This is a genomic window from Agromyces mediolanus (genome assembly GCF_044917495.1).
GTDB classification, from domain to species: Bacteria; Actinomycetota; Actinomycetes; order Actinomycetales; family Microbacteriaceae; genus Agromyces; species Agromyces mediolanus_B.
Map to the genome: position 1 here is coordinate 1 of NZ_JAVSSI010000005.1, position 55,552 is coordinate 55,552.

General features: G+C 72.7%; 52 protein-coding genes (1 of these 52 cut by a window edge). 16 read left to right on the forward strand and 36 right to left on the reverse strand.

Features of this window, described 5'->3' with window-relative positions; translation table 11 throughout:
• Positions 1 to 223: 223 nt before the first annotated feature.
• The 12 genes from ROT00_RS08820 to ROT00_RS08875 all read right to left on the reverse strand — a co-directional run bounded on the left by ROT00_RS08820 (position 224) and on the right by ROT00_RS08875 (position 11,034).
• A complete protein-coding gene (locus tag ROT00_RS08820) occupies positions 224 to 1,252 on the reverse strand; it encodes an iron-siderophore ABC transporter substrate-binding protein (protein WP_404774092.1) in 1,029 nt (342 codons plus the stop codon).
• A gap of 44 nt (positions 1,253 to 1,296) precedes the next feature.
• Positions 1,297 to 2,241, reverse strand: coding sequence for an ABC transporter ATP-binding protein (locus tag ROT00_RS08825; RefSeq protein WP_404774094.1), 945 nt, complete (start codon positions 2,239 to 2,241; stop codon positions 1,297 to 1,299).
• On the reverse strand, positions 2,238 to 3,308 hold the full coding sequence (locus ROT00_RS08830) for a FecCD family ABC transporter permease (protein ID WP_404774096.1): 1,071 nt from the start codon (positions 3,306 to 3,308) through the stop codon (positions 2,238 to 2,240). Before ROT00_RS08830 ends, ROT00_RS08825 begins: the two co-directional genes overlap by 4 nt.
• Positions 3,305 to 4,276, reverse strand: coding sequence for a FecCD family ABC transporter permease (locus ROT00_RS08835; RefSeq protein WP_404774097.1), 972 nt, complete (start codon positions 4,274 to 4,276; stop codon positions 3,305 to 3,307). The genes ROT00_RS08830 and ROT00_RS08835 overlap by 4 nt, the downstream gene beginning before the upstream one ends.
• 125 nt (positions 4,277 to 4,401) lie before the next feature.
• Positions 4,402 to 5,376 carry a siderophore-interacting protein gene (locus ROT00_RS08840; protein ID WP_404774098.1) on the reverse strand — a complete coding sequence of 325 codons (975 nt, stop codon included), beginning with the start codon at positions 5,374 to 5,376 and terminating at the stop codon, positions 4,402 to 4,404.
• Positions 5,377 to 5,435: 59 nt separating this feature from the next.
• Complete coding sequence (locus tag ROT00_RS08845) at positions 5,436 to 6,869, reverse strand: amidase (protein WP_404774100.1); 1,434 nt, start codon at positions 6,867 to 6,869, stop codon at positions 5,436 to 5,438.
• Positions 6,870 to 6,919: 50 nt separating this feature from the next.
• The gene (locus ROT00_RS08850; RefSeq protein WP_404774102.1) at positions 6,920 to 7,498 is read right to left on the reverse strand and encodes a GNAT family N-acetyltransferase; all 579 of its coding nucleotides are present in this window, start codon (positions 7,496 to 7,498) and stop codon (positions 6,920 to 6,922) included.
• 58 nt (positions 7,499 to 7,556) lie between these two features.
• Positions 7,557 to 8,255 (reverse strand): uracil-DNA glycosylase, encoded by a 699-nt coding sequence (locus tag ROT00_RS08855; protein ID WP_404774104.1) that lies wholly within the window; start codon positions 8,253 to 8,255, stop codon positions 7,557 to 7,559.
• A complete protein-coding gene (locus ROT00_RS08860) occupies positions 8,255 to 8,971 on the reverse strand; it encodes a Type 1 glutamine amidotransferase-like domain-containing protein (RefSeq protein ID WP_404774106.1) in 717 nt (238 codons plus the stop codon). Before ROT00_RS08860 ends, ROT00_RS08855 begins: the two co-directional genes overlap by 1 nt.
• The gene (locus ROT00_RS08865) at positions 8,968 to 9,483 is read right to left on the reverse strand and encodes a phosphoribosyltransferase (RefSeq protein WP_243568797.1); all 516 of its coding nucleotides are present in this window, start codon (positions 9,481 to 9,483) and stop codon (positions 8,968 to 8,970) included. The genes ROT00_RS08860 and ROT00_RS08865 overlap by 4 nt, the downstream gene beginning before the upstream one ends.
• Positions 9,464 to 10,255 (reverse strand): potassium channel family protein, encoded by a 792-nt coding sequence (locus ROT00_RS08870; RefSeq protein ID WP_404774108.1) that lies wholly within the window; start codon positions 10,253 to 10,255, stop codon positions 9,464 to 9,466. Before ROT00_RS08870 ends, ROT00_RS08865 begins: the two co-directional genes overlap by 20 nt.
• On the reverse strand, positions 10,252 to 11,034 hold the full coding sequence (locus ROT00_RS08875) for an SDR family NAD(P)-dependent oxidoreductase (RefSeq protein WP_404774110.1): 783 nt from the start codon (positions 11,032 to 11,034) through the stop codon (positions 10,252 to 10,254). The genes ROT00_RS08870 and ROT00_RS08875 overlap by 4 nt, the downstream gene beginning before the upstream one ends.
• A gap of 34 nt (positions 11,035 to 11,068) precedes the next feature.
• On the opposite strand from ROT00_RS08875, the gene ROT00_RS08880 reads away from it, so the two are divergent.
• From ROT00_RS08880 to ROT00_RS08905, 6 genes are all read left to right on the forward strand, one after another.
• Positions 11,069 to 12,229: an acyltransferase family protein gene (locus ROT00_RS08880; protein ID WP_404774111.1), complete on the forward strand. Its 1,161-nt coding sequence runs from the start codon at positions 11,069 to 11,071 to the stop codon at positions 12,227 to 12,229.
• Positions 12,230 to 12,407: 178 nt separating this feature from the next.
• Positions 12,408 to 13,730 carry a bifunctional o-acetylhomoserine/o-acetylserine sulfhydrylase gene (locus tag ROT00_RS08885; protein WP_404774113.1) on the forward strand — a complete coding sequence of 441 codons (1,323 nt, stop codon included), beginning with the start codon at positions 12,408 to 12,410 and terminating at the stop codon, positions 13,728 to 13,730.
• Between the two features lie 126 nt (positions 13,731 to 13,856).
• Positions 13,857 to 15,062, forward strand: coding sequence for a homoserine O-acetyltransferase MetX (gene metX / locus ROT00_RS08890; RefSeq protein WP_404774115.1), 1,206 nt, complete (start codon positions 13,857 to 13,859; stop codon positions 15,060 to 15,062).
• Between the two features lie 106 nt (positions 15,063 to 15,168).
• Positions 15,169 to 16,323 carry a sensor histidine kinase gene (locus ROT00_RS08895; RefSeq protein WP_404774117.1) on the forward strand — a complete coding sequence of 385 codons (1,155 nt, stop codon included), beginning with the start codon at positions 15,169 to 15,171 and terminating at the stop codon, positions 16,321 to 16,323.
• A complete protein-coding gene (locus ROT00_RS08900) occupies positions 16,320 to 17,564 on the forward strand; it encodes a hypothetical protein (protein ID WP_404774119.1) in 1,245 nt (414 codons plus the stop codon). The genes ROT00_RS08895 and ROT00_RS08900 overlap by 4 nt, the downstream gene beginning before the upstream one ends.
• Positions 17,565 to 18,221 carry a response regulator gene (locus ROT00_RS08905; RefSeq protein ID WP_404774120.1) on the forward strand — a complete coding sequence of 219 codons (657 nt, stop codon included), beginning with the start codon at positions 17,565 to 17,567 and terminating at the stop codon, positions 18,219 to 18,221.
• Positions 18,222 to 18,357: 136 nt separating this feature from the next.
• On the opposite strand, the gene ROT00_RS08910 is transcribed toward ROT00_RS08905, so the two are convergent.
• The 4 genes from ROT00_RS08910 to ROT00_RS08925 form a co-directional block, all read right to left on the reverse strand.
• Complete coding sequence (locus tag ROT00_RS08910; RefSeq protein WP_404774122.1) at positions 18,358 to 19,635, reverse strand: MFS transporter; 1,278 nt, start codon at positions 19,633 to 19,635, stop codon at positions 18,358 to 18,360.
• Between the two features lie 78 nt (positions 19,636 to 19,713).
• Entirely contained in the window at positions 19,714 to 20,019 is a 306-nt protein-coding gene (locus ROT00_RS08915) for a thiamine-binding protein (protein WP_404774123.1), read from the reverse strand.
• A gap of 8 nt (positions 20,020 to 20,027) precedes the next feature.
• Positions 20,028 to 20,378 carry a hypothetical protein gene (locus tag ROT00_RS08920; protein ID WP_404774124.1) on the reverse strand — a complete coding sequence of 117 codons (351 nt, stop codon included), beginning with the start codon at positions 20,376 to 20,378 and terminating at the stop codon, positions 20,028 to 20,030.
• Complete coding sequence (locus ROT00_RS08925) at positions 20,375 to 21,673, reverse strand: glycosyltransferase 87 family protein (RefSeq protein ID WP_404774126.1); 1,299 nt, start codon at positions 21,671 to 21,673, stop codon at positions 20,375 to 20,377. Before ROT00_RS08925 ends, ROT00_RS08920 begins: the two co-directional genes overlap by 4 nt.
• 103 nt (positions 21,674 to 21,776) lie before the next feature.
• Here ROT00_RS08925 and ROT00_RS08930 point away from each other — a divergent pair, with 103 nt between their 5' ends.
• The 3 genes from ROT00_RS08930 to ROT00_RS08940 are packed head-to-tail and all read left to right on the forward strand — an operon-like array spanning position 21,777 to position 24,305.
• Complete coding sequence (locus tag ROT00_RS08930; protein ID WP_404774127.1) at positions 21,777 to 22,616, forward strand: ABC transporter substrate-binding protein; 840 nt, start codon at positions 21,777 to 21,779, stop codon at positions 22,614 to 22,616.
• 40 nt (positions 22,617 to 22,656) lie between these two features.
• Positions 22,657 to 23,523, forward strand: coding sequence for an amino acid ABC transporter permease (locus tag ROT00_RS08935; RefSeq protein WP_404774129.1), 867 nt, complete (start codon positions 22,657 to 22,659; stop codon positions 23,521 to 23,523).
• The gene (locus ROT00_RS08940) at positions 23,520 to 24,305 is read left to right on the forward strand and encodes an amino acid ABC transporter ATP-binding protein (RefSeq protein WP_404774130.1); all 786 of its coding nucleotides are present in this window, start codon (positions 23,520 to 23,522) and stop codon (positions 24,303 to 24,305) included. Before ROT00_RS08935 ends, ROT00_RS08940 begins: the two co-directional genes overlap by 4 nt.
• A 125-nt stretch (positions 24,306 to 24,430) precedes the next feature.
• On the opposite strand, the gene ROT00_RS08945 is transcribed toward ROT00_RS08940, so the two are convergent.
• Positions 24,431 to 25,279 carry an ADP-dependent NAD(P)H-hydrate dehydratase gene (locus ROT00_RS08945; RefSeq protein ID WP_404774131.1) on the reverse strand — a complete coding sequence of 283 codons (849 nt, stop codon included), beginning with the start codon at positions 25,277 to 25,279 and terminating at the stop codon, positions 24,431 to 24,433.
• A 23-nt stretch (positions 25,280 to 25,302) separates the two neighbouring features.
• Here ROT00_RS08945 and ROT00_RS08950 point away from each other — a divergent pair, with 23 nt between their 5' ends.
• Entirely contained in the window at positions 25,303 to 25,947 is a 645-nt protein-coding gene (locus ROT00_RS08950; RefSeq protein ID WP_404774132.1) for an HAD family hydrolase, read from the forward strand.
• 9 nt (positions 25,948 to 25,956) lie between these two features.
• Here the strand turns inward: ROT00_RS08950 and ROT00_RS08955 are convergent, their stop codons facing one another.
• The 4 genes from ROT00_RS08955 to guaB1 all read right to left on the reverse strand — a co-directional run bounded on the left by ROT00_RS08955 (position 25,957) and on the right by guaB1 (position 30,454).
• Positions 25,957 to 26,388 carry a VOC family protein gene (locus tag ROT00_RS08955; protein WP_404774134.1) on the reverse strand — a complete coding sequence of 144 codons (432 nt, stop codon included), beginning with the start codon at positions 26,386 to 26,388 and terminating at the stop codon, positions 25,957 to 25,959.
• Between the two features lie 139 nt (positions 26,389 to 26,527).
• Positions 26,528 to 27,565, reverse strand: a complete 1,038-nt coding sequence (locus ROT00_RS08960) for a hemolysin family protein (protein ID WP_404774135.1) — start codon at positions 27,563 to 27,565, stop codon at positions 26,528 to 26,530.
• A complete protein-coding gene (locus ROT00_RS08965) occupies positions 27,562 to 28,887 on the reverse strand; it encodes a hemolysin family protein (protein WP_404774137.1) in 1,326 nt (441 codons plus the stop codon). The genes ROT00_RS08960 and ROT00_RS08965 overlap by 4 nt, the downstream gene beginning before the upstream one ends.
• A 127-nt stretch (positions 28,888 to 29,014) precedes the next feature.
• Positions 29,015 to 30,454, reverse strand: a complete 1,440-nt coding sequence (gene guaB1 / locus ROT00_RS08970) for a GMP reductase (protein ID WP_404774138.1) — start codon at positions 30,452 to 30,454, stop codon at positions 29,015 to 29,017.
• Positions 30,455 to 30,600: 146 nt separating this feature from the next.
• On the opposite strand from guaB1, the gene ROT00_RS08975 reads away from it, so the two are divergent.
• The gene (locus tag ROT00_RS08975) at positions 30,601 to 34,362 is read left to right on the forward strand and encodes a multifunctional oxoglutarate decarboxylase/oxoglutarate dehydrogenase thiamine pyrophosphate-binding subunit/dihydrolipoyllysine-residue succinyltransferase subunit (RefSeq protein WP_404774140.1); all 3,762 of its coding nucleotides are present in this window, start codon (positions 30,601 to 30,603) and stop codon (positions 34,360 to 34,362) included.
• 116 nt (positions 34,363 to 34,478) lie between these two features.
• Here ROT00_RS08975 and ROT00_RS08980 read toward each other — a convergent pair whose 3' ends face one another.
• The 3 genes from ROT00_RS08980 to ROT00_RS08990 all read right to left on the reverse strand — a co-directional run bounded on the left by ROT00_RS08980 (position 34,479) and on the right by ROT00_RS08990 (position 37,612).
• Positions 34,479 to 36,671 carry an MMPL family transporter gene (locus tag ROT00_RS08980; protein WP_404774142.1) on the reverse strand — a complete coding sequence of 731 codons (2,193 nt, stop codon included), beginning with the start codon at positions 36,669 to 36,671 and terminating at the stop codon, positions 34,479 to 34,481.
• Positions 36,672 to 36,737: 66 nt separating this feature from the next.
• Positions 36,738 to 36,992: a mycothiol system anti-sigma-R factor gene (rsrA, locus tag ROT00_RS08985; protein ID WP_404774144.1), complete on the reverse strand. Its 255-nt coding sequence runs from the start codon at positions 36,990 to 36,992 to the stop codon at positions 36,738 to 36,740.
• Positions 36,989 to 37,612 (reverse strand): sigma-70 family RNA polymerase sigma factor, encoded by a 624-nt coding sequence (locus tag ROT00_RS08990; RefSeq protein ID WP_404774145.1) that lies wholly within the window; start codon positions 37,610 to 37,612, stop codon positions 36,989 to 36,991. Before ROT00_RS08990 ends, rsrA begins: the two co-directional genes overlap by 4 nt.
• A 110-nt stretch (positions 37,613 to 37,722) precedes the next feature.
• Here ROT00_RS08990 and aroA point away from each other — a divergent pair, with 110 nt between their 5' ends.
• On the forward strand, positions 37,723 to 39,084 hold the full coding sequence (aroA, locus tag ROT00_RS08995) for a 3-phosphoshikimate 1-carboxyvinyltransferase (protein ID WP_404774147.1): 1,362 nt from the start codon (positions 37,723 to 37,725) through the stop codon (positions 39,082 to 39,084).
• Positions 39,081 to 40,136 (forward strand): ribosome small subunit-dependent GTPase A, encoded by a 1,056-nt coding sequence (gene rsgA, locus ROT00_RS09000; RefSeq protein WP_404774149.1) that lies wholly within the window; start codon positions 39,081 to 39,083, stop codon positions 40,134 to 40,136. The genes aroA and rsgA overlap by 4 nt, the downstream gene beginning before the upstream one ends.
• Positions 40,137 to 40,274: 138 nt before the next feature.
• Here rsgA and ROT00_RS09005 read toward each other — a convergent pair whose 3' ends face one another.
• A complete protein-coding gene (locus ROT00_RS09005; RefSeq protein WP_055859573.1) occupies positions 40,275 to 40,523 on the reverse strand; it encodes a WhiB family transcriptional regulator in 249 nt (82 codons plus the stop codon).
• A 233-nt stretch (positions 40,524 to 40,756) separates the two neighbouring features.
• On the opposite strand from ROT00_RS09005, the gene ROT00_RS09010 reads away from it, so the two are divergent.
• Complete coding sequence (locus tag ROT00_RS09010; RefSeq protein ID WP_404774151.1) at positions 40,757 to 41,209, forward strand: hypothetical protein; 453 nt, start codon at positions 40,757 to 40,759, stop codon at positions 41,207 to 41,209.
• 83 nt (positions 41,210 to 41,292) lie between these two features.
• Here ROT00_RS09010 and bcp read toward each other — a convergent pair whose 3' ends face one another.
• From bcp to ROT00_RS09030, 4 genes are read right to left on the reverse strand one after another with little or no spacing between them, the layout of a single operon-like run.
• Positions 41,293 to 41,769, reverse strand: a complete 477-nt coding sequence (gene bcp / locus ROT00_RS09015) for a thioredoxin-dependent thiol peroxidase (RefSeq protein ID WP_404774153.1) — start codon at positions 41,767 to 41,769, stop codon at positions 41,293 to 41,295.
• A 59-nt stretch (positions 41,770 to 41,828) separates the two neighbouring features.
• Entirely contained in the window at positions 41,829 to 43,322 is a 1,494-nt protein-coding gene (locus ROT00_RS09020; protein WP_404774155.1) for a sensor histidine kinase, read from the reverse strand.
• 3 nt (positions 43,323 to 43,325) lie between these two features.
• Positions 43,326 to 44,570 (reverse strand): CpaE/TadZ family protein, encoded by a 1,245-nt coding sequence (locus tag ROT00_RS09025; protein ID WP_404774157.1) that lies wholly within the window; start codon positions 44,568 to 44,570, stop codon positions 43,326 to 43,328.
• Positions 44,570 to 45,178: a hypothetical protein gene (locus ROT00_RS09030; protein WP_404774159.1), complete on the reverse strand. Its 609-nt coding sequence runs from the start codon at positions 45,176 to 45,178 to the stop codon at positions 44,570 to 44,572. Before ROT00_RS09030 ends, ROT00_RS09025 begins: the two co-directional genes overlap by 1 nt.
• A gap of 127 nt (positions 45,179 to 45,305) precedes the next feature.
• Here ROT00_RS09030 and ROT00_RS09035 point away from each other — a divergent pair, with 127 nt between their 5' ends.
• Positions 45,306 to 45,599: a helix-turn-helix domain-containing protein gene (locus ROT00_RS09035; protein WP_404774160.1), complete on the forward strand. Its 294-nt coding sequence runs from the start codon at positions 45,306 to 45,308 to the stop codon at positions 45,597 to 45,599.
• Positions 45,600 to 45,643: 44 nt separating this feature from the next.
• Here ROT00_RS09035 and ROT00_RS09040 read toward each other — a convergent pair whose 3' ends face one another.
• Entirely contained in the window at positions 45,644 to 46,222 is a 579-nt protein-coding gene (locus ROT00_RS09040; protein WP_404774162.1) for a hypothetical protein, read from the reverse strand.
• 179 nt (positions 46,223 to 46,401) lie between these two features.
• Between ROT00_RS09040 and ROT00_RS09045 the strand changes: the two genes are divergently transcribed.
• On the forward strand, positions 46,402 to 46,845 hold the full coding sequence (locus ROT00_RS09045; RefSeq protein ID WP_404774164.1) for an Rv3235 family protein: 444 nt from the start codon (positions 46,402 to 46,404) through the stop codon (positions 46,843 to 46,845).
• An 81-nt stretch (positions 46,846 to 46,926) separates the two neighbouring features.
• Here ROT00_RS09045 and secA read toward each other — a convergent pair whose 3' ends face one another.
• From secA to mtrA, 6 genes are all read right to left on the reverse strand, one after another.
• Positions 46,927 to 49,722: a preprotein translocase subunit SecA gene (gene secA, locus ROT00_RS09050; protein WP_404774166.1), complete on the reverse strand. Its 2,796-nt coding sequence runs from the start codon at positions 49,720 to 49,722 to the stop codon at positions 46,927 to 46,929.
• A 210-nt stretch (positions 49,723 to 49,932) separates the two neighbouring features.
• Positions 49,933 to 50,637, reverse strand: a complete 705-nt coding sequence (gene hpf / locus ROT00_RS09055; protein WP_404774168.1) for a ribosome hibernation-promoting factor, HPF/YfiA family — start codon at positions 50,635 to 50,637, stop codon at positions 49,933 to 49,935.
• Between the two features lie 90 nt (positions 50,638 to 50,727).
• Entirely contained in the window at positions 50,728 to 51,447 is a 720-nt protein-coding gene (locus ROT00_RS09060) for a ComF family protein (RefSeq protein ID WP_404774170.1), read from the reverse strand.
• 125 nt (positions 51,448 to 51,572) lie between these two features.
• On the reverse strand, positions 51,573 to 53,261 hold the full coding sequence (locus ROT00_RS09065) for an LpqB family beta-propeller domain-containing protein (protein ID WP_404774172.1): 1,689 nt from the start codon (positions 53,259 to 53,261) through the stop codon (positions 51,573 to 51,575).
• On the reverse strand, positions 53,254 to 54,921 hold the full coding sequence (mtrB, locus tag ROT00_RS09070) for an MtrAB system histidine kinase MtrB (protein ID WP_404774173.1): 1,668 nt from the start codon (positions 54,919 to 54,921) through the stop codon (positions 53,254 to 53,256). The genes ROT00_RS09065 and mtrB overlap by 8 nt, the downstream gene beginning before the upstream one ends.
• Positions 54,922 to 54,925: 4 nt before the next feature.
• A protein-coding gene (gene mtrA, locus ROT00_RS09075; RefSeq protein ID WP_404774175.1) for an MtrAB system response regulator MtrA crosses the window boundary here: on the reverse strand, positions 54,926 to 55,552 show its 3' portion. It continues 54 nt past the right edge of the window; only the last 627 of its 681 coding nucleotides appear in the window; its start codon lies beyond the right edge, outside the window — the gene reads right to left on this strand; its stop codon occupies positions 54,926 to 54,928.

Consider the following 55,552-nt stretch of genomic DNA (forward strand, 5'->3'; position numbering starts at 1 on the left):
CCCCCCCCCCCCCCCCCCCCCCCCCAGTTTTTTTAAGTACCCCCCCCCCCAGATATATAAAATGGTTTTTAAAAATTATGACCAACCACAACGTTATCAGTATGTGGCCGGGGCGGTTTGCCGGTTTTGCGGGGTATTGCGTTGGGGTTTTTTGTTTTTTTTTAAGGGGGGGGGCGGGGGGCGGCGGGGTTGCGGGGGGAAGGGGGGGGTTGCCGGGTACCCGCTACTCGGCGAGCGCCGCCGCGATCGCGTCGACGAGCGTGGGCAGGCCGCCCTCCCACTCGAAGCTGAGCGCGGTCGGCGGCGAGACCGAGGAGACCGTGACCGGGTCGTAGACCTGCGCGACCCGGCCCGCGGCGACCGCGGGGATGGCCTGCACCTCGGGCTTCGTGAGGAAGGCGTCGGCCTCCTCCTTCGAGGAGTGATAGCTCACGATGAAGTCGGCGTCGAGCTGGTCGAGCTGCTCGTAGCTCAGCTCGTAGTAGAAGCCGCCGTCGCTCGTGTCGAGCTTCGAGACGCTCGGCGCCACGTCGAGCCCGAGCTCGGTGAGCACCTCGATGCGGGAGTCGGCCGCGGTGTAGACCGAGACGAAGCCGTCGCCGTCCCAGATGCCGGCGAACGTCTTGCCGGCGAACTCGGGGTGCGCCGCCGCCGTCTCGGCGAGCTGCTCGGAGATCGAGCCGAGCAGTTCGTCGCCCTGCTCGGCGAGGCCGAGCGCTTCGGCGGTGAGGCGGATCTCCTCGTCCCACGGGGTGGTCCAGGGCGCCTCGGGGTAGGCGACGACGGGGGCGATCTCGGAGAGGGTGTCGTACTGCTCCTGGGTGAGGCCCGAGTAGGGCGCCAGGATGAGGTCGGGGTCGGCCTCGATGAACTCCTCGTAGGGCACGGTCGCGCCGCCCTCGGGGTCGCTCAGGAGCGCGGGGAGCTCGACGCCGGCGTCGTCGTAGGCCGCCTCGACCCAGGGCAGGTAGTTGCCCGCGCCGACGGTCCAGATCTGCTCGCCGATGGCGACCGGGTAGACGCCGAGGGCGATGGCCGCCTCGGTCGACCCCCAGCCCCAGGTGGCGACCCGCTCGGGGGCCTGCTCGATGACGGTCTCGCCGAGGGCGTGCTCCATGGTGATCGGGAAGCCCTCGCCGGTGACGGCCGCGTCGCTCGGCGCGGGCTCTGCACTCCCGCCGGCGCAGGCGGAGAGGGCGATCGCGGTGACGGCGGCGCCGGCCACGGCGATCAGGGAACGGCGAAGACGCACGGGTGCTCCTTGAGTCGATCGGGGGATGATAAGGACAGGCTAACCTAACCCTGCACGGATTCGGTAGTCGAGTGGTACCGGCCGATCGGCACGATCAGCGGTCCGCCCGAGACGGGGTCGTCGATGACCTCGGCCGAGAGGCCGAACGCGCCGCGCACCGTCTCGCGGTCGAGCACCCGCCCCGGCTCCCCCTCGGCCACCACTCGCCCGCCCGACATGACCACGAGGTGGTCGGCGTAGCGGGCCGCGAGGTTCAGCTCGTGCAGCACCATCACGATCGTCGTCCCCCGCTCGCGGTTCAGCGAGGTGAGCAGGTCGAGGAGCTCGAGCTGATGGGCGAGGTCGAGGTAGGTCGTCGGCTCGTCGAGGAGCATGACGTCGGGCTGCTGGGCGAGCACCATCGCGATCCAGACGCGCTGGCGCTGGCCGCCGGACAGCTCGTCGATCGGCCGGTCGGCGAGCTCGGCCATGCCGGTCGCCGCGAGCGCCTCGGCGACCGCCCGGTCGTCGCCGCTCGAGTGCCGACCGAACCAGCCCTGGTGCGGATAGCGACCGCGCCCGACGAGATCGGCGACGCGCACCCCGTCGGGGGCGATCGACGACTGCGGCAGCACGCCGAGGCGCCGGGCGAGCTCCCGCCGGGGCATCCGGCCGACGTCCTGGCCGTCGAGCGTGACCCGCCCGCCCTCGAGCGGGTGGAGCCGGGCGAGCCCGCGCAGCAGCGTCGACTTGCCGCAGGCGTTCGGACCGACGATCGCGGTGATCCGTCCCGCCGGCAGTCGCAGGGAGAGGCCGTCGATGATGCGGCGGCCGTCGTAGCCGAGGCTCACCGCCTCGGCGGCGAGGCCGAGCGCGCCGTCGGCGACGGCGCCGACCCCGACCGGGCGGTCGGCGACCCCGCGGTCGCCGACGGGCGACGGCGGAACGGCGGCGGATGCCTCGACGGGGGGACGCTCGGACGGGACGGCGGTGCGTGCGCGGGGGGTCATGCGCGGGTCCTCTCGGTGCGGGCGAGCAGCCAGAGCAGATAGGGGGCGCCGATGAGGCCGGTGACGACGCCGACGGGCGCCATGAGCCCGGGGATCGCGAACTGGCCGACGACGTCGGCGGAGAGCGTCAGCACGCCGCCGACCACGGCCGACGCGACGAGCGCGGCACCGCCGCCCCCGACGAGACGCCGAGCGATGGCCGGGGCGATGAGCGCGACGAAGGCGATGGGGCCGGCGATCGCCGCGGCGACGGCGACGAGGCCGACCGCCGCAGCGAGGAGCACCACGCGACCGGCGTGCGCCCGGGCGCCCAGGGACGCGGCGTGGTCGTCGCCGAGCGCGAGCACCGTGAGCATCCGCGACGAAGCCGCGACCACGAGCGACATGATCACGACTCCGAGGAGCAGCCCCGCGAGATCGTCGCCGCGGACGTCGGCGACGCTGCCGACGGTCCAGTGCAGCGCCTGCTGCGCCTGCCGGACGTCGCCGCGGGCGAGCAGCCAGCTGATCGCCGAGCCGCAGACGTAGGCGAGGCCGACGCCGACGAGCACGAAGCGGATGCCGTGCAGCCCCTGCCGCCAGGCCGCGGCCCAGATGATCACGGCGACGAGGAGCCCGCCCGCGAAGGCGAAGCCGGTGACCCACGCCCCCGCGAGGCCGAGCCCGAGCATCGCCCAGACCGCGCCGAGGCTCGCGCCGGAGGAGATGCCGAGGATATCGGGACTCGCGAGCGGATTGCGGAGTACCGCCTGGAACACCGATCCGGCGAGCCCGAACGCCCAGCCGACGACGAGCGCCGCGACGATCCGCGGCAGCCGCAGCTCGAGCACGACGAAGCGCTCCACGCGCTCGCCCTGCCCGAGGAGCACCGCGAGCACCCGGTCGGGCGAGACGGCCGCCGCGCCGAGCGAGGCGGCGACGAGCGCGACCGCGAGCCCGAGTGCGGCGGTGACGAGCACCACGAGCAGCGCCCGGCGCCGGCGGGAGCGGCGCACGGCGTGCAGCCGTTCGAGCTCGACCGTCGGCACCGCGCCGGGCTCCGCGCTCCGCTCGCGCACCGCGGTCACAGCCCGGCCACCTTCCGGCTGCGCGCGACCGCGATGAGCACGGGCGCCCCGAGGAACGCCGCCACGACGCCGCCCTCGAGCTCGGAGTTCGGCACGATGAGCCGCCCGATCACGTCGGCCGCGAGGAGCATGATCGGCCCGAGCAGGAGCGCGAGCGGCATGATCAGCCGGTAGTCGCTGCCGACGAGCCGGCGTGCGGCGTGCGGCACGACGAGCCCGACGAGCGCGATCGGTCCGGCGAGGGCGGTCGCCGTGCCGCAGAGGAGCACGATGGCGGCGCCCGAGAGGCCGCGCGTCACGCCGACGCGCTGGCCGAGGGCGCTCGCGACGTCCTCGCCGAGCGCGAGGAGGTTGAGCCGGTGCGCGAGGAGGAACGCGAGCACGGCCCCGACGAGGAGGAACGGCCAGAGCACGCCGACGGTCGCGAGGTCGCGGCCGGTCAGGGAGCCGACGGCCCAGAAGCGGTACTGGTTGAAGGCCTCCGTGTCCTGCAGCAGCACGAGCGCGATCAGCGGCGTGATGAAGGCGGTGACCGCGGCGCCGACGAGCGCGAGCCGCACGGGTTCGCCGCGGCCGATCGAGAACACCGCGACCGCCGCGAGCCCGGCGCCGGCGAAGGCGAGCCAGATGTAGCCGAGCGGGTCGACGAGGCCGAGGAAGGAGATGCCGAGCACCACGGCGAGCGAGGCGCCCGCGTTGATGCCGAGGAGCCCGGGGTCGGCGATCGGGTTCCGGGTGACGCCCTGGATCACGGTGCCGGCGAGGCCGAGGGCGAGACCCGCGGCGAGTCCGATCACCGTGCGCGGCACGCGCAGCTGGAGCACCACGAACTGGTCGGGGTCGGCGGTGTCGGGCGAGAAGATCGCCCGCCACACCTGCGCGGGATCCATCGCGCGCACGCCGAGCGCGAGGCTCGCGACGACCACGAGCGCGAGGACGACCGCCGCCGCGACGAAGACGAGGACCACCCGGGCGGGGCGGGATCGGACGGGTCGACGCGGAGCTCCGCCGGGCGCGGGCGCGGCGCTCGCCCGGTCCGCGCCCCGGGGCGCGGCGCCGTTCGACCCGTCCGGCCGCGCGGTGGTGGCCGGCATCACTCCAGCTCGGCGCGACCGCGCCGCCAGTAGCCCATGAACGCGACCTGACGGCGGTCGAGTCCGGCGTCGCGCACCAGGAAGCGGCGGAGCGCCGTGATGACGGATGCCTCGCCGGCGAGCCACGCGTAGCAGGCCCCGTCGAGGCTCCGCCCCTCCGGGACGTCCCAGAGCGGCGCGTCGTCGGCGTCGGCCGCCTCGGCGGCGTCGAGCGCCGCGACGGAAGCCGGGGCGTCCTCGGGGGCGTCGGAGGCATCCGCACCGTCCGTCGGCGTCGTCGCGCGCGCGACCCAATCGCGCACCGCGGGCACGAGGCGCTCGCCGTGCACGGCGTCCGCACCGGAGCGGGCGAGCCAGCGCACCTCGACGCCGGCAGGCGCCGCGACGGGCAGCACGTCGGCGTCGCTCGGCACCTCGATGAGCGCGGCGCCCGCGGCGTCCGCGGGCAGTTGCGCGAGGATCGCGCAGATCGCGGGGGCCGCCGTCTCGTCTCCGGCGAGGAGCACCGTGTCGACGGCGCCCGGACGGAAGTCGATGCCGATCGTGCGCTCGGGGCTCCGCTCGTCCGGCCCGATGATGATGAGCTCGTCGCCGGCCGCGGCGCGGGCGGCCCAGGCGGACGCCGGTCCGAGATCGCCGTGGAGCGCGAAGTCGACGTCGACCTCAGCGAGCTCCGGGCGAACGGCGCGCACGGTGTAGGTGCGGAAGACGTTGCGGCGCTCGGCGGGGAGCTCCCGCCAGGCGCGGTACCAGTCGTCCCCGTCGGGGAAGTCGGCGAAGCCGTGCTCGGCGTGCGGGAAGACGAGCTTCACCCGCTGGTCGAGCCCGGCGGTGCCGAAGTCGACGAGCTCCGCTCCCCCGAACGTCACCCGGACGAAGTGCGGCGAGAGCCGCTCGGCACGCGCCACCTCGGCGCGGAAGCTGCGGTACGCCGGTCGCGGACGGACGATCGGCTCCGCTACTGAGGTAAGCATTACCTAAGTCTGACACATCCCGTCCGCCGTGCGAAGCCCTGCTTCGCGAGCTCGCCCGCTCACCAGACCGGCGGCCGCCTCCCGACGACCCCCGCGCGGCGCTCGAACTGCGCGGCGATCGAGAACAGCACCGCCTCGCCGCCCGGACGACCGATGAGCTGCACGCCGACGGGGAGCCCGTCGTCCGTCATCATCACGGGCACCGTGAGGGCGGGCAGGCCGGTCACGTTGACGAAGGAGGTGAACGGCGTGAACGCGACCTGCTGGGCGAAGTTCCGCTCACCGTCCTCGGCGTCGTACCAGCCGACCGGTCGCGGCGTCATCGCGAGCGCGGGCGTCAGCACCGCGTCGTAGCTCGACAGCCGGCGGATGACGCGCTGCTCGTAGTCGGACAGCCACGACAGCGCGGCCACGAGCTCCGTCGCCGGCAGGGCCCGCCCACGGCGGAGGAGCCAGCGGGTGAGCGGCTCGAGCAGCTCCTCCCCCGCGCCCTCGACCGGGATGCCGCCGGCGCCGGCCTGCCAGACGGCGCGGAACGCATCGGCGTAGCCCGGCTCCGGCGCCGGCGGCACGGCCTCGACGCCGTGGCCGAGCCGGTCGGCGAGCTCGATCGCCCGCTCCAGCGCCGCCCGCGGCTCGGGATCGACGGCGATCTCGGTGAAGTCGTCCCAGGGCGTGTCGGTCATCACGCCGAGCTGGTACCGGCCCTCGCCGCGAACGGCGGCACCGAGGAACGGGCCGTCGTCGCCCGCGGCGCGGAGGGCGAACGGATGCTCGGGCGGATAGCCGAGCGGCGCGATCAGGCCGTCGAGGAGCAACGCGGCATCCGCCACCGTCCTCGCGATCGGCCCCGCGACGCCGAGACCCGCGAGACTGCCGATCCCCGATCCGCCCGGCACCCGCCCGCGCGAGGGCTTCACGCCCACCAGGCCGCACGAGGCGGCCGGGATGCGGATCGAGCCGCCGCCGTCGGATCCTGGCGCGAAGGGCAGGAGACCGGCGGCGACCGCCGCGGCCGCGCCGCCGCTCGAGCCGCCGGCCCCGCGCGAGAGATCCCACGGCGTGCGCGCGGGCGGGAACGCGAGCCCCTCGGTGTACGACGGGAGACCGAACTCGGGCGTCGCGGTCTTGCCGAGGCTCACGGCGCCCGCCCGATCGACGTCGCGGACGAGCGCGTCGGACTCGGCGGGCACGAAGTCGGCGAAGGCGCGCGAGCCGAAGCGCGCCGGCATCCCGGCCCGGAGCTGCAGGTCCTTGTCGGCGAGCGGCATCCCCCAGAGCGGCGCGGTCTTCGGCACCTCCTGCTCGACCAGGCGGGCACGTTCCAGCGCGCCGTCCGGATCGACGTGCGCGAACGCGCCGAGCTCGGGACCGAGCCGCTCGATCCGCGCGAGGAAGTGCGCGGCGAGCTCGCTCGGCGAGACGCGTCCGCGCTGGAGCAGCTGGTGCAGTTCGAGGGCGGTCGCCTCGTGCAGTTCCACCGGATCGGCCATTCGTCGAGCCTACGACCGTCCGACGACCGCCCGCTCCTCCGCGGCGCCGCTCAGCGCAGGTTCTTCTGCAGCAGCACGGTGCCGAGCCAGCGGTCGAACTTGTACCCGACCCGGCCCATCCGGCCGATCTCGACGAAGCCGAACTTCTCATGCAGCGCGAGGGAGGCCTCTGCGCCCTGGTCGGCGATGACCGCGATCATCTCCCGGAGCCCCGCCGCGGTCGAGGCGTCGATGAGGGCGGCGAGGAGGGCTCGCCCGAGCCCCTTGCCGGAGGCGGCGGGACCGAGGTAGATCGAGTTCTCCGCCGTGTAGCGGTAGGCGCGGCGCTGCCGCCACGGGGCGGCGAGCGCGTAGCCGAGCAGCTGGCCGGAGGGCGATTCGGCGACGAGGAAGGGGAGCCCGAGCTTGTCGAGCATGGCGTACTTCTGCCGCCACTCGCGGAGGCTCATCGCGTCCTCGTCGAAGGTCACGGTCGAGTTCGCGACGTAGTAGTTGTAGATCTCGCGGACCGCGGGGAGGTCGGCGGGCGAGGCCGGGCGGATGACGTACTCGAACGGCGCCTCGACCGGCGCGGCGGGGCGCAGGTGCGGCGGCAGGGCCCGGCGCTGCTGGTATTCCTCCTCGAGCATGCCGGTCAGCCTACGCGCGCCGTGTTGCGGCCGCGTTTCGCGCGCCGTCCGGAGCGGCTCAGGCCGGGAGCGACCAGTCGACCGGGGCGCCGCCCTGCTCGACGAGGAGCGCGTTGGCGCGGCTGAACGGCTTCGATCCGAAGAAGCCCCGCGAGGCGGAGAGCGGGCTCGGGTGCACGGACTCGATCGCGGGCGTGTCCCCGAGCAACGGCTTCAGCGGCTGCGCGTCCCGGCCCCAGAGGATCGCCACGAGCGGGGTGCCGCGGGCGACGAGGGTGCGGATGGCGTGATCGGTCACCGCCTCCCAGCCCTTGCCGCGATGCGAGGCCGGGGTGCCCGGGCGCACGGTCAGCACGCGGTTCAGCAGCATGACGCCGTTGCGGCTCCAGGCGCCGAGGTCGCCGTGCGCGGGCGGCTCGAAGCCCAGGTCGTCGCGGAGTTCCTTGTAGATGTTGCCGAGGCTCCGCGGCACCGGCCGCACGTGCGCCTCCACCGCGAAGCTCAGGCCGATGGGATGGCCCGGCGTCGGGTACGGGTCCTGGCCGACGATCAGCACGCGGACGTCGTCGATGGGCTGCGAGAAGGCGCGCAGCACCCGGTCGCCGGCGGGCAGGTAGCCGTGGCCGGCGGCCTGCTCGGCGCGGAGGAAGTCGCCGAGTTCCGCGATCCGCCCGGCGACGGGCTCGAGCGCCGCCGCCCAGCCCGGGTCGATCAATCCGGCCTCGGCGAGCTCGGGGAGCGTCTTCGCGGGAGGCATCAGGCGCCGATCGTCGAGACGAGCACCCCGCCGTCGCCGGGCAGCACCCGCCAGACGCTGCCGCCGCCGACGACGCGGAGGCCGCCCTCGCCCACGATGAGCACGGTGCGCTCGTCGATGCCGAGGGCACCGTCGACGAGCCCCGACTCCACGGCCGCGACGAGCCTGGAGAGCGTGCCGCGCTGGGCGACGTGGGCGTCGACCGCGACGTCGACGAGGCCGATCCCGGCCTCGACCTCGAACTCGACGCCCGGCTCCCCCGGGTCCTCCGGGGAGACGAGCACGCCGTCGATGCGGGAGCCCCCGCCGAGCGAGCCCTCCGCGGCGACCATCGCCCCGGCCGAGACGCCGAGGTAGGGCACGCCGCCCGCGACCTGCCGGCGCAGCTCGCCGAACAGGGGCTCGAGGCCGGCGCGCACCGCTTCCACGATGCCGCCGCCGACGACGATGCCGTCGACATCGGAGATCGCGGTGAGCGGCAGCGTCTCGCCGCCGAGCGAGCTCGTGACGCGCGCCTCGAAGTCGCCGGCCGCCGACAGCACGCGGACGAGCGCCTCGGCCCGCTCGGGGCCAGCGGGATGGATCGACAGGATGGCGAGGAGCGGCACCGCCCGCGCGGCCGCGCGCGCCCGGGCGGCGGCCTCGTCGAGGAAGGGCGCGTACAGCGGGGCGTCGTCCGGCGCGAACGCGCCGCCCCCGAGGAGGTGGACGCTCACGCGGTGACCTGCACCGGCGGCTGCGCCGACCAGGGGAAGACGATCCAGTCGTCGGTGGCGCGGTAACTGTAGTCGGGGACGAGCACGGTGCGCGACTTCGTGTAGAGCGTCGCGGTGCGCACCTCGGAGCCGACGTCCGTGAGCAGCTCGAGCACCTTCGCGAGCGTGCGCCCGGAGTCGGAGACGTCGTCGACGAGCAGGACCTTCAGACCCGCGAGGGCCGGCGCGTCGAGCATCGGCGGGTGCACGATCGGCTCGGGCAGCACCTGCTCGATGTCGGTGTAGAACTCCACGTTGATGGAACCGCACTGCTTGGTGCCGAGCGCGTACGAGATCGCCCCCGCGAGCAGCAGCCCGCCGCGCGCGATCGCGATGACGACGTCGGGGCGGAAGCCGGATCCGAGCACGTCCGCGGCGAGGGTCCTCGCCGCCTCGCCGAACTGGTCCCAGCCGAGGATCTCGCGACGCACATCGGGTTCGCCGATGGCCGCGTCATTCGCGTCGAAGGTCATCCTGCAAGGGTACGGCGTCGGGATGCCCGCCGGCATCCGCGGCCCGGCCGTCGCGCGGCGGCTCGTGCGTCCCGCGCGCCCGCTCGTGCTCCTCATGCGGCCGCTCCCGCAGCTGGCCGATCCGCTCGGTGAAGAGCGAGACGATCGTCGCCGACGCGGTGCCGACGATCGCGATGCCGCCGATCATCAGCATCACCGCGAAGATGCGCCCGGGCACCGTCACCGGGTACATGTCGCCGTAGCCGACGGTGGCGATCGTGACGCACGCCCACCAGATCGCGTCGCCGAAGCTGGTGATGGTCGCCCGCGGGGCGTCGCGCTCGGCGTTCAGCGTGGCGAGCGCGATGAAGATGATGAACACGACCGCGTAGACGAGCATCGAGGAGACGATCCGCGCCCGGAACGCGTCGCCGCCGTGCCCCCGGAAGAAGCGGACCCGGTGCACGAGGCTCACGACCCGGAGCGCCCGGAAGACCGGCAGCACGGCCGAGAGCACGTCGAGCGGGTGGTGCACGAGGAAGGCGATCCGGTGCCCGCGCGGCGTGAGGGCGCAGCGCACCACGACATCCACGCCGAACATCGCCCACGCGAGCAGGAGGAGGATCTGCAGGGCGAGGTGGAGCCAGCCGGGCAGCCGCTCTTCGAGCACGAGCAGCGCGTAGGCGCCGAGGAAGCCGACGCCGAGCACGATGAGCGGGGTGGTGGTCCGCTCCTCCCAGGCGCGGCGGCGGGCGAGGTCGAGGTCCTGCTCGCCGGTGCCCGCGCCGCTCATCGCTCCGTCCGCACCTCGAGCGGCCCCCGCGCCAGCAGGTGCGGCGCGGCCTGCGCGACCGGCTTCACGACGATGAGGTCCAGGTCGACGTGGCGCGGCTTGCCCATCGCGTCGGCGATGACCGCGGCGACGTCGTCGGCGACGAGCGGCTCGGCGACGCCCGCGTACACGGCATCCGCCTTCTCCCGATCGCCGCGATGGCGCACGAGCGAGAACTCCTCGGTGCGCACCATGCCCGGCGCGATCTCCACGACCCGGATCGGCTCGCCGTTCAGCTCCAGCCGGAGCACTGCGGTGACCGCGTGCGCCGCCGCCTTCGCGGCGTTGTAGCCCCCGCCGCCGGCGTACGGCACGTGCCCCGCGATCGACGTCACGTTCACGAGGTCGGCGACCCCGCGCTCGGCTGCGCCCGCACGGAGCAGCGGCAGGAGCGCCGCGGTGACCCGCTGCAGCCCGAGGACGTTGACCTCGAACATCCAGCGCCAATCCTCGGGGTCGGCTGCCTCGACGGACGAGACGCCCTTCGCCCCTCCCGCGTTGTTCACGAGCGCGTGCACCGGGCCGGTGCTCGCGAGCTCCGCGGCGAGCGCGTCCACGTCCTCCTGGCGGGTGACGTCGCAGACGAGGAAGGCGGCGCCGGTCTCGGCGGCGAGCTCGCGGAGCCGCTCCACGCGCCGGGCGACCGCGACGACCTCCCAGCCGTCCGCGCGGAGCGCCCGCACGGTGGCGGCGCCGATGCCGGAGCTCGCGCCCGTGACCACTGCCCGTCTGTCGTTCATGCGCCCATTCTGCCCGTGCTGGGAGAATGGGGCGATGCCTTCCACGCCGACGACGCCGACGAGGTCCCAGCCGCACACGAAGAAGCGGGTGCCGCTCTGGGACAACGCGCGGTGGATCGCGATCGTCCTCGTCGTGGTCGGGCACGGCATCCTGCCGCTCATCGGCGAGTCGAACTCGGCGTACAGCGTCTACCTGTTCATCTACTCGTTCCACGTCGCCGTGTTCGTCACGGTCTCGGGCTACTTCGCGAAGTCGGGGCCGCCGACCGCCCGCTCCATGCGGCAGGTCCTCACCGACATCGTGCTGCCGTACCTCATCTTCGAGACGATCTGGACGGTGCTGCGGTTCCTCCTCGGCACCGGCGTCGGGCTCGACTACGCGACCCCGTCGTGGACGCTCTGGTTCCTCATCGCGCTCGCCGTCTGGCGGGTGGTGCTGCCCTACCTCGTCATGCTGCGCGCCCCGCTCCTCATCGCGATCGCGATCTCGGTCGCCGCGGGCTACTCGGAGACCATCGACTCGACGCTCGCGCTCAGCCGCACCTTCGGCATGCTGCCCTTCTTCGTCTTCGGCTGGAAGCTCCGGCAGTGGCGCATCACGGGCCGCTGGCTCGCGCTGCCCGCGCGGGTGGCGTGGCGCTGGCGGGCGGGTGCGATCGCCCTGTTCGCCGCCGTGCTCGTGGCGATGCCGACCGCGATCGAGTGGTGGCGCGACGTGAAGCTGCGCCGCTTCCTCCTCTACGACGAGTCGTACCCCGACCTCGGCTACGACGAGCCCTGGACGGGCGCCATCCGGCTCGGCCTGCTGCTCAGCGCGATGGTCCTCGCGGTCGCGTTCCTCACGCTGATGCCCCGCGGCGCCCACTGGTTCACCCCCTTCGGCGCCGCGACGATGTACATCTACCTGCTGCACAGCTTCGTGCTGTTCCCGTTCCGCGAATCGGGCGTGCTCGAGGGCGATCAGCCGTTCTGGGTGCTGCCGGCGATGATCGTGTTCTGCGTCGGCATCTCGGTCGTGCTCTCGCTGAAGCCCGTCCGGCGCGTCTTCCGCCCGCTCGTCGAGCCGCGCGCCAGATGGCTCTTCCGGCCCGAGCCGTCGACGGCGACCGGCACGATCGTGCTCCCGCCCGAGGCGCTCCCGCCTGGACCGGCCGACTCCGCACCGCCCACTGCGCCGCCGCCTCCGCGCGGCTGAGACCGACGCCACCCGACTGGGCCGCGCACCCTCGCCCCGTGGCGCCGCGCCCGGCGCCGCGCAGCGGTTACGCCGTGTGTCGGCCCGCATTGCCCGGCCCGCCGGGCCCGCCTAGCGTGGTCGCATCACGGCCGGGCCACCCACTCGCTCCCAGCCGGCCGAACCGAAGGAGAGCTCGATGAGCAACGCAGCCGACTGGCGCTTCGAGACCAAGCAGGTCCACTCCGGCGCCGCCCCCGACCCGATCACGAAGGCGCGCGCGACCCCGATCTACCAGACGACCTCGTACGTCTTCGACAACGCCGAGCACGCGCAGAACCTCTTCGCGCTCGCCGAGTTCGGCAACATCTACACCCGCATCCAGAACCCGACGCAGGCGGTCGTCGAGGAGCGCGTGGCGGCGCTCGAGGGCGGCACGGGCGCGCTCCTCCTCGCCTCGGGCCAGTCGGCGGCGACGTTCTCGGTGCTGAACATCGCGCAGGCGGGCGACCACATCGTCTCGTCGAGCTCGATCTATGGCGGCACGTACAACCTCTTCAAGTACACCCTCGCGAAGCTCGGCATCGAGACGACCTTCGTCGAGAACCAGGACGACGCCGACGAGTGGCGCCGCGCCGTGCGCCCGAACACGAAGCTCTTCTTCGCCGAGACGATCGGCAACCCGAAGATCAACGTGCTCGACATCGGCCTCGTCTCGGGCATCGCGCACGACGCCGGCATCCCCCTCATCGTCGACAACACGATCGCGACGCCGTTCCTCATCCGCCCCTTCGAGCACGGCGCCGACATCGTCATCCACTCGGCGACGAAGTTCCTCGGCGGTCACGGCACCACCATCGGCGGCATCATCGTCGACGGCGGCAAGTTCGAGTGGTCGAAGAACGTCGAGAAGTTCCCCGGGCTCACCGAGCCCGACCCCTCGTACCACGGCGCGAGCTACACCGCCGCGGTCGGCGACGGGCTCGCGTACGTCATCAAGGCGCGCGTGCAGCTCCTCCGCGACCTCGGCGCGGCGATCTCGCCGAACAGCGCCTGGCTGCTGATCCAGGGCATCGAGACGCTGTCGCTCCGCATCGAGCGCCACGTGCAGAACGCGCAGGAGATCGCCGAGTGGCTCGACGACCACCCGGACGTCGCGAGCGTCAACTACTCGGGCCTGCCCTCGAGCCCCTGGTACGCGGCGGCGAACACCTACGCCCCGAAGGGCGTCGGGGCGGTGCTCTCGTTCGAGCTGAAGGGCGGCGTGGACGCCGGCCGCGCGCTCGTCGACAACCTGTCGCTGTTCTCGCACCTCGCGAACATCGGCGACGTGCGCTCGCTCGTCATCCACCCGGCGTCGACGACGCACTCGCAGCTCACCCCGGAGCAGCAGCTCACCTCGGGCGTGACGCCGGGCCTCGTGCGCCTGTCGGTCGGCATCGAGAACGTCGACGACCTGAAGGCCGACCTCGAGGCCGGCCTCGCCGCGGCCCGCGCCGCCTCGGAGGCGCTCCGCGCGTAACCCGCAGCTCTCGCACGATCCGGATGCCGCAGGCCCTCGCCTGCGGCATCCGTCGTCTCCCGGCGGCCGGATGCCGTGTCCGTAACAATGCCCGGCCCGCCCCCGACCTCCGGGAGAATCGAGGGTATGGACTGGCAGACGCAGGCGGACGTCGTCCCGGCGAGCATCGTGCCGGAGGCGCGCGCGCACAGCCTGCTCGGCCGGGCCCCCGCGACCGGTGCGTGGCGCATCGGCGACCCGGTCGGCGACCGGCGCTTCGCCGAGATCGGCACCCTGCGGCTGGAGTCCGGCGCGACGCTGCCGGAGCCCACGATCGCGTACGAGACCTGGGGCGAGCTCTCCCCCGCGCGCGACAACGCCGTGCTCGTGCTGCACGCCCTCACGGGCGACAGCCACGTCATCGGGCAGGCCGGTCCCGGGCATCCGAGCGCCGGCTGGTGGGAGGACGTCGTCGGCCCCGGCCGGGCGATCGACACCGACCGCTGGTTCGTCGTCGCGCCGAACGTGCTCGGCGGCTGCCAGGGCTCGACCGGCCCGGCCTCGTTGGCGCCCGACGGCGCCGAGTGGGGCGGGCGGTTCCCGTTCCTCACGATCCGCGACCAGGTCGCCGCGCAGCGCGCCCTCGCCGATGAGCTCGGCCTCGACCGCTTCGCCGCGATCGTCGGCGGATCGATGGGCGCGATGCACGTCCTCGAGTGGGCGATCACCGCGCCCGAGCGGGTGGAGCGCATCGCGGTGCTCGCCGGCCCGCCGGCGGCGACCGCCGACCAGATCGCGCTGAACTCGGTCCAGCTCGAGGCGATCCGCTCGGACCCCGGGTTCGCGGGCGGCGCCTTCTACGACGAGACCGACGGCGGCGGTCCGAGCCGCGGACTCGCGCTCGCGCGGCGGATGGCGATGCTGAACTACCGCACGGCGACGGAGCTGAACGACCGCTTCGCCCGGAGCTGGCAGTCGGGGCTCGACCCGCTCGGCGGGGGCGGCCGCTTCGCGGTGGAGTCCTACCTCGACTTCCACGGCAACAAGTTCACCCGTCGCTTCGACGCGAACAGCTACCTCGTGCTCACCGAGGCGATGAACTCCCACGACGTCGGCCGCGGGCGCGGCGGGGTCGCCGCCGCCCTCCGGTCGATCGAGGCGAAGAGCCTCGTGCTCGGCATCGAGAGCGACCGCTACTTCCCCCTCGCAGGGCAGCGTGAGATCGCCGCGCAGCTCCGCAACAGCGTGCACGGCCCGGAGCCGGTCGTCCTCGACTCCGAGTACGGCCACGACGCGTTCCTGATCGAGTCCGACGCCGTCGGGGCCGCGATCGCCGGGCTTCTCGCCGACTGAACGCGGGGCTCCTCGCCGACTGAACGAGCGCCGTCCGCCCGCTCTGCACTAGGGTTTCGACTATCAGGCACCCGTCGCGGGCGCCCTTGTTCGGCTGAGGAAGATCGTGCATCGCATCCACAACGAACGCGACCGGCTCCTCGGCCGGCTCGCGCGGCTGACCGGCCTGTCCGGGTGCGCCGGGGCCGCGCTGTGCCTCCTCGTCCAGGATTCGACCGGTCTGGTCGCGCGGATCATCGCCTTCGTCCTGCTCCTCGCCGCCGCGGGCGCGATCTCGCTGCACGCCGACCGCGGTGATCTCGGCACCGCCATCGGCGCAGTCGCGGCCGGGGTCGCGGCCATCCTCCTGCTCGGGCTCGACACGCCGGGCCCCGCCGGCGCGACGGCGATCGCCGCCATCGCCGGTGCGGCGACCGCCTCCGTCGCCCTCACCCTCGTCCCGCGCCGGCACGGGCAGCTCATCGTCGCGAGCCTCGCCGTCGCCGTCGTGATCGCGGTCTGGATCGGCGCGGCGGCCGGTCGCGGATCCCTCCTGCCGATCGTCGCGGCCATCGCCGGCTGGGCCGCGTGCGGCCTGCTCGCCACCTGGACGACGACGGCGATCGACCGGGCGGCGGACCGCATCTCGGAGGTCGGCCGCGCGCACGAGGCGGAGCGGCTCGCGAGCGAGGCGGAGTCGCAGCAGCGGCAGGACGCCAGGCTGCTCCACGACACCGTCCTCGCGACGCTCAGCCTGCTCGCCCATTCCGGCGTCGGGGTCGGCCAGTCCGCGCTCCGCGACCAGGCCCGCGACGACGCCCGGCTGCTGCGACAGCTGCGGCTCGGCGTGCCGCTGGAGGTCGGCTCGCACCCGATGTACGCGCCCGAGGCGGACGAGGACGCCCTCGGCTCGACGTTCGAGTCGGTGCGCCAGCGCTTCGCCCGCATGGGGCTCGACGTGAACTGGCACGGCGCGGGTCAGCTGCTGCTCCCCCGGGACAGCCTCGACGCCCTCCTCGGTGCGCTCGGCGAGTGCCTCGAGAACGTGCGGCGGCACTCGGGCGTGAACGAGGCCGACGTCACCGTGACCGACGACGAGCGCGCGGTGCGCGCGATGATCACGGATGCCGGTACCGGCTTCCAGACCGACGCCGTGGAACCCGGCCGGCTCGGCTTCGCGGAGTCGGTCGTCGGGCGCCTCCACGCCGTCGGCGGGCGCGCCCGGGTGTTCTCCTCGCCCGGCGCGGGGACGACCGTCATGCTCGAGGTGCCGAAGCCGTGACCGGACTCCATTCGACGATCGAACGGTCCTTCCGCCGGCCCGCCCGTTCGGCGCGCGCGGCCGTCGACATGCGGGAGCGGCACGGCGGACGACGGATGTCCGCGGGCATCACGATCGCGGCCGGTGTGCTCGTCGCCGGGCACCTCGTGCACCTCATCGCCACGGCCGGGGCGTATCCGGCCGGACGCGACCCCTGGGTCGCCTGGATCGCGCTCGGCGTCATCCTCGCCGGCGGCGTCGTCTCCCGGCTGTTCTCGCCCCGGATGCCGGCCTGGGTCTATCTCGCGCTGTTCACGGCCATCGCGGTGCCGGTCGGCCTCGATCTCGTGGCGACCCAGGGGCTCCTGCACCTCGGCGTCGCGCCGACCGCCGCGGCGGCGTCCGCGGTCGTCCTGATGCCGGTGACGACGCTCCGCGGCCGCCGGGTGCCCGTCGCCGTGGCCGCCGTCATCGGCGGCGCCATCGCGGTCGCGGCGCTCGTGCAGCTCCCGGAGGCCGGTGCGCTCGTCGTCGTCGGGCTCGCCGTGGCCGTCTCGGCGGTGCTGCCCGTCGTGGTCGCGGCGCTCGCGATCGTGGGCTTCCGCCGCCTCGTGGGCCGCGAACTCGACCTCTCCCTCGTGCAGAGCACCGTGCAGACCCCGCGGAGCGCCGTCGGCATGCGGGCCTCCGAGGAACTCGCCCGCCTCGACTTCGACGCCGAGTCCCTGCTCGAGGACGTCGGCTCGGGCCGCCTGCCGATCCCGCTGCCGACCGACGCGGCGCTCCGGGCTGGCGCGCTCGCGGCGAAGCTCCGGGTGCGACTCATCGAGGGCCGGAGCGACACCTGGCTGAAGCACGCGGTCACCGAGTCGGCGTACCTCAGCCGGCGGGTCACGATCGACGATCCCGACGGCGACGCCGGGGTCCTCGCGGCCGAGCAGCGGGACGCGCTGCTCCTCGCGCTCTGGCTCATCGCGGGCGAGCGCCGTCCGCGTCGCGCGGCGGGGGCGAGAGTCGTCGTCCGGGTGCGGAGCGAGCCGTTCGACGACGACGAACGGGGCCCGCTCGCGATCGAGATCGAGGTTTCCGGCGTGGCGCGGCGTCATCTGGACCCCGCCATCTGGGATGCACTCGGTAGTCTCGGAAGTCACGAGGTCGTGTCCACGTCGGATTCGATCAGGATCGAACTCGTCTGCCCGGTCGACCCGAACGCCCCGGCAGCCGCTTCGGCGCCGCGCGGCGCCCGAACGAGGGGAAGATGAATGCCTGAACCGGCCGCACCGATCCGCCTGGCGATCGTCGACGATCACCGCATGCTGCTCGGCGCCCTATCCGAGTGGCTGCGCGGTGCAGCGCCCGACATCCAGCTCGTCGCCGCGGTGCCGTCCTGGTCGGAACTGCTCGCGCATCCTGAGTTCCCGGCCGACGTCGTGCTGCTCGACCTCGACCTCCGTGACAACATCCCCGTCTCGCTCAAGCTGTCGATGCTGAAGTCGGCGGGCGTGCAGACGATGCTGATGAGCACGTACTCGGAGCCGGCCGTGGTCCGGGAGGCGCTGAACGCGGGCGCGCTCGGCTATCTCGTGAAGTCGGAGCCGGTGGAGACCATCGTCGAGGCGATCCGCGCGGCCCGCCTCGGCGACTCGTACATCACGCCGGAGCTCGAGACCACCCTCGCCGACGCCGACTCCGTGCAGGCGCCGAAGCTGTCCGCGCAGGAGCGGCGCGTCATGGCGCTGTACGGCGCCGGGCAGCCGGTGAAGGCGGTCGCCTTCCAGCTCGGCATCTCGGAGGAGACGGCGAAGAGCTACCTGAAGCGCATCCGCGAGAAGTACCGGGTCGCCGGCTACGACGTCGGCACGAAGGTGGCGCTGCGCAAGCGGGCCATCGCCGACGGCATCCTGCTCCAGACCGACTGATCCGCTGCGGACCGACTGACCCGCTGCACGGCCGACTGACCCGCTGCACGGCCGGCGTCGCGCGCCGGGGCGATTCGGCCGGCGCGTGGCCGGAGCGCACCGCCGCCCGGGGCGCGCCGCCGGCGCGCCGTCCGCCTCAGTCGCGCTCGGCGGCGGCGACCGCGCCCGTCGCATAGGGCACGTCGACCCCGCGGCCGATCCGTCGCCGGTCGAGCGCGAAGCTCGCCACCGCGAGCACGATGCCGGCGAGGGTGAGCGCGAAGCCGACCCAGATCGGTGCGAGGTAGCCGAGGCCGGCCGCGATCACGAGGCCGCCGAGCACCGCGCCCATGCTGTTGCCGACGTTCAGCGCCGAGTGGTTGAGCGCCGCGGCGATGGACTGGCTGTCGCGAGCGACGTCCATGAGCCGCGTCTGGATCGTGGGCGCGAGCGCCGAGGACGTCACGCCGACGAGGAAGACGCCGGCGAAGAGGCCGACCGGGTTCGCCGCCGTGAGCGCGAGGAGCAGGAGGGCGGCTGCGAGCGCCGCGAAGAACAGGTACATCGTGCGGCGCACGCTCCAGTCGGCGAGGCGTCCGCCGAGGAGGTTGCCGACGGTCATGCCGAGGCCCGTCGCGACGAGCACGAAGGGCACGAACGCGGCCTCGAGACCGGTCACCTCGGTCGCGAGCGGGGCGATGTAGCTGTACATCGAGAAGAAGCCGCCGAACCCGATCGCGCCGATCGCGATGGCGAACCAGACCTGCGAGCGACGGAACGCGCCGAGCTCGCGGCGGATGCTCGCGGCCGGGTCGCCGGCCTGCCAGGGCACCGCGGCGGCGATGGCGAGGAAGGTGAGCGCGAAGATCGCGGCGACGGCGAGGTAGGCGACCCGCCACCCGGCGAGCTGGCCGAGCCAGGTGATGCTCGGCACGCCGACGACGTTCGCGATGGTGAGTCCGGAGAGCACGAGCGCGACGCCGCGGGCGCGCTTGCCCGGACCCATGAGGCTCGCCGCGACGAGCGAGGCGATGCCGAAGTAGGCGCCGTGCGGGAGCGCGGCGACGAAGCGCGCGACCAGCACGAGCCCGAAGCTCGGCAGCAGGGCCGAGGCGAGCGTGCCGACGGCGAACCACGCGGCGAGCGCGAGCAGCAACCGTTTGCGCGGCCACTTCGCGGCCGCGGCCGCGATCGTCGGCGCACCCACCACCACGCCGAGCGCGTAGGCGGAGATGAGCCATCCGGCCTGGGCGTTCGCCTCGTCCGGCGACGACGCGGCGAGTCCTGGGAGCAGGTCGCGGGCGATGTCGGGCAGCAGGCCCATCGCGACGAACTCGGTGGCGCCGATGCCGAAGCCGCCGAGGGCGAGCGCCAGCAGCGCGAAACGAAGACGGGCCGGCGACAGCGTCGTCGGCCCGGAGGAGTCGGGGATCACCCGGCGATTCTGCCACGTCTCGAATCGATTCGACAAGCGGATGCCGTCATCCGCCGTCGTGCGCGGCGATACGAGCCGCTACTCCTCGCCGATCGCTTCCTCGAGCCGCTCGATCTTCGCGTCGAGCTCGCCCGCGTAGCCCGGGCGGATATCGGCCTTCAGCACGAGCGAGACCCGGGAGCCGTAGGCGCCGACCGCGTCGGTCGCCCGCCGGACGACGTCGAAGACCTCGTCCCACTCCCCCTCGATCTCGGTGAACATCGAGGTCGTGCGGTTCGGCAGTCCGGACTCGCGGACGATCTTCACCGCTGCCGCGACGGCGTCGTGCACCGAGCCGTCGCTCCGGCCGGTGCCGCTCGGCGCGACTGAGAATGCCACCAGCATGTCTGCTCCTACTCCGTGTGCTCGTGAATCGTCCGGTGCGAGGCGAACCATGACCGTGCCTGCTTCGCCGAGCCGAGCGCAGGGCTCTCGGCGAGGCAGTCGTTGCACAGCGCGAAGGTCTCGCCCCGCTGAGTCCAGATGTGCGGGGAACCCTTCGGGACCCACTTCGGGGACCACCGCACGTCGAACGCGTACTGGATGTTCGCCGTCAGCGCCCAGGCCAGGGACTCCATCGCCTGGGCCTCGAGCCCCAAATCACGAAGCGCATTCTCCGCATCGAGCTGCTCCAGAATGTTGGACTGGAGCAGTTCGAGATGCGGAGAATCCCATCCCTCGCCCTCCCGCAGTACGCGGATCATCTCAGCCCCTCCTGTCGATCGCGTGCGGGGACCGCAGACCCCGAGTCCACCGGGAGCGCGGCCCGCTTCCCAGCCTGCCACACCCGCTGGATCGCCCAGACGAAGAGCAGCGCGAGCAACACGACCTTGCCCGTGAGGAGCAGCACGAACGCCGGGTCGGCGACGAGGAGCCAGCCGTACCAGTACGGGTAGATCAGGTGGGTGAGGATCGCGGCGCCCGCGGCGAGCAGCGCCGGCACGGCGAAGCGAGCCGGCCGCAGCACGAGGCCGAGCACGACGGGGGCCGCGAGCCAGGTCACGAACTGCGGCGAGCCGACCTTGTTGCCGAGGAGCAGCACGACGACGAAGGCGAGCGCGAGCGGCGGGAGGAGCCGGCCGACGGGCGCTCCGCGTCCGGCCGCGCGGATGCCGACGGCGAGCACCGCGACCACGCCGACGGCGAGGAGCGGGGTCGTGAGCCAGGCGGCGAGCTCCACCCCCGGCCCGTACACCTGGTACGTGAGGATCTCCCGGTCGTAGGCGATGTGCACACCGGGGTCGCCCGCGACGATCGCCCAGAGCCAGAGCACCGCGAGCGGGGCCTCGACCTGCAGGCCGCGCCCCGCCTGCTCCCCGATGAAGCCGATGGCGTTCGCCCCGGCCCCGGCGAGCACGCTCACGCCCAGGATGCCGAAGCTGAGCGCGAGCGCGATCATCACGACCTCGGCGCGGCGGCGCAGGGCGATCACGAGGGCGGCGACGAGCGCGGCGGGCCACACCTTGATCCACGCGCCGATCGTGAGGAGCACGGCGGCGAGGCGCGGGCGCCCGGCCGCCCACACGAGCCCGAGCATGGCGAACGGCACCGTGACCGCGTCGATGCGCCCGAGCGCGATCGGCCCGAGGAGCGCGAGGAAGCCGAGCCACCACCAGGCCGCGACCCGGCGGGTGCGCGAGAGGCGCGTCCGGCCGAGCAGCACCGAGAGCGTGAGCGCGTTCAGCACGGTGACGAGGCCGAGCCACGTCTCGCCGAACCAGGCGCCGCCGAAGGCCAGCGAGGCGGCCATGGGGGCGAAAGCGAGGATCGGATAGACCCACGGCAGATCGATGCCCATCCGCGCGTAGCCGGCCGCCGCGTTCTCCGCCCAGATCCGGTAGACGCCGGTGACGTCGCCGAGCGGGAGCCCCTGCGCGAAGAGGTTCAGCGCGATGAGGGCGGCGTGGACGAGCGCGAAGGCGAGCCAGACCGCCGTGCGGCCGGCGAGGAACCGGCGGATGCCACGGGCCGGCCGGCGACCCCCCACCCGATCTGGCATGCCTCAGAGCCTAACCGCGTCGGGGCGTCATACGGCGCCATCCGGGCTGCGGAATCCGGCGAGTTCCGCCAAGCTGGAGCCATCCCGATCGGAAGGCCCCGCCATGACCCGTCGCACCCTCACCGCCGTCGCCCTCGCCGCAGCCGCGGCCCTCGCCCTCGCCGGCTGCACCGCCGGCGGCGATGACCAGGGCGGCTCCGGCCCGAGCGCGGAGGGGTACGTGACCGACGGCAAGCTGACGGTCGGCACCGCGCAGCCGGCGTACTTCCCCTGGGTGATCGACGACGCGCCCGAGTCGGGCGAGGGCTTCGAGTCGGCCGTCGCCTACGCGGTCGCCGACGAGCTCGGCTTCGCGAAGGAGGACGTCGTCTGGGTGCGCTCGACCTTCGAGCAGGCCATCGCCCCGGGTCCGAAGGACTTCGACTTCAACCTGCAGCAGTTCTCCATCACCGACGAGCGCAAGCAGGCCGTCGACTTCTCCTCGCCGTACTACGAGACGACCCAGGTCGTCGTCACCGTCGAGGACTCCCCCGCCGCCGGGGCGACGACTATCGCGGCGCTGAAGCCGTTCAAGATCGGCGCCCAGACCGGCACGACGAGCCTCACCGCGGTCGAGCAGACCATCGCCCCCGAGGGCGGCGCGCAGATCTTCAACACCAACGACGACGCGAAGCTCGCCCTGCAGAGCGGCACCGTCGACGCGATCGTCGTCGATCTGCCGACCGCGTTCTACCTCACCGGTGCGGAGCTCGACGGCGGCAAGATCATCGGCCAGCTGCCCTCGACGGGCGGCGGCGACCAGTTCGGGCTCGTGCTCGCGAAGGACTCGCCGCTCACCGAGAAGGTGAGCGCCGCCGTCGACGCCCTCCGCGAGAACGGCACCCTCGACGAGCTCGCGACGAAGTGGCTGGGCGGCGACGACACGGCGCCCGTCCTCCAGTGACCCGCCCGCCCGCCCCGGTCGGCGCTCCGCCGGCCGCCGCATGAGCGAACGACCCACCGGCGACGCCTGGCGTCCGAGCGAACTCGAGCTCGGGCGGCGGGCGTTCCGTCGTCGGCAGACGTGGCGCTCGGTGCTCCTCAGCGCGCTCAGCACGCTCGTGTTCGCGGGGCTCCTCGCCTGGGCCGTGATCGGCTCCCCCGGCTGGGCGAAGGTCGCCGAGACCTTCTTCGATCCCGCGATCGCGCTCGCCTCGCTGCCGCGCATCGTCGAGGGACTGCTGCTGAACCTGCAGGTGCTCGTCTTCGCGGCGATCGGCGTGCTCGTGGTGGCGATCACCCTCGCGACGATCCGCACGCTCCGAGGACCCGTCTTCTTCCCGCTCCGGGCGATCGCCGCCGGATACACCGACCTCTTCCGGGGCGTCCCGCTCCTCATCGTGCTCTACCTGGTCGGCTACGGCGTGCCCGCACTGGAGTTCTTCCCGCGCCTGCCCGCCGCCGTCTGGGGCACGATCGCGATCGTCCTCGTCTACTCGGCGTACGTGGCGGAGGTGTTCCGCGCCGGCATCGAGGCGGTGCACCCCTCGCAGCGGCTCGCGGCGCGCTCGCTCGGGCTGAGCCATGCGCAGACGATGCGGCGGGTCGTGCTGCCCCAGGCGATCCGCAAGGTGACTCCGGCGCTCATGAACGACTTCGTCGCCATGCAGAAGGACGTGGGCCTCATCTCGGTGCTCGGCGCCGTCGACGCCGTCCGCGCGGCGCAGATCGAGACGGCGCACTACTTCAACTTCACGCCGTACGTCGTCGCCGGGCTCCTCTTCGTGCTCCTCGCCCTGCCGATGGTGCGCCTCACCGACTGGGTGACCGCGCGGATGCGCCGCCGCGAGCAGATCGGGAGCATCGTATGAGCCGCCGCACGTTCGAGGAGTCCGCACCGGATGCCGCGGCGGCGCCCGTGCCGGTGCTCGCCCTCGAGGGCGTGCGCCGGGCGTACGGCGAGCACGTCGTGCTCGACGGCGTCGACCTCGAGGTGCGGGCGCACGAGGTCGTCGCGCTCATCGGCGCCTCAGGCTCGGGCAAGTCGACCCTCCTCCGCGCCGCGAACCTGCTCGAGCCGATCGACGACGGGGTGATCCGGCTCGCCGGGCGCGACATCAGCGATCCGCGGGTGGATGCCGACGCGGTGCGGGCGCGCATCGGCGCGGTGTTCCAGCAGTACAACCTGTTCCCCCACCTGAGCGTGCTCGACAACGTCACGCTCGCCTCGCGCCTCGTGCATCGCAGCTCGAAGGCGGAGGCGGAGCGCCGCGGCCACGAGCTCCTCGCCTCGATCGGGCTCGCCGACTTCGCCGGTGCGTACCCCGACCGGCTGTCCGGCGGGCAGCAGCAGCGCGTCGCCATCGTGCGGGCGATCGCCACGGGCCCGGAGCTGCTCCTCCTCGACGAGGTCACGAGCGCACTCGATCCCGAACTGGTCGGCGAGGTGCTGGCGCTCGTGCGGGCGCTCGCCGACGGCGGCACGACCATCCTGATGGCGACGCACGAGATGACGTTCGCCCGCGACGTCGCCGACCGCGTGGTCTTCCTCGACGGCGGCCGGATCGTCGAGCAGGGGCCGTCGCGCGAGTTCTTCGCGGCGCCGCGGGAAGAGCGCACGCGCGCGTTCCTCGCCCGGGTGCTGCCCGGCTGAGCGGCGCAGCGCCGCGATGCGGGTGGCGACGCTCGGGGCGACGCTCGGGGCGACGCGACGCGACGCGCGGCCCGGCGCAGCGCGCTGCCGCCGGCGAGCTGGCGTCGGGGGCCGGCGCCCTCGACTCAGCCTGCGAGCTCGCCGAGCACCCGTTGCACCTGCGCGGTGATGTCCGAGGCGACGATCGGTCCCCCGCCGACGGCGGCGACCGCGCGCTCCGCGGCGAGCCCGTGCGCGAGCACGGCGGTCGCGGCGATCGGGGCGAGGGCGTGGGCATCCGTCGCGAGGCGTTCGTGCGCCCCGGCGACGAGCGCGCCGAGGATGCCGCCGAGCACGTCGCCGCTCCCCGCGGTCGCGAGCCGATGGGTCGGCGCGGTCACCGTGATCGCCGCGCCGTCGGGATCGGCGATGTGGGTCACCGGCCCCTTCAGCAGGACGACGACGCCGATCTCCTTCGCGGCGCGCGCAGCCCACGTGGCCGGGTCGCTGCGCACCTCCTCGACGCTCGCGCGCATCTCGCGATCGGCGAGGAGGGTCGCGAGCTCCCTGGCGTGCGGTGTGATGACGGTGGGCGCCGAATGGGCGCCGACGAGATCGAGCGCGCCGGCGTCGAGCACGACCGGCACTCCGGACGCGAGGGCGTGCTCGAGCTCCCCGATCAGCACGAAGGAGCGGCGGGCGGGGTCCATGCCGGAGCCGAGGAGCCAGGCCTGCACGCGGCCGGCGGTCGTGACGGCCTCGGGCGCGCGAGCGAGGACCAGGGCGCGCACCGGGCGGGGACCGGTGTACCGCACCATGCCGACGCCGCTGCGGGTCGCGGCCTCGACGCCGAGGAGCGCCGCCCCCGGGTACTCGTGCGATCCGGTCACGACGCCGAGCACGCCGCGGGAGTACTTGTCGTCGTCCGCCGTCGGCGGCCGCAGCCAGTCCGCCGCGTCCCCGGCCTGCCATTCGTGCCATCCGCCAGCGTTCATGCTTCAACGATAGGTTGACGAGGATGACTCCGACAGCCCTCGCCCCGATCGCCCTCGCGCCCGCCGTGCTCGTCTTCGACTACGGCGAGGTGATCTCCCGGGAGCCGAGCGCCGCCGACCGCGCGGCCCTCGTCGCCCGGGCGGGCGTCGCCCCGGAACGGGAGGCCGACTTCTGGCGCGAGTACTGGGCGCATCGCGAGGCGCTCGATCAGGGCACGCGCTCGATCGCCGAGTACTGGGCGGCGGTCGCCGCGGGGTCGGGCGTCGCGCTCTCCCCGATCGACGTGCACGAGCTCTGGGCGATCGATCACCGCGGCTGGCTCAGCGTCGACCCGGGCACGCTCGCCGTGCTGCACGCCCTCCAGGCGGGCGGCACCCGGCTCGCGCTTCTGTCGAACGCCGGCGCGGACTTCTCGGGCTGGCTCAGGCACGGCTCCTTCGGCGCGCTGTTCGAGCGGGTGTTCGTGAGCGGGGAGCTCGGCCTCGTGAAGCCGAACGCCGACATCTACGAGCACGTCATCGCCGAGCTCGGCATCGCGCCGGCCGACTTCCTGTTCGTCGACAACCGCGCCGAGAACGTCGAGGGCGCGCGTGCGGTGGGCGGCGACGGGCACGTCTTCACGGATGCCGTGTCGCTCGAGCGCTGGCTCCGGGAACGCGCCGGCTAGCCCCTCGGCTCAGCGCGGGCCGCTCCCGGACCGCAGCCGTTCGACGAGCGCGACCGAGTCCCCCGCCGGCTGGCCGAGCGAGAAGATGTTGCCCTCGCTGTCGCTGAACCACGCGGCGCGCTCGTCGCCGAGCTCGGCGACGCCGTCGACGGTGGTGAGCTCGGGCAGCGCGTACTCGTGGAACGCGACCCCCGCGGCGCGGAGCGCGGCCATGTCCCGGTCGAGGTCGTCGGTGAGCAGGTTGAAGGCGGTGTTCTGCGCCGTGCCGGCGAAGCCGGTGCGGTAGACCATGACCGGGACGCCGCCGATCTCGTAGAAGAGCGTCTCGCCGTCGGGGTCGCCGCCGACGGGTTCGCGTCCGAGCACCTCGGCCCACCAGCGCCGGGCCCGGTCGAGGTCGTGCGCCGGCAGGACGGCCGTCGCCAGGATCGTCTCAAACATGAGTGAATCTCGATTCCTCGGGTCGCGCCCAGTCTACGCCCGGACCGGTGCCGCGTGCAGCAGCAGAGACGGATGCCGCGTGCAGCAGCAGAACGGCGACCCCGCGACTGCGGGGTCGCCGTTCCGGCGGGAGCGCGGCTCAGCCGCGCCTGGTGGCGTCGTGCACCTCGCCCACGAGCTCCTCGATGATGTCCTCGAGGAACACCACGCCCGTCGTCGCGCCCTGCCGGTCGAAGGCGCGGGCGACGTGCGTGCCGAGGCGGCGCATCGTCGAGAGCGCGTCCTCGACCTCGGTGCCGTCGAACACCGACACCAGCCGGCGCACCCGCTTCGCGGGCAGCGGGTCGTCGAACTCGTCGTCGTCGAGATCGATGACGTCCTTCAGGTGGACGTAGCCGTCGGGCTCCCCGTCGTCGCCGAGGATCACGTAGCGGGAGAAGCCGTGCTTCGCCACCGCGCGCTCGACGTCCCGCGGCGTGGCCCCCGGCGGGAGGCTCACGAGCGAGTCCATCGGCACGGCGACGTCGGAGACGCGCTTCGTCGTGAACTCGAACGCGGCGCTCAGCGTGCCGCTCGCGTCGTCGAGCACGCCCTCGCGGCGGGACTGGTCGACGATCGTCTGCACCTCGTCGAGCGTGAACGTCGACGTCGCCTCGTTCTTCGGCTCCACGCCGAAGAGCCGCAGCACGCCGTTCGCCGTCGCGTTCAGCGCCACGATCACGAACTTCAGCACGCGCGCGATGAACACGAGCGGCGGCGCGAGGATCAGCACGGCGCGCTCCGGCACCGAGAACGAGAGGTTCTTCGGCACCATCTCGCCGAAGACCACGTGCAGGTAGCTCACGAGCACCAGCGTGATGATGAAGGCGATCGTGCCGATGACCTCCTCGCTCCACCCGGTGAGGGCGAGCGGGATCTCGAGCAGGTGATGGATCGCCGGCTCGGAGACGTTCAGGATCAGCAGCGAGCAGATCGTGATGCCGAGCTGGCTCATCGCGAGCATCAGCGTCGCGTGCTCCATCGCCCAGAGCGCGGTCTTGGCGCTGCGCTTGCCCTGCTCGGCGAGCGGCTCGATCTGCGAGCGGCGCGCCGAGATGACGGCGAACTCCGCGCCGACGAAGAAGGCGTTCGCGATCAGCAGCACGAACAGCCAGGCGAGTCCGGCCCAGTCGCTCATCGCTCACCCCCGTCCTCGTCGACCGCGGGGGGCGGTGTCGGGATGAACCTCACCCGGTCGACGCGGCGGCCGTCGAGTCGGCGCACCTCGAGCCGGCCCTCGCCGATCTCGACCTCGTCGCCGACGACGGGCAGCCGCCCGAGCTCCGCGGTGATGAAGCCCGCGACCGTTTCGTAGTCGCCGTTCTCCGGCACGCGGATGCCGGTGCGCTCCTCGAGCTCGTCGGGTCGCAGGATGCCGGGGAAGCTCACCTCGTCGCCGCGGCGGACGATGCCCGCGCGGGTGCGGTCGTGCTCGTCCGACACCTCGCCGACGAGCTCCTCCACGAGGTCCTCGAGGGTCGCGACGCCGGCGGTGCCGCCGTACTCGTCGACGATCACCGCCATCTGGAAGCCGCGGGCCCGCAGCTCGCCGAGCAGCGAGTCGAGCTTCATCGTCTCCGGCACCCGCAGCGCGTCGGACTGCAGCGCCGAGGTCGGCACCTCGCCGCGGCGCTCGCGCGGCACGGCGACCGCCTGCTTCACGTGCACCACCCCGACGATGTCGTCGAGGTTCTCGTCGTACACGGGGAAGCGGGAGTAGCCGGTCTGCCGGGCGAGCTCGATGACCGCCTCGGCGGGCTCCAGCCGCTGCACCGCCGCGAGCCGCGGGCGCGGCGTCATCACGTCGGAGGCGTCGTGCCCGGAGAAGCGCAGCGTGCGCCCGAGGAGGGTCGCCGTGTCCTGCTCGAGCACCCCGGCGCTCGCCGAACGGCGGACGAGCGAGCTCAGCTCCTCCGCCGAGCGGGCGCCCGAGAGCTCCTCCTTCGGCTCGATGCCGAAGGAGCGGATGACGGCGTTCGCGCTGCCGTTCAGCACGACGATCGCCGGGCGGAACACCCAGGTGAACGCGGTCTGAAACGGCATGACGACCTTCGCCGTGGCGAGCGGGAGCGCGAGCGCGAAGTTCTTCGGCACGAGCTCGCCGATCACCATCGACAGCAGCGTCGCGATCACGACGGCGGTCGTCGCCCCGACCGGCCGCACGAGCTCCTCCGGGAGCCCGATGGAGGTGAGCGGCCCCGCGAGCAGCGTCGAGATCGCGGGCTCCATCGTGTATCCGGTGAGCAGCGTCGTCAGCGTGATGCCGAGCTGGGCGCTCGAGAGATGGGTGGAGGTGATCTTCAGCGCCTGGATGGTGAGGCCCAATCGGGTCTCGCCCCTGGCGCGTCGCGCTTCGAGGTCCGCGCGATCGAGGTTGACGAGCGCGAACTCGCTCGCAACGAACAAGCCCGTGCCGATCGTGAGAAGCACACCGATGCCGAGCAGGATCCACTCAGACACGCGCACCTCCCCGACGCGTCACGGGCGAGGGTCTATGGCCGGGAGTGTTCGCAGAAGGAGGTTCGTCCATGGTCGGCCCAGTATATCGGCGCTCCGCCGCCTCCTGGCTGGGAAGCCGCCGCGTCCGTCACCAGCTGACGGGGAGCGCCTTGCCCTCCTCGTAGCCCGCCGCCGACTGGATGCCGACGAGCGCACGATCGCGGAACTCGGGCAGCGACCGGGCGCCGGCGTAGGTGAAGGAGCTGCGCACGCCCGAGGTGATCATGTCGAGCAGGTCCTCGAGCGAGGGGCGGAGCGGGTCGAGGTAGATCGCGGACGAGGAGATGCCCTCGGCGAAGAGCTCCTTGCGGGCGAGCTCGTAGGCCGACAGCCGGTCGAAGCGCTCGCGGACGGCCTTCGTCGACGCCATCCCCCAGCTCTCCTTGTAGAGCCGCCCCTCGGCGTCCGAGCGGAGCACGCCCGGCGCCTCGATCGTGCCGGCGAACCACGAGCCGATCATCACGGATGCCGCGCCCGCCGCGAGGGCGAGGGCGACGTCGCGCGGGTAGCGCACGCCGCCGTCGGCCCACACCTTGGCGCCGAGGGCGGCCGCCGTCTCCGCCGTCTCGAGCACCGCGGAGAACTGCGGACGGCCGACGGCCGTCATCATGCGGGTCGTGCACATCGCGCCCGGGCCGACGCCGACCTTCAGCACATCGGCGCCCGCCTCGACGAGGTCGGCCACCGCCTGCTCCGTCACGACGTTGCCGGCGACGATCGGCAGACCGAGATCGAGGTCTCGGACCCGGCGGACGGCGGCGACCATCCCCTCCTGGTGGCCGTGCGCGGTGTCGAGCACGAGCAGGTCGACGCCCGCCGCGGCGAGCGCGCGCGCCTTCGCCTCGACGTCGCCGTTGATGCCGACCGCCGCGGCGACGCGCAGCCGGCCGTCCCCGTCGACGTTCGCCTCGTAGATCGTGCCGCGGAGGGCGCTCCGCCGGCTCAGCGTGCCGATGACCCGGCCGTGCCGGAGCACGGGGGCGAACTCGAGCTCGGCGTCGACCATGAGGTCGAAGGCGCGGCGCGCGGTGTCGACGTCGTCGGCGTCGAGCGCCGGGCTGCCCCCGTGCACGAGGTCGCCGAGTCGCGCGTCGGGCAGCGCCGTGGCGAGCCGCTCCGCGAGGATGCAGCCACGGAACGCACCCTCTTCGTCCTCGAGCACGAGGCCGTGCCCGGCGACCGCGGGGAGCGCGACGAGCGCGTCCGCGACGGTCTGCTCGGGCGAGAAGCGGTGCGGGATGTCGAAGCTCGGCGACTGGGCCTTGACCCAGCGGATCGACTCGGCGAGATCCTGCAGGTGCAGGTCCTGCGGCAGCACACCGAGCCCGCCGCGCCGGGCGAGGGTCGCCGCGAGACGCGGGCCGGTGATCGAGTTCATGTTCGCCGACACGATCGGGATGGAGCCGCCCGAACCGTCGTCCGGTGCGAGCGAGACGTCGAGCCGGCTCGGCACGCCGGAGCGGCTCGGAACGAGGAACACGTCGGAGTACGTCAGGTCGTGCGTGGGCGCCGTGCGGTAGAACTCCATGCCTCCCACGGTACTGCCAGGCGCGGGGTCCTCGACCGGGTCGCAACGGGTTTAGGCTTGGGTGGGTGATCGGGGCGCGGTCGCGAGCGCGGCCGGTCCGATCTCCGCGGAATCCTTTCATCAACGGAGAGAGTGGGCGAGAGGCTGTGTCGAGCCAATTGACCGGGGCGGGTGCCGAAGAGACGGCGTCGGGCGAATTCGGAGCCAACGAATGGCTCGTCGACGAGATGTACGAGAAGTACCTCGCCGACCCCGAATCGGTCGACGAGACCTGGCGGCCGGTGCTGGAGCACTACCACCGGTCGAAGACCACCGAGAGCGCGGCCGCCCCCGCGGCGCCCGCGGCCGAGGCATCCCCGGCTCCCGCAGCAGCGCCCGCTCCCGCAGCACCGCCGGCGCCCGAGGCGCCCGCCGCTCCCCCGGCCGCGGCCGCCGGCCCCACGCCGACAACGCCGACGCCGGTGATCGGGCAGACGCCTGCGGCCCGCACCACCTCGCGGGCCCCGCGCTCCGAGCCGGTCCCCGCCGACGTGCCCGTCACGAGCCCGCAGTCCGTCGTCGCCTCCGAGCGCGAGGACGAGGTCGTCACCCTGAAGGGCATGCCGAAGACCCTCGCGGCGAACATGGACGCCTCGCTCACCGTCCCCACCGCGACGAGCGTGCGCACCGTCCCCGCGAAGCTCATGATCGACAACCGCATCGTGATCAACAACCACCTGCGGCGCACCCGCGGCGGCAAGATCAGCTTCACGCACCTCATCGGCTGGGCGCTCATCCAGGCGCTGAAGGAGTTCCCGAGCCAGAACGTCTACTACGCCGAGGTCGAGGGTAAGCCCTCGCTCGTGAAGCCCGCCCACGTGGGGCTCGGCATCGCGATCGACATCCCGAAGCCCGACGGCACGCGCGCGCTCCTCGTCCCCGCCATCAAGCGCGCCGAGACGATGACCTTCAACGAGTACCTCGCCGCCTACGAGGACCTCGTCTCCCGCGCCCGCCAGAACAAGCTGAAGGCCGACGACTTCCAGGGCGGCACGCTCTCCCTGACGAACCCGGGCGGCATCGGCACCGTGCACTCCGTGCCGCGGCTCATGAAGGGCCAGGGCTGCATCATCGGCGCCGGCGCCCTCGAGTACCCGGCCGAGTTCCAGGGCGCGAGCGAGAAGACCCTCGCGAGCCTCGCGATCGGCAAGACGATCACCCTCACCTCGACCTACGACCACCGCGTCATCCAGGGCGCGGGCTCGGGCGAGTTCCTGAAGAAGGTGCACGAGCTGCTCATCGGGCAGCGCGGCTTCTACGAGGGCATCTTCGCCGCCCTGCGGCTGCCGTACGAGCCGATCCAGTGGGCGCCCGACATCGCGGTCGACGTCGCCAGCGCGATCGACAAGACGGCGCGCGTGCAGGAGCTCATCAACGCGTTCCGCGTCCGCGGCCACATGATGGCCGACACCGACCCGCTCGAGTACGTGCAGCGCACGCACCCCGATCTCGACATCGCGAGCCACGGGCTCACGTTCTGGGACCTCGACCGCGAGTTCGTCACCGGCGGCTTCGGCGACCGGCGCAAGGCGCTCCTCCGCGACATCCTGGGCGTCCTCCGCGACTCCTACTGCCGCACCATCGGCATCGAGTACATGCACATCCAGGACCCGGTGCAGCGCGCCTGGATCCAGAACGAGGTCGAGCGCCCGTACGAGAAGCCGACCCACGACGAGCAGATGCGGATCCTCGGCAAGCTGAACGAGGCCGAGGCGTTCGAGACGTTCCTGCAGACGAAGTACGTCGGCCAGAAGCGCTTCAGCCTCGAGGGCGGCGAGTCCGTCATCGCCCTTCTCGACGAGATCCTCCAGGGGGCCGCGAAGGCGGGCCTCGACGAGGTCGCCATCGGCATGGCCCACCGCGGCCGGCTCAACGTGCTCACGAACATCGCCGGCAAGACCTACGGCCAGGTGTTCCGCGAGTTCGAGGGCGCCACGGCCGGGCAGGGCTCGGGCGACGTGAAGTACCACCTCGGCACCGAGGGCACCTTCACCGCCGACGGCGGCCAGCAGGTCCCGGTCTCGCTCGCCGCGAACCCCTCGCACCTCGAGGCCGTCGACGGCGTGCTCGAGGGCATCGTCCGCGCGAAGCAGGACCGCAAGCCGATCGGCACCTTCTCGACCCTGCCGATCCTCGTCCACGGCGACGCGGCGATGGCCGGACAGGGCGTCGTCGTCGAGACCATGCAGATGTCGCAGCTGCGCGGCTACCGCACGGGCGGCACGATCCACGTCAACATCAACAACCAGGTCGGCTTCACCACCGTCCCGGGCGACGCCCGCTCCTCGATCTACTCGACCGACGTGGCGAAGACGATCCAGGCGCCGATCTTCCACGTGAACGGCGACGACCCCGAAGCGGTCGTCCGGGTCGCGGAGCTCGCGTTCCGCTACCGCCAGGAGTTCAAGCGCGACGTCGTCATCGACCTCATCTGCTACCGCCGGCGCGGGCACAACGAGGGCGACGACCCCTCGATGACCCAGCCGCTCATGTACAACCTCATCGAGGCGAAGCGCAGCGTCCGCAAGCTCTACACCGAGGCGCTCGTCGGACGCGGCGACATCACCGAGGAGGAGTACGAGAACGCCCACCGCGACTTCCAGGACCGCCTCGAGCGCGCCTTCGCGGAGACTCACGCCGCGCAGACCGGTGCGATCCCGGTGATCGGCGCCACCGAGTCCGTCGCCGAGCCCGAGCCCGCCACGGGCGAGCTCGAGACCACCGGCGTGGCGCTCGAGGTCGTGCACGCCGTCGGCGACGCCTTCGGCAACAAGCCCGACGGCTTCACGGTGCACCCGAAGATCCAGCAGCTGCTCACGAAGCGCGTCGAGATGAGCCGCAACGGCAAGATCGACTGGGGCTTCGGCGAGCTCCTCGCCTTCGGCTCGCTCCTCCTCGAGGGCACCCCGGTGCGCCTCGCCGGCCAGGACGCGCGCCGCGGCACCTTCGTGCAGCGCCACTCAGTGATGCACGACCGGGTGAACGGCCAGGAGTGGCTGCCGCTCATGAACCTCTCCGAGAACCAGGGGCGCTTCTACGTCTACGACTCGCTCCTCAGCGAGTACGCGGCGATGGGCTTCGAGTACGGCTACTCGGTGGAGCGTCCCGACACGCTCGTCGCGTGGGAGGCGCAGTTCGGCGACTTCGCGAACGGCGCGCAGACCATCATCGACGAGTTCATCTCCTCGGCCGAGCAGAAGTGGGGCCAGCGCTCGAGCGTCGTGCTGCTGCTCCCCCACGGCTACGAGGGTCAGGGACCCGACCACTCGAGCGCCCGCATCGAGCGGTACCTCCAGCTCTGCGCCGAGAACAACATGACGGTCGCCCGTCCCTCGACGCCGGCCTCGTACTTCCACCTGCTGCGCCGCCAGGCGTACGCCAGGCCCCGGAAGCCGCTCGTCGTCTTCACGCCGAAGGCGATGCTCCGCCTCCGCGGCGCGACGAGTGAGGTGGCCGACTTCACGCAGGGCCGCTTCGAGCCGGTGATCGACGACGCCCGCATCACCGACAAGGCCGCCGTGAAGCGGGTCGTGTTCATGTCCGGCAAGCTCTACTACGACCTCGCCGCCGAGCTCGAGAAGTCGCCGAACCCCGAGATCGCCCTCGTCCGCCTCGAGCAGCTCTACCCGCTGCCCGCCGGCGAGCTCAAGGCGATCACCGAGGCCTACCCGAACGCCGAGCTGGTCTGGGCGCAGGACGAGCCGGAGAACCAGGGCGCCTGGCCGTACTTCATCATCGAGACGAACAAGCTCGGCCCGCGCGCGGTCGGCGTCATCTCGCGTCCGGCGGCGGCCTCCCCCGCGACCGGGTCCGCGAAGCGGCACGCCGCGGAGCAGAGCGAGCTCGTGAAGCGGGCGCTGACCCTCTAGTCGGCCCCGGACGCCCGAGGGGCGCGGATGCCTCGGCATCCGCGCCCCTCGTCGTTCCCGGCCTCAGCGCGTCCCGCGGGCTGCGCACCGCTCGGCGTCTCCGGCCTACGGCGGCCTCAGCGCGTCCCGTGGGAGAGCTTCGACGGCCACCAGATCGTTCGGCCGAGGTCGTAGGCGAGCGCCGGCACGAGCAGCGTGCGCACGAGGAAGGTGTCGAGCAGCACGCCGAACGCGACGATGAACGAGATCTGCGCGAGGAAGAGGATCGGCAGCACCCCGAGCGCGGCGAAGGTCGCGGCGAGCACCAGCCCCGCGGACGTGATGACGCCGCCCGTGAGCCGGAGGCCGCGGAGCACGCCCTCGCGCGCGCCGAATCGCAGCGACTCCTCCCGCACCCGGGTCATCAGGAAGATGTTGTAGTCCACGCCGAGGGCGACGAGGAAGACGAAGCCGAAGAGCGGCACGCTCGGATCCGCGCCCGGGAAGTGGAAGATCCCCTCGAACACCCACGCCGACACCCCGAGGGCGGCCGTGTACGACAGCACCACGCTCGCGATGAGGAGGAGCGGCGCCACGATCGCCCGGAGCAGCAGCATCAGGATGAGGAGGATCGCCGCGAGCACGAGCGGGATGATCAGGGTCCGGTCGGCGATGGCGGCGTCGTTCGTGTCGAGGGCGACGGCGGTCGGCCCGCCGACGAGCGCGTCCGGGGTGACGGCGTCGAGCGCGTCGCGCAGCTCGCGGACCGTGCGCTCGGCCGCGGCCGAGTCGGGCGCGTCGTCGAGGGTCGCCTGCAGGAGCACCCGTCCGTCGACGACGGTCGGCTCCGGGGCGGGCGTGCCCGGGGGGCCGAACGCGCCGATGCCGTCGTCGGTGACCGGGGCGGTGCCCGACGGCGAGTCCGCCGACACGACCGCGACGCTCGCCACGCCGTCGGTCGCGAGCGCGGTGTCGGCCATGGCCTGCAGATCGTCCGCGGGGCCGACGATCGCGGCGGGCGCGCCGGAGCCGCCCGGGAAGTGCTCGGCGAGGAGGGCCTGCCCGTCCCTCGCCTCCGAGTGCCCGAGCACGAACTCGCTCGACGGCACGCCGTCCGCGTCGAGCCGCGCGAGCCCGAGCGACATGCCGGCGAGGAGCAGCACCGAGAGCACCCAGACGAGGCGCGGGCGACGCCCCACGAGCCCGGCGAGCTTCGCCCAGAGCCCGGTCGAAGGCAGCTCCGGCTCCACCGCTCCGGCGTCCGCCGAGGCATCCGGCCGGTGCAGCTTGCGCGGCCAGAAGGCCGCGCGTCCCGCCCACAGGAGGAGGGCCGGAAGCAGCGTGAGGGCGGCGAGGAGCGCCGCGACGATGCCGATGGCGGCGACCGGGCCGAGCGCCTTGTTGGAGTTGAGCTCGCTGAACAGGAGGATCAGGAGTCCGGCGATCACCGTGCCGCCCGAGGCCACGATCGGCTCCCAGGCCCGGCGCAGCGCCGTGAGCGTCGCGGCCCACTTGCCGGGCTCCGATTCGAGCGCCTCCCGGTAGCGGGCGGTGTAGAGCAGCGCGTAGTCGGTCGCCGCACCGATCACGAGGATGAACAGGATGCCCTGGGTCTGCCCGCTGAGGAGGAGCGCTCCGCTCCGCGCGAGGGAGACCACGACGAACACCGAGGCGCAGAGCGCCGAGAGGCTCGTGAACAGCACGATGAACGGCAGCAGCAGCGAACGGTAGACGATGACGAGGATCACGAACACCGCGGCGAGGGCGACGGCGAGGAGCAGGCCGTCGATGCCGGCGAAGGCGGCGACGAGGTCGGCGGTGAAGCCCGCCGGCCCGGTGACGGCGCTCGTGGTGCCGGCGACGGCGTGGTCGGCGACGATGCCGCGCACCCCGGCGACGACCTCGTCGACCCCGCCCTCCGCGCCCGAGTCGACGGGGACGACGAACTGCGCCGCGGTGCCGTCGTCGGAGGGGATGACCGGCGACGACTCGCCCGCCCCGTCCACCCCGGCGACGAGGCCGCGGACGTCGTCGATGTCGGCGAGGGCCGCGGCGTCGAGCTTCGCGCCGTCGTCGCTCGCGTAGACGACGATCGCGGGCACTTCGTCGCCCGTGCGGAAGCCCTGTTCGAGCTCCTGCACCTCGGTCGCCTCGGCGGTCGCCGGCAGGAACTGGGTCTGGTCGTTCGTCTGCACCTCGGAGATGGCGCCGAAAGAGGCGCCGCCGATGCCGAACGCCGCCGTCCAGAGCAGGATCAGGACGGCGGGCAGCAGCACGCGGAGCCAGCGCGGGACGCCGGAACGGGCGGGTCGAAGGTTCGCATCGTTCATGATGCCCTCGACGCTACGGCCTCCCTCGGGCGGCGCGCGTCCATCGAAAGGCTGGCCCGCGGGGCCTCAGTCGACGAAGACGGCGTGCGACTGGATCTCGCGGATCCGGGTGAGCACGACGGTGCGGAGCTCGTCGGGCGCGCTCTCGCGGCACGCCCGCTGCACGACCTCCGTGATGGTGATGCCGACCTTCAGCTCACCGGAGCACTCGGGGCAGTTCTCCATGTGCGCACGGATGTCGGCGGCATCCTCGCTGCGGAGCTCGTTGTGCAGGTACTCCTCGAGTTCAGCGCGCGCCTTCTCGCAGCCGCAGTCGTTCATTTCTTGCTCCTGGTGGGGTTGGCCGCCGCCTGGATGCCCTGCTCGAGGGCGTAGTCGGCGAGGGACTCGCGAAGCATCCGCCGGCCACGGTGCAGACGGCTCATCACGGTCCCGATCGGGGTGTTCATCATGTCGGCGATCTCCTGGTAGGAGAAGCCCTCGACGTCGGCGAAGTACACGGCCAGCCGGAAGTCCTCCGGGAGGGCCTGCAGGGCGTCCTTCACGGCGCTGTCGGGCAGGTGGTCGATCGCTTCGGCCTCGGCCGAGCGGCTCGTCGCCGCGGTCGTCGACTCGGCGCCGCCGAGCTGCCAGTCCTCGAGCTCGTCGATCGTGCCCTGGTACGGCTCGCGCTGCTTCTTGCGGTACGTGTTGATGAAGGTGTTCGTGAGGATGCGGTAGAGCCACGCCTTCAGGTTCGTGCCCTGCGTGAACTGGCCGAACGCGGCGTACGCCTTCACGAACGTCTCCTGCACGAGGTCCTGCGCATCGGCGGGATTCTTCGTCATCCGCAGCGCGGCCGCGTACAGCTGATCGATGAAGGGCAGCGCCTGCTCCTCGAACAGCTCGCCCAGCGGGCGCTCGGCCTCGGTCGTGGGCTCGTCGATCTCATCACCGGTCATCACCGGCCATCCTAGATCGTCGACCCGCCCGGCCGCCGTTCGTTCCAGCACTGCGACGCTCACCTGCGCCTCTCCTCCCGCGCCCGCCCGGACGCTACTGTTGATAACCGATGCAGATCACGCCCTATTCCGAGCCCGAGTTCGACCCGTACGGCGACGCCCGCCGGACCGAGCCAGATCCCGGCTGGCTCGCGCCCACCGCGAGCCGCCCGCTGCAGGCGGCGGTCTCCGTGCCCGGCTCGAAGTCGTTGACGAACCGCGAGCTCGTGCTCGCGGCCCTCGCCGACGGCCCGTCGGTGCTCCGTGCGCCGCTCTGGTCGCGCGACAGCGAGCTCATGGTCGAGGCGCTCGCCGCGCTCGGCGTGGGCTTCGAGCGGCTGCCCGGGCGCGGCGGGTACGGCGACGACCTCCGCGTCGTCCCGGCCGAGGAGCTCCTCGGCTCCACGACCATCGACTGCGGGCTCGCCGGCACCGTCATGCGCTTCGTGCCCCCGGTCGCGGCTCTCGCGCTCGGCCCCACCACCTTCGACGGCGACGAGGCGGCCAGGCGCCGACCGATGTCGGGGGTCGTCGACGGGTTGAAGGGCCTCGGCGTCGACCTCGACGACGACCGTCGCGGCACACTCCCGTTCACGGTCCACGGCACCGGACGCATCGCGGGCGGCGCGCTCGAGATCGACGCCTCCGCCTCGAGCCAGTTCGTCTCGGGGCTGCTGCTGTCCGCGCCGCGCTTCGAGCGGGGACTCGACCTCCGCCACACCGGCGAGCGGCTGCCGAGCATGCCGCACATCGAGATGACGGTCGCCTCGCTCGCGCGCCGCGGCGTCGTCGTGGACTCCCCCGAGCCCGGCCGCTGGATCGTCGCGCCCGGCCCGATCGCGGCGGTCGACGTCGACATCGAGCCCGACCTCTCGAACGCCGCCCCGTTCCTCGCGGCGGCGCTCGTCGCGGGCGGCGAGGTGACGATCACCGGATGGCCGGACGCCACCACGCAGGTCGGCGCCCAGCTCGAGCAGCTGCTCCCCCGCTTCGGCGCCGAGGTCGAGCGCACCGGCGACCGGCTCACCGTCCGGGCTCAGGGCGCCGCGGCAGGAGGCATCCGCGCCGTGGAGCTCGACCTCGGCGAGGCCGGCGAGCTCGTGCCGAACCTCGTGGCCGTCGCGGCGTTCGCCGACGGGCCGTCGACGTTCACCGGCATCGGGCACATCCGGCACCACGAGACCGATCGCCTCGCGGCCCTCGCGGCGGAGCTGAACGGCCTCGGCGGGCGGGTCACCGAGCTGGACGACGGCCTGCGCATCGAGCCGGTGCCGCTGCACGGCGGGCCGTGGCGCGCCTACGCCGACCACCGGATGGCGACGAGCGGCGCGATCGTCGGCCTCGCGGTGCCCGGGGTGGTCGTCGACGACATCGCCTCGACCGGCAAGACGCTGCCGCAGTTCCCCGAGCTCTGGGGCGGGCTGCTGCGATGAGCTGGTGGGACGCCGACGACGAGGACGACGAGCCCGAGTTCGACGAGTCCGACGTCCGGGTGCGTCCGAGCCGCCGCGGCAGCCGGCCGCGCACCAAGCAGCGCCCCGAGCACGCCGATGCCGTCCAGGGTCGCGTCCTCGGCGTCGACCGCGGCCGCTACGCCGTGCTGATCGACGAGGGCGGGGCGGACGAGCGCGAGGTCACTGCGGCGCGGGCCCGCGAGCTGAAGCGCAAGTCGGTCGTCACCGGCGACCTCGTGGACGTCGTCGGCGATACGAGCGGGGCGGAGGGGACGCTGGCCCGCATCGTGCGGATCGGCGAGCGGACGAGCCTGCTCCGCCGGAGCGCAGACGACACCGACGCCGTCGAGCGCATCATCGTCGCGAACGCCGACCAGATGCTCATCGTCGTCGCCGCGGCGAACCCGGAGCCGCGCACGCGCCTCGTCGACCGGTATCTGGTCGCGGCCTACGACGCGGGGATCACCCCGCTCCTCTGCATCACGAAGACGGACCTCGCCGACCCCGCGCCGTTCCTGCAGAGCTTCGCGGGGCTCGAGCTCCCGGTGTTCCGATCGGCCGCCGACGACATGCCCCTCGACGAGATCCGCGCCGCGCTCGCCGGCCACCGCACGGTGTTCGTCGGCCACTCCGGCGTCGGCAAGTCGACCCTGGTGAACGCGCTCGTGCCGAGCGCGGAGCGCGCGACGGGACGGGTGAACGAGGTCACCGGACGAGGGCGGCACACCTCCTCCTCGACGGTCTCCCTCCGACTCGAGAGCGCGGACGGCGACGGCTGGGTGATCGACACCCCCGGCGTGCGCTCGTTCGGGCTCGGCCACGTCGACCAGGCCAACATCCTGCGCTCATTCACGGATCTCGCGGAGATCGCCGAGCGCTGTCCCCGCGGATGCACGCACCTGCCGGATGCCCCGGACTGCGCGCTCAACGAAGCGGCGGCCGACGGCGAGCTCGACGAGACGGGGCGCGCGCGCCTCGACTCGCTCCAGCGGCTGCTCGAGACGTTCTCGACCCCGCCCGGCGGGCACTGATCCCGCGGGGAACACTGATCCCGCGGCGGACACTGCTCCCGCGAGGAACACCGATCCCGCGGCGGACACTGATCGAGCCGAGCACCGGACGGGGTGGTGTCGTCCGGCCTCGGCTCGATGGAGGTCGTGTCGCGGCGGTCAGCCGGCGCGGCGGGCGCGAGCGGCGCGGCGCTTGAGTGCGCGGCGCTCGTCTTCGCTGAGGCCGCCCCAGACGCCCGAGTCCTGACCGGTCTCGAGGGCGTACTGCAGGCAGATCTCGGTGACGGTGCAGCGGGCGCAGACGGCCTTCGCCTTCTCGATCTGGTCGACGGCCGGACCCGTGTTCCCCACCGGGAAGAACAGTTCGGGGTCGGCGGTGAGGCAGGCGGCTTTGTCGCGCCAATCCATGGAGATGCTCCTTGTTGCTACTCGTCGCAGTCACACTCGCGCATTCGCGCGGCCGCTGCGTTCGCGCGAACTCACGTTCGCACCAACGCGGTGGCGGTGTTGCGGGGGGAAAGCCAAGTCTCGGGAAGTAGGATCATGATTGATCGGCTCACCACCCTGTGAGCATCAACTCGGCCTTGTAAATCGTGGCATAGCGGCGAGGTCGAATCAATAGCCGTGTATGGGATATCGCTGTGAATCAACGCTCCGACGAGCCGCCCGCTGTCTCCGAACCCTCCCCTGACCAGGGCGTTCCCCGAGTCGCGCTCGCGGTCGTCAACGCGCTCCTCGTGCTCGAGGCGATCGCGGTGGCCGGGGTGCTCGTCTGGCTCGTCGTCGACCTCCTGACGCTCACGCCCTCGTCCTACGCCACCGCCGTCGCGCTCATCGTCCTCGTCGCCATCGGAGCCGTGTTCACTGCCGCGGTCGCGGTGGCCTCCATCCGCCGCGCGGGGTGGTCGCGCGCCGCCGCGATCGTCTGGCAGGTGCTGCAGGTCTCCGTCGCCGCAGGCGCGTTCCAGGGCCTCTTCGCCCGCCCCGACATCGGCTGGGCGCTCCTCATCCCCGCCATCGTCGTGGTGGTGCTGATGCTCGCCCCCTCGGTGCGCCGCGTCTACGGGAACGCCGGGGCGGCACCGGAGCACTGAGTCCCCGGCACCGCCCCGGCGGTCTCCGCCCCGCGGAGCCTCCGCGGGGCGACGAGCCTCCGCGGGGCGACGGACCTCGAAGCTCAGCCGTCGAGGCCGAGCTCGCGGCGGATCCTGGCGACGTGGCCGGTGGCCTTGACGTTGTAGAACGCCTTCTGGATGCGTCCCTCCGGGTCGATCACGAAGGTCGAGCGGATCGAGCCCACGACGATCTTCCCGTAGAGCGACTTCTCCCCCCAGACGCCGTACGCCTGCTGGACGACGAGGTCGGGGTCGGCGAGGAGGGTGAAGTTCAACCGGTCGCGCTCGGCGAAGCGCTTCAGCTTCTCGACCTCGTCCTTCGAGACGCCGAGGACGCGGATGCCGGCGCTCTGGAACGAGTTCAGGCTGTCGCGGAAGTCGCACGCCTCGGTCGTGCAGCCGGGGGTCATCGCCTCGGGGTAGAAGTAGAGCACCACCGTGCCGCCGCGGAGCGACGAGAGCGTCACGGGAGTGCCGTCCTGGTCGTCGAGCGTGAAGTCGGGTGCGAGATCGCCGGGGGCGAGTCGTGCATCGTTCATACCGACCATGGTAGGCCGGGCCGGCCGCGGACGAGCCGCCGCCGGGACGGGACGACGGCTCAGGCGGAGGCGATCCAGCGCAGCGGCACCTCGATGGTCACCTCGGTGCCGGTGCCGACGACGGTGTGCCAGTCGATCGTGCCGCCGAGCTCGCCCTGGATCAGGGTGCGCACGATCTGCGTGCCGAGCCCTTCCCCGACGCGACCCTCGGGCAGCCCCGAGCCGGTGTCGCGCACCTGCACGGTGAGCTGCTGCTCGGAACGGTCGGCGACGACCTCGACCTCGCCCACCTGCCCCGCGAGACCGTGCTCGACCGCGTTCGTGACGAGCTCGGTGAGCGCGAGGGCGAGCGGCGTCGCGTACTCGCTCGGCAGCACGCCGAAGCTGCCGGAGCGCTTCGGGTGCGCCGTCGTGTTGTGGGCGGCGGCGACCTCGGCGACGAGCAGCAGGGCGCGGTCGAACACCTCGTCGAAGTCCACGTTCTGCGAGAGCCCCGTCGACAGGGTGTCGTGCACGACGGCGATCGCCCCGACGCGCCGCATCGCCTGCGTGAGCGCCTCGCGCGCCTCGTCGGAGTGGGTGCGGCGCGCCTGGATGCGGAGGAGGGAGGCGACCGTCTGGAGGTTGTTCTTCACCCGGTGGTGGATCTCCCGGATGGTCGCATCCTTCGTGATGAGCTCCTGCTCCTGGTGGCGCAGCTCGGTCACGTCGCGGGTGAGGACGATCGCGCCGATGCGCTCGCCGCGATGCCGGATCGGGATGGCCCGGAGCGACACCGTCACCCCGCGGGACTCGACGTCGGTGCGCCACGGCGCGCGGCCGGTCACGACGAGCGGCAACGACTCGTCGACGACGAGCTTCCCCGCGAGGAGCCGCGTCGTGACGTCGGCGAGGGACTCGCCCTCGAGTTCGTCGTCGAAGCCCATGCGGTTGAACGCCGAGAGGGCGTTGGGACTGGCGAACGTGGTGATGCCGTCGACGTCGAGCCGGATGAGTCCGTCGGACGCACGGGGCGCGCCGCGACGGGGGCCGGTCGGGGCGCCGAGATCGGGGAAGTCGCCGGAGGCGATCATCTGGAAGAGCTCGCCCGCGCAGTCGTTGAACGTGAGTTCCTGGCGGCTCGGGGTGCGGGTCGCGCCGAGGTTCGTGTGCCGGGTGATGACGGCCACCGGCTCCGGCGCGACCGCGGTGCTCACCTCGGCGAGGCGCCGCATGACGGGGACCGCGCGCACCCGCGTCGGCATCTCCTCGTACCAGTCGGGAGCCGAGGAGTCGACGATCTCGGCCGTGCTGTACGCCTGGGTCACGAGCTCGCGCCACTGCGGCTTGATGCGCTGCCCCACGAAGTCGCGGTAGAAGAGGGTCGCCGCGCTCGACGGACGCGCGTGCGCGACGGCGACGAAGTCGTCGTCCCCCGACGGCACCCACAGCACGATGTCGGCGAAGGCGAGGTCCGCGAGCAGCTGCAGATCGCCGACGAGCATGTGCAGCCAGTCGACGTCGGCCTGACTGCTGCGGCCCTGGGCGAGGACGAGTTCACTGAGGGTCGACACAGCTCAAGCGTAGTGCGGCGCACGTGATCGCACGCGATCGAACGCCCGCATTCCGCGGACGGCGCGGGGCCGCGCATCGGGTTCGGGGAATCGCTCCGCGGTGTACTCGCGAATGGCCGTCGCGAGCGGCGACCTCGGCGCCGCATCCCGCAGCGCCCGCGCACGGAGGATCGCGGCATCCGCAGCGCGCCCGTCGTGCGGCAAGAGCCAGGCCCGCTCGATCCCGCCGAGCCGCTGCAGCGTCGAACGCACCTGCGCGTAGGCGTCGACACCGAGCGCGCGCTGCCGCACCCGGTTGACGAGCACATCGAGCTCGGCGGGGTCGACGAGTTCGGCGAGCTCCGCGCATCCGCGGAGCAGCCGGCCGATCCCCAGCGGATCGGCGAGCCCGACGGCGAGGACCCGGTCGGCGGCCTCGAGCGCGGCGAACGTCGCCGCATTGCGCCTCGGGGCGAACTGGTCGCTCATGAGCTCCTCGTCGCGCTCGAGGCTGAAGCCCGTGTCGATCACCACGACCTCGGCCTCCGCCGCGATCGCGGCGACGGCGGCGGCCACGCGCTCTCCGCCGAGCTCGGGCCAGCGCGACGGGCCGATGAGTCCGGAGTACACCGAGAACTCGGCTCCGCCCGTGCGGCACGGCTGGGCGAGCCGGTCGAGCTCCGAGCGATCGAGCGCACCGAGTCCCACCAGGCGGCAGGCGGCCGCGAACCCCGGGGTCTCGTCGAGCAGCCCGAGCGCCTGGGCGACGGCCCCGCCGTACGGGTCGGCGTCGACGAGTGCGACCCGTCGGCCCCTCGCCGCCAGCTCGGCGGCGAGATTGACGGCGACCGTCGTGCGGCCGGGGGCGCCGTTCGGCCCCCAGACCGCGACCACCTCGCCGCGCCCGCGCGCGGGCGGGTCGAGCAGCAGGACCGTCGCGCCGACGACGACGGGCTCCAGCACCGACCAGTCGGTCTCGGGTCCGAGCACCTCGAGCAGCCCGGCGGCTCGGGCCGCGGCGCGCTCCCGATCGTCGTCTGCGATGGCGATGACGCGGATGCCCGATGCGTCGCAGGCGGCGAGGAGCGCCCCGTCGAAGGTGCGTGCCCCGGCCCCGGCGATCACGACCTCGGGAGCGGACTCGACGAGGCCGGCGAGGAGCTCGCGCCAGCTCGTGGTTCGAGCGACCACCCGGTGCCCGTGCTCGATCGCGTCGGCGAGGAGGCGGCGCTCGAGCTCCGGCTCGAGTGCGAAGGCGATCCTCGTCATCAGCCCGCCGCCCGCGCAGGGACGAGATCGATGGCATCGCCGGAGGCGAGCGCCTCCAGGAGGAGCGGGAGGCGTTCGCGGTCGAGCCGCAGCTCGACGAGCGGACCGTCGGCGGCGGGACCATCCGGCGGACTCACCGAGGCGACCTCCGCGCCCGGGACGAGCACCGCGGGCGGCGCGAAGCCGCGCTCGACGGCGTCGGCGGCCCAGACATCGACCACGGCACCGGGTTCGACGGCGGCCGGGAGCGCCCCGCGACTCGCGACGACGACCGCGGCGGAGTCCGTGGCGTCGGCGTCGGCGACGGCGTCGCTCGGCACCAGCTCCCCCGGGCCGACGGTGCGCGTGAGGACGGCTCCCGCCTCCAGCGGCGCGTCGGCCGACAGATACCTCGCCGCCCGGTCTCCCAGCACCGTCTCGACCAGGTCGAGATCCGCACGCTCGAGCTTCGACCCGGCGGCGAGGGTGTCGCGCGCGGCGTAGACCCGGACCGAGCGGTCGAGCCCGCCGACGAGCACCCAGACCCCGAGCACCGACGCGGCGACGAGCACGAGGCCCACCACCAGCCGGACGTCGACCCGCCTGCTCCGCCGAACGCGTCGCACCATGCCGTGTTCCCCTCTCCACCGTCGAGGCATCCCGACGCTCGCTCCATCGTCGCCCCGGGCGCCTCCGGCCGCGCGGAGTTATCCACAGTCCGTGCCGGCACGGCCCGTCGGGTCGATAATCGAGGGCATGACCTCACCTGAATCGGGCGGCGAGCTCGGGCGTTTCCTGACGCTCGCCGATACGGCGGAGCTCCTCGCCGTCGATGTGAGCGCCGTCGACGAGTTGATCCGCACCGGCGAGCTGCCCGCCATCCGCGTCGGACGCAGCGGCCCGTGGCGGGTCGAGCGCGCCCAGCTCGAAGTCTGGATCGACGAGCAGTACGAGCAGACGCGGCGCCACTCGGCCTGGAATCAGGGCGAGTTCGCGAACATCGCCGACCTCTCCGGCGCGCGCCGCGGAGGCATCCACCCGGTCGACTGACGGCACCGAGGCATCCCCCCGCGCGATTGCGCAGCCGCGGCCGATCAGAACGCGACGGTCGAGATCCGCCCGAACGGGACGAGCCGGTACCCCTGCACTTCGCGCTCGCGTCTGGCCGTGCCGGCCGGGTGCAACGCCAGCTCCAGATGGTCGCCGCCGACCCGGTCGATGGTGCCCTGCCAGGTGCCGCCGCCCGTGCCGTGCACGAGCACCGGCGCACGCCGCCGGGCGAGGTCGCGGAGGACGAACCCGAGTCCGATCCGCGCGGCGAGCGCGGTCGGCGGCTCCGGAGCCGCTCGCACGCTGTCGGCGAGCTGGTCCGGGAGCGGCAGCACGGCCTCGATCGCCTCCAGACGGAGGAGGAGTTGGCCGGTGCCCGGCGGCTCGGGCTCGGCCGAGAACCAGTCCCGACCGAACGAGCGTAGGGCGAGCGTCAGCGTGCGGCCGTCGACCAGTTCCAGCCGCACCGGCCGCCCGGACTCGTGCAGCGCGAGCAGTCGCTCGCGCAGCGACAGCCGGCCGAGCCGATGCCGTTCCTCCTCGAGCGCGAGCGTGCGCTCCTCCTCGCGCTGCTCGTGGTCGATCTGCGCGGCGAGGTCGTCGATGAGGCGTTCCCAGCGCATGCCGCCGACGCTAGTACGCCAGAGGAGATCATCGGTTCGATTCTCCACAGATCCTGGTATCCCTTGACAGATATTCCAGCCGCGGCATAGCGTTCATCGCACGGATCCCCCTCCTCCCCCGTTCGGGGGTGATCCGGTCGCTGGGCCGCGCCCGGCGATCGCCACGATCCAGGAGCACGATGATCCCGCACCACGAGTCGGCGCACGCCGGCGATCCGTTCGACGAGCCCGGCCCGCTCGACCGCGACGACTTCTTCGGGCCGCAGCCGGCGGGCCGCGCCGAGCTGCCCGATCCCGCTCCGCTGCTCCGGAATCTGGCGCACTGCGTGGTCGAGGCGCTCGCGGGCGCCCGAGATCTCGAGCAACTGGCCAGATGGGTGACCGACGACGTCTACCGCGGGCTCGAGAAGCGCGTCGCACTCGCTTCCCGCGCCCGTCGCGTCCGCGGCGCGCGGCCCCAGCGACCGGTGTTCGCGATCGGCACCATCCGGGCCAGCGAGCCCGCCGACGGGGTGGTCGAGGCCGTCGTCATCGTGCACCAGCGTCCGCGCACGCGGGCCATCGTCATCCGGCTCGAGGGATTCGACGCGCGGTGGCGCGCCTCCGTGATCGGCGTGCTCTGATGAGTTCTCCCGAGCGAATCGACGAGGGCCGCGCATCGACGTGCGATGCGCGGCCCTCGTGCGATGTGCTGGAAGCCCGAATCAGCGACCCTTGCGATCCTGCGCGCGACGCTCGGCGCGATTCTGCGGAGCGGCACCGTCGGTCGCCTGGCCGAACGCACCGCGCGCACCGCCCTGCGCGGGGGCCGCGCTCTCGCTCTGCGACTCCGCCACCGCGCGGCGGAGACGCTGCGTCGCCGCCTGCTGCAGCTGACCGCGCTGGTTCCGCACCTCGGCTTCGCCGGAGTCGCTCGGAGCCGTGTAGCTGAGCTTCTCCTCGGGGGTCGCCTGACGGCCGAGCCCCTTCGCCTCGATGTTCGTGCCCGCGACGCCGCCCTGCTGCGCCACCTCGACCTCGAGGTTGAACAGGAAGCCGACGGTCTCCTCGCGGATCGACCCCATCATCTGCTGGAACATCGCGTAGCCCTCGCGCTGGTACTCCACCAGCGGGTCGCGCTGCGCCATCGCCCGCAGGCCGATGCCGTCCTTCAGGTAGTCCATCTCGTAGAGGTGGTCGCGCCAGCGGCGATCGATCACCGAGAGCACGACGCGCCGCTCCAGCTCGCGCATCGCCGGGCTGCCGAGCTGCTCCTCGCGCCGCTGGTAGGCGAGCTTCGCGTCGGAGAGGATCTCGCGGCGGATGAAGTCGCGGTTCACCCGGCCCTTCTCACCGGCCTCGGCGACCACCTCGTCGATCGTGATGTCGATCGGGTAGAGCGTCTTCAGCTCGGTCCACAGCGCGTCGAGGTCCCACTCGTCGGGGTTGCCCTCGGCGGTGTGCTGGTCGAGCACCTCGTCGATGACGTTCTCGAGGAAGGCCTGCGTGCGCTCGTGCAGATCGTCGCCCTCGAGGATGTGACGGCGGTCCGAGTAGATCGCCTCGCGCTGCCGGTTCAGGACGTCGTCGTACTTCAGGACGTTCTTGCGGATTTCCGCGTTGCGCGCCTCGACCTGCGACTGTGCCGAGCGGATGGCCCGCGAGACGACCTTCGACTCGATCGCCACGTCGTCGGGGACGCCGCGCGACATGATGCTCTCGGCGGCGCCGGCGTTGAAGAGGCGCATCAGGTCGTCGGTGAGCGAGAGGTAGAACCGGCTCTCGCCGGGGTCGCCCTGACGACCCGAACGACCGCGGAGCTGGTTGTCGATGCGCCGCGACTCGTGCCGCTCGGTGCCGAGCACGTACAGTCCGCCGGCCTCGAGCACCTTCTCGCCTTCGGTCTCGACCTCGCGCTTGACCTCGGCGAACACGTCGTCCCAGGCCGCCTCGTACTCGTCGGGGGTGTCGACGGGCGACAGGCCCTTCTCGTGCATCCGCTGCACCGCGATGAACTCGGCGTTGCCGCCGAGCATGATGTCGGTGCCTCGACCGGCCATGTTCGTCGCGACCGTGACGGCGCCGTGACGGCCCGCCTGCGCGATGATCGCGGCCTCGCGCGCGTGGTTCTTCGCGTTCAGCACCTCGTGCCGGACGCCCTTCTTCGCGAGCAGGCGCGAGAGGTACTCGCTCTTCTCGACGCTCGTCGTGCCGACGAGGACGGGCTGGCCGTTCTTGTGCCGCTCGACGATGTCCTCGACGACCTGCGCGAACTTCGACTCCTCGTTCTTGTAGACGAGGTCGGGCTGGTCGATGCGCTGCATCGGCTTGTTCGTCGGGATCGGGACGACGCCGAGCTTGTACGTCGACATGAACTCGGCCGCCTCCGTCTCGGCGGTACCGGTCATACCCGACAGCTTCGAGTACAGGCGGAAGTAGTTCTGCAGCGTGACGGTCGCGAGGGTCTGGTTCTCGGCCTTGACCTGCACGCCCTCCTTCGCCTCGATCGCCTGGTGGATGCCCTCGTTGTAGCGGCGTCCGACGAGGATGCGGCCGGTGTGCTCGTCGACGATCAGCACCTCGCCGTTCATGACGACGTAGTCCTTGTCCTTCTTGAACAGGGCGCGCGCCTTGATCGAGTTGTTCAGGAACGAGATGAGCGGGGTGTTCGCCGACTCGTAGAGGTTGTCGATGCCGAGGTAGTCCTCGACCTTCTCGATGCCGGGCTCGAGCACGCCCACGGTGCGCTTCTTCTCGTCGACCTCGAAGTCCTCGCCGGGCACGAGCCGCTCGGCGAGCCGGGCGAACTCCGTGAACCAGCGGTTGGCCTCGCCGGACGCGGGTCCGGAGATGATGAGCGGCGTGCGCGCCTCGTCGATGAGGATCGAGTCGACCTCGTCGACGATGGCGAAGTAGTGGCCGCGCTGGACCATGTCGGACGCCTGCCACGCCATGTTGTCGCGCAGGTAGTCGAAGCCGAACTCGTTGTTGGTGCCGTAGGTGATGTCGGCCGCGTACTGCTCGCGCCGCTGCTGCGGGGTCTGCCCGGAGAGGATGCAGCCGGTCGTCATGCCGAGGGCGCGGAACACGCGGCCCATGAGCTCGGACTGGTAGGACGCGAGGAAGTCGTTCACCGTGATGATGTGGACGCCGCGGCTCGTGAGCGCGTTCAGGTATGCGGCGGTCGTCGCGACCAGGGTCTTGCCCTCGCCGGTCTTCATCTCGGCGATGTTGCCGAGGTGCAGGGCCGCACCGCCCATGAGCTGCACGTCGAAGTGCCGGAGGCCGAGGGTGCGTCGCGACGCCTCGCGCACCGCGGCGAACGCCTCGGGCAGCAGGTCGTCGAGCGACTCCCCGTTCGAGTAGCGCTCGCGCAGCTCGACGGTCTCGTGCTTCAGTTCCTCGTCGCTGAGGTCCTTGAAGTCGTCCTCGAGGGCGTTGATCGCCTTCGCGTAGTTCTCGAGGCGCTTGAGCGTGCGGCCCTCGCCGACGCGCAGGACCTTTTCCAGAATCGAAGCCACGAAATGCTCTCCCAGTGTCGTCGGCCGCACCCGCTCGGGTGGTGGGCACGCCCGCTGCCGCCTGTGCAGACGGTCATCATAGCCATGCTAGCGGGCAGCGACCTGGACACGGGCCGGATGCCGGCCGGGTGCGAGCCGAGCGCGAGGAGCCGCGGAAACGCGACGCGGGGCACCCGGCCGACGACCGGATGCCCCGCGTGCTGGATCGATCTACGAGGCGACCGCCTCGCGCCCCGTCGTGACGGGGCTGTCGACGACGGCGTCAGCCTGCTCATCGATCCCGATCACCCCGTAGTCCCAGCCCTTCCGCCGGTAGACGACGCTCGGCCGCCCCGACTCGGAGTCGACGAAGAGGTAGAAGTCGTGTCCGACGAGCTCCATGAAGTACAGCGCCTCGTCGACCGTCATCGGTGCGGAGGCGAAGACCTTGCGCCGGATCACGACCGGCGTGTAGACCTCGTCCTCGCCGTGGTCGTCGTGCTCGTCCACGACGGGGATGCTCCCCGTGCGCACCTGCTCGAGCACCTCGGCATCCGCCGCCTGCACGCCGACCCCGGTGAAGCCGGCGTCCGCGGCCTCGCGGAGCGAGGTGTGCCGATGCGCCCCGCCTCGATGCACCTTCCGACGGTCCTTCGCCCGGCGGACCCGTTCGAGCAATCGTCCGAGCGCCACGTCGAACGCGGCGTACTTGTCGCTGCCGTCCGCCTCCGCCCGGACGACGGGGCCGCGACCCACGAGCGTGAGCTCGACGCGGTCGGGACCCGGGTTCCCGTTCTTCTCGCTGTGGCGCACGAGCTTCACATCGAGCGCGATCGCCCGCTCGGCCAGATGCGAGACCTTCTCGGCCTTCTCTGTGACGTAGGCACGGAATCGATCGGTGACCCCAAGGTTGCGCCCGACGATGTTCAGTTCCATTACGGCCTCCATCTCCCGGCGTGTCACCCGGTTCTGAAGGGTGGTTGGACCACGCCTGTGCTGCCACCGTAGCCCGCTTCCGCCCGCTTGTCACGGAGAGTTCGCCGAAGATCTCCTGCAATGTTCATCAGCATCCCGGGCACGCCGGAGCGGCGTCTCCGCGAGCACCGCGAATCCGACGACCTCGGCGCCGCCCGCGTCGAGCGCCGCGGCCGCGGCCGCCAGCGTCGCGCCCGTGGTGAGGACGTCGTCGACCACGAGGAAGCGCCGCCCCGCCGCCCCGCAGGCGCGCAGCCAGCCCCGCGCGTTCCGGGCGCGCGCCCCGGCGCCGAGGCCCGCCTGGTCGAGGTGGGTGCGCGCCGGCCGCAGGACGCGCGAGGCCCGGAGGCCGGCGCTGGCGAGCAGTCGGTCGACCGGGCGGTACCCGCGTGCCCGGAGCGCTGCGGGGGTGGACGGGATGGTGCAGAGCTCGATGCCGGGGGCGTCCGCACGACGGGCGGTCGGCGATCCGGCGAGGGACGCCGCGATCGCTGCAGCGAGCGCGGGCCCGAGCGCGGGCGCGACGTCGGTCCGCCCGCCGTCCTTGTAGGCGCCGAGGACGGGGCGGATGGCGCCGGTATAGGACAGTGCGGCCCAGGCCCCGATCCCCGCCCCGGCGAGCGGCCGCGTCACGAACCGCGGCTCCGGGACGAGTTCGCCGCGGCACGACGGACAGACGGCGTGGTCGAGCGCGCCGCATCCGACGCACGAGACGGGGAGCATGAGGCCGAGCGCCCCGGCGAGCGCGGGGCGCACCCTCGACGTCGACATCTCCCGAGCATGACGCGGTCCGGCCGCGCGCACGCGCCGCATCGCCGTCCTCGTGGAGTCGTCGTGCGCGGCGCGCCGAGTGGAGGACGGGCCGGCTGCTCCAGCTGCGGGCCGAGGCCAGGTGCTCAGCCTGCGAGCTGCGAGCCGAGGAAGCGGATGCCGCTCGCCCGGATCTGCCAGCCCACTCCACTCACCGTCTCGAGATCGCCGTCGCTCGTCAGCACCCGGTACTCGCGCGGGCTCACGCCCGCGTCGAGCTGCTCACCGCCGACCGGTCCGTCACGACGGGTCGCGAGCCCGCCGAGCACCTGGCTCACGATTCCGCTGCCGCCGTCCGTCGCCGTCAGCGACGCGACCGTCGTCTGGTCGAGCCAGCTGACGTCCGCGGCCTCCCCCGCTTCGCCCGCGAGGATGAGCTGCACCGAGCCGAGCGCCTGCGGGGCGCCATCCGCCGTCCGGCCCACGGCGACCGCGACGAAGCGGCTGCCGGCTGCGTCGTCGAGGAGCGCGATGAGCCGCGTGCCGTCCGGTGCGAGCGCGAGCGCGGCGATGCCGATCGCCGACCAGGGCGCCTGGATCGCGACCGACGTGCCGTCCGGTCCCGACACGCGGATCTCCCGCGGCGCATCCGCCGGCACCGTCCAGACGTATCCGGACCCGTCGATGGCGGGGGCGATGAGGTCGTCGCGGTCGTCGACGCGGACGGGCTGCGCCTCGGCCCGCACGAGGAACACGTCGCCCTCGCCCGAGCGGACCGCGGCCGATTGCGCGTCCGGGGACAGCGCGGCCGCGGTCGGCAGCAGGCCGGCGACCTGATCGGAGATCCCGGCGATCGGCTCGATCGCCTCCCCGTTCCCGGCGAGCCGGCCGAAGGTCGTCCCGTCGTACACCACCGCCCGGGCGTCGGCCGTCGGATCCGTGATCGCCGAGAAGGTGAGCGCACCGGTCTGCACGGTGCCGTCGAGGGAGAGCTGGACGTCGTCGACGTTCGGCACCGAGGCGAGGCTCTCCTTCAACTGGAACCGCATCCGCTGGGCGGCGAGCTCGTCGTCCGCCGCTGCGGCGCCCTCGAGCGAGACGTCGGCGACGCCGCCGTCGATCGGCACCGCGTCCGGGTCGAGCCGGACGCCCTCGGGGAATGCCGACACCACTCCGGCGTCGAGCCAGTCGGCGGGTCCGGCCAGGAGCGCGCGGACGATGCTCGTCTGCGCCGACTCCCGGCCCGCGAACCAGCGGACGTCGGGCACGGCGAAGCGGAAGTCGCGGTCGAAGTAGTAGAGCGTGTGCATGCGGTAGACCCGGGAGAAGTTGGACTCGTCCATGAGCACGCCCGCGGGCGCCTCGCTGATCCGCCACTCGCCGCCGACCTTCACGAAGCGGTAGTCGAGCTGGATCGGCGCCTGCGACTGCGCGGCCTGGTACTGCCCGTTCGCCGCGAGCTCGGCCGCCGGCACGGCATCGATCTGGAGGTGCGCGTCGTCGACGCGCAGGGTGTCGCGGTCGGCGAAGCGGTCGATCGTCGCACCCTCGCCGGGCTGCCACTGGTCGGCGAACTCGGGCGCGAGGTACTGACGGGCGACTGCGTAGTTGCTGCGGGGGCTCGTCGCGGCGTTGATGAAGCCGCGCAGGATCTCCTCCTGCGTGGCGCCCTCGGTCGGCGACGGCGCCTGCAGGTCGAGTTCGAGCGCCTCGTCCCCGGTGCCCGGACTGCCGGCGTTCACGCCGCCGGAGCTCGGCAGCGAGGCGCAGCCGGCGAGCAGCAGCGCGGCGAGCGCCGCCGCGGCGGCGAGGACTCCCCCGACCCTCCTACGCATCGGGCACCCCCAGGCTCTTCGTATCGGTGGTGACGGCGTTCGGGGCGCCGGGTCCGGCCGCCTCGGGGTCGATCGGCACGAGCGGGAGGGGCGAGTCGCCGATCGAGCCGTTCGCGAGCCGGGGCACCGTGAGTCGGAAGACGGTGCCGACGCCGGGTCGCGACCAGACGTCGAGGGCGCCGCCGTGCGCGACCGCGTCCTCCAGGGAGATCGCGAGGCCGAGCCCGGTGCCGCCGATCGTGCGCGTCCGGCTCGGGTCGGCGCGCCAGAAGCGGTCGAACACGTGGGACTGCTCCTCCTCGCTCATGCCGAGACCGTAGTCCCGCACGCTGAGCGCCACCGCCTGCTCGTTCGAATCGACGGCGATGACGATCGGCCGGCCCTCGCCGTGCTCGATCGCGTTGCCGAGGAGGTTCCGCACGATGCGACGGATGCGGCGCGGATCGACGTGCGCGTCGAGATGGCCGCCGGGCGCATCGAGTCGGAGCTCGCTGCCGCGTTCCTCGGCGAGCTCGTGCATCGACTCGATCGCGTCGCCGGCGAGGTGGACGAGGTTCGTCGGCTCCGTCGCGAGCTCGACCGAGCCGGCGTCGTAGCGGCTGATCTCGAGGAGGTCGGCGAGGAGCTGCTCGAAGCGATCGGTCTGCGTGTGCAGGAGCTCGACCGTGCGCGCCGTCGGCCCGGGGAAGTCGTCGCGCTGCCCGTAGAGCACGTCGCCCGCGAGCCGGATCGTCGTGAGCGGGGTGCGCAGCTCGTGCGAGACGTCGGAGACGAACCGCTGCTGCACCACCGAGAGCTCCGCGAGCTCGCGGATGCGCGCCTGCAGACTGTCGGCCATGCCGTTGAACGATGCGGCGAGCGTCGCGAGCTCGTCCTCGCCCTTCTCCGGCATCCGCACGCCGAGATCGCCGGCTGCGAGCCGCCGACTGGTGACGGCGGCGGTGCGGATCGGTTCGATCACCCAGCGCACGACGAGCAGGGTGACGACCGCGAGCAGGGCGAGGAGGGCGATCGCCCCGATGACGCCCGTCGTCTGCATCTGGTCGAGGGTCTGCTGCGCGTCGGCGAAGTCGTAGCCGATGTAGAGCTCGTAGCGTCCCGCTCCCGGGACCTGCAGGTCGGAGCCGACGACGACGCCCGGATCGGTCCCGCCGTCGCCGTCGTCGAGGGCGACCGACTGCCAGAACTGCCCGCCGGGGTTCGCCTGCACCCGTTCGCGGAGCTCGTCGCTCAGCACCGACTCGAGCCCCGGCGCGATGCTGCCGAGGGGCGCGATCGTCGACGGCTCCTGTCCCGGGGCCCGGTAGACGCCGATCAGGGAGCTGCCGGAGCTCGACTGCACGATCTTCACCGTCGAGTCCATGAGGGACTGCATCGCCGCCTGGTCGGCGGCGTCGGAGGGGTTCAGGATGCGCTGCGCCGCTGCGGTGGCGTTGTTCGAGGATCCGAGCACCTGGTCGAGCTGCGTCTGGAAGAGGCTCGAGGCGACGCTGAAGCTGATGTAGAGGCCGATCACGAGGATCGCGAGCCCCGACAGCGCCAGGGTGATCAGCACGGTGCGGAACTGCAGCGAATGGCGCCACAGCGTCGCCAGCCGCCGCGGGATGCCTCGCCAGCGGCCGATCCGCAGCGTCGCCGGCGCCGCCTCGGCCGTGCTCATGCGCCTAGGTGGTCGCGCCGGCGCGGTAGCCCACGCCGCGCACGGTCATGACGATCCGGGGGTTGTCGGGGTCGTGCTCGACCTTCGCCCGGAGGCGCTGCACGTGCACGTTCACGAGCCGGGTGTCGGCCTTGTAGTGGTAGCCCCAGACCTGCTCGAGCAGCATCTCCCGGGTGAACACCTGCTGGGGCTTCGCCGCGAGCGTGTGCAGCAGGTCGAACTCGAGCGGGGTGAGGTTGATCCGCTCGTCGCCGCGTCGCACCTCGTGCCCGGCGACATCGATCACGAGATCGCCGACGCCGAGCGTCTCGGGCGCCTGCTCGGGCGCCGGGCGCAGCCGAGTGCGGATCCTCGCGATCAGCTCCTTCGGGTTGAAGGGCTTCACGATGTAGTCGTCGGCACCGGACTCGAGGCCGCGCACGACGTCGGCCGTGTCGCTCTTCGCCGTCAGCATGATGATGGGGGTGCCCGACTCGGCGCGGATGCGTCCGCACACCTCGATGCCGTCCATGCCGGGCAGCATGAGGTCGAGGAGCACGAGGTCGGGCCGCGCCTCGCGGAACGCTTCGACCGCCTGGCCGCCGTCGGCGCAGAACAGCGGCTCGAATCCCTCGGAACGCAGCACGATGCC

Bases quoted from the DNA above. Each gene is read 5' to 3' on its own strand.
- ROT00_RS09025 (WP_404774157.1), bottom strand. From the start codon at position 44,570: ATGACGAGGATCGCCTTCGCACTCGAGCCGGAGCTCGAGCGCCGCCTC.
- ROT00_RS08875 (WP_404774110.1), bottom strand. From the start codon at position 11,034: ATGAACGACAGACGGGCAGTGGTCACGGGCGCGAGCTCCGGCATCGGC.
- ROT00_RS08880 (WP_404774111.1), top strand. From the start codon at position 11,069: ATGCCTTCCACGCCGACGACGCCGACGAGGTCCCAGCCGCACACGAAG.
- ROT00_RS09040 (WP_404774162.1), bottom strand. From the start codon at position 46,222: ATGCGCTGGGAACGCCTCATCGACGACCTCGCCGCGCAGATCGACCAC.
- ROT00_RS08920 (WP_404774124.1), bottom strand. From the start codon at position 20,378: ATGATCCGCGTACTGCGGGAGGGCGAGGGATGGGATTCTCCGCATCTC.
- hpf (WP_404774168.1), bottom strand. From the start codon at position 50,637: ATGGAACTGAACATCGTCGGGCGCAACCTTGGGGTCACCGATCGATTC.
- bcp (WP_404774153.1), bottom strand. From the start codon at position 41,769: ATGAACGATGCACGACTCGCCCCCGGCGATCTCGCACCCGACTTCACG.
- ROT00_RS08870 (WP_404774108.1), bottom strand. From the start codon at position 10,255: ATGAGCGGCGCGGGCACCGGCGAGCAGGACCTCGACCTCGCCCGCCGC.
- ROT00_RS08885 (WP_404774113.1), top strand. From the start codon at position 12,408: ATGAGCAACGCAGCCGACTGGCGCTTCGAGACCAAGCAGGTCCACTCC.
- ROT00_RS08980 (WP_404774142.1), bottom strand. From the start codon at position 36,671: ATGAACGATGCGAACCTTCGACCCGCCCGTTCCGGCGTCCCGCGCTGG.
- ROT00_RS08960 (WP_404774135.1), bottom strand. From the start codon at position 27,565: ATGAGCGACTGGGCCGGACTCGCCTGGCTGTTCGTGCTGCTGATCGCG.
- ROT00_RS08950 (WP_404774132.1), top strand. From the start codon at position 25,303: ATGACTCCGACAGCCCTCGCCCCGATCGCCCTCGCGCCCGCCGTGCTC.
- ROT00_RS08845 (WP_404774100.1), bottom strand. From the start codon at position 6,869: ATGGCCGATCCGGTGGAACTGCACGAGGCGACCGCCCTCGAACTGCAC.
- ROT00_RS09060 (WP_404774170.1), bottom strand. From the start codon at position 51,447: ATGTCGACGTCGAGGGTGCGCCCCGCGCTCGCCGGGGCGCTCGGCCTC.
- ROT00_RS09065 (WP_404774172.1), bottom strand. From the start codon at position 53,261: ATGCGTAGGAGGGTCGGGGGAGTCCTCGCCGCCGCGGCGGCGCTCGCC.
- ROT00_RS08990 (WP_404774145.1), bottom strand. From the start codon at position 37,612: ATGACCGGTGATGAGATCGACGAGCCCACGACCGAGGCCGAGCGCCCG.
- ROT00_RS08945 (WP_404774131.1), bottom strand. From the start codon at position 25,279: ATGAACGCTGGCGGATGGCACGAATGGCAGGCCGGGGACGCGGCGGAC.
- ROT00_RS09045 (WP_404774164.1), top strand. From the start codon at position 46,402: ATGATCCCGCACCACGAGTCGGCGCACGCCGGCGATCCGTTCGACGAG.
- guaB1 (WP_404774138.1), bottom strand. From the start codon at position 30,454: ATGGAGTTCTACCGCACGGCGCCCACGCACGACCTGACGTACTCCGAC.
- ROT00_RS08840 (WP_404774098.1), bottom strand. From the start codon at position 5,376: ATGCTTACCTCAGTAGCGGAGCCGATCGTCCGTCCGCGACCGGCGTAC.
- ROT00_RS08925 (WP_404774126.1), bottom strand. From the start codon at position 21,673: ATGCCAGATCGGGTGGGGGGTCGCCGGCCGGCCCGTGGCATCCGCCGG.
- rsrA (WP_404774144.1), bottom strand. From the start codon at position 36,992: ATGAACGACTGCGGCTGCGAGAAGGCGCGCGCTGAACTCGAGGAGTAC.
- ROT00_RS08865 (WP_243568797.1), bottom strand. From the start codon at position 9,483: ATGACCTTCGACGCGAATGACGCGGCCATCGGCGAACCCGATGTGCGT.
- aroA (WP_404774147.1), top strand. From the start codon at position 37,723: ATGCAGATCACGCCCTATTCCGAGCCCGAGTTCGACCCGTACGGCGAC.
- rsgA (WP_404774149.1), top strand. From the start codon at position 39,081: ATGAGCTGGTGGGACGCCGACGACGAGGACGACGAGCCCGAGTTCGAC.
- ROT00_RS08850 (WP_404774102.1), bottom strand. From the start codon at position 7,498: ATGCTCGAGGAGGAATACCAGCAGCGCCGGGCCCTGCCGCCGCACCTG.
- ROT00_RS08855 (WP_404774104.1), bottom strand. From the start codon at position 8,255: ATGCCTCCCGCGAAGACGCTCCCCGAGCTCGCCGAGGCCGGATTGATC.
- mtrB (WP_404774173.1), bottom strand. From the start codon at position 54,921: ATGAGCACGGCCGAGGCGGCGCCGGCGACGCTGCGGATCGGCCGCTGG.
- ROT00_RS08955 (WP_404774134.1), bottom strand. From the start codon at position 26,388: ATGTTTGAGACGATCCTGGCGACGGCCGTCCTGCCGGCGCACGACCTC.
- ROT00_RS08915 (WP_404774123.1), bottom strand. From the start codon at position 20,019: ATGCTGGTGGCATTCTCAGTCGCGCCGAGCGGCACCGGCCGGAGCGAC.
- ROT00_RS08905 (WP_404774120.1), top strand. From the start codon at position 17,565: ATGCCTGAACCGGCCGCACCGATCCGCCTGGCGATCGTCGACGATCAC.
- ROT00_RS08935 (WP_404774129.1), top strand. From the start codon at position 22,657: ATGAGCGAACGACCCACCGGCGACGCCTGGCGTCCGAGCGAACTCGAG.
- ROT00_RS09035 (WP_404774160.1), top strand. From the start codon at position 45,306: ATGACCTCACCTGAATCGGGCGGCGAGCTCGGGCGTTTCCTGACGCTC.
- ROT00_RS08930 (WP_404774127.1), top strand. From the start codon at position 21,777: ATGACCCGTCGCACCCTCACCGCCGTCGCCCTCGCCGCAGCCGCGGCC.
- ROT00_RS09005 (WP_055859573.1), bottom strand. From the start codon at position 40,523: ATGGATTGGCGCGACAAAGCCGCCTGCCTCACCGCCGACCCCGAACTG.
- ROT00_RS08940 (WP_404774130.1), top strand. From the start codon at position 23,520: ATGAGCCGCCGCACGTTCGAGGAGTCCGCACCGGATGCCGCGGCGGCG.
- ROT00_RS09030 (WP_404774159.1), bottom strand. From the start codon at position 45,178: ATGGTGCGACGCGTTCGGCGGAGCAGGCGGGTCGACGTCCGGCTGGTG.
- ROT00_RS08825 (WP_404774094.1), bottom strand. From the start codon at position 2,241: ATGACCCCCCGCGCACGCACCGCCGTCCCGTCCGAGCGTCCCCCCGTC.
- metX (WP_404774115.1), top strand. From the start codon at position 13,857: ATGGACTGGCAGACGCAGGCGGACGTCGTCCCGGCGAGCATCGTGCCG.